This is a genomic window from Variovorax paradoxus (genome assembly GCF_029919115.1).
Classification (GTDB): domain Bacteria; phylum Pseudomonadota; class Gammaproteobacteria; order Burkholderiales; family Burkholderiaceae_C; genus Variovorax; species Variovorax paradoxus_O.
In genome coordinates this window covers 5,587,382-5,643,546 of sequence record NZ_CP123990.1, presented here as the reverse complement: position 1 = coordinate 5,643,546, position 56,165 = coordinate 5,587,382, and the positions used below count along the sequence as shown (strand labels likewise).

Annotated in this window: 53 protein-coding genes, 2 pseudogenes and 2 riboswitches (2 of these 57 running past the window's edge); of the genes and pseudogenes, 36 read left to right on the top strand and 19 right to left on the bottom strand. The window is 64.6% G+C overall.

Translation table 11 applies throughout. The annotated features are described in order from the left end of the window. The 13 genes from QHG62_RS26920 to QHG62_RS26860 form a co-directional block, all read left to right on the top strand. Positions 1–324, top strand: partial view of an MFS transporter gene (locus QHG62_RS26920; RefSeq protein ID WP_281148634.1) — the end only. The gene continues 870 nt to the left of window position 1, outside the view; the window shows 324 of its 1,194 coding nt (coding positions 871–1,194); the start codon falls outside the window, past its left edge; it ends in the stop codon at positions 322–324. Between the two features lie 292 nt (positions 325–616). Next, positions 617–3,487, top strand: coding sequence for a type VI secretion system Vgr family protein (locus tag QHG62_RS26915; protein WP_281148633.1), 2,871 nt, complete (start codon positions 617–619; stop codon positions 3,485–3,487). A 48-nt stretch (positions 3,488–3,535) separates the two neighbouring features. Next, positions 3,536–8,386: an RHS repeat-associated core domain-containing protein gene (locus tag QHG62_RS26910; RefSeq protein WP_281148632.1), complete on the top strand. Its 4,851-nt coding sequence runs from the start codon at positions 3,536–3,538 to the stop codon at positions 8,384–8,386. Continuing rightward, positions 8,362–8,673, top strand: coding sequence for a hypothetical protein (locus tag QHG62_RS26905; protein WP_281148631.1), 312 nt, complete (start codon positions 8,362–8,364; stop codon positions 8,671–8,673). Before QHG62_RS26910 ends, QHG62_RS26905 begins: the two co-directional genes overlap by 25 nt. 49 nt (positions 8,674–8,722) lie before the next feature. Then, complete coding sequence (locus QHG62_RS26900) at positions 8,723–9,205, top strand: hypothetical protein (protein WP_281148630.1); 483 nt, start codon at positions 8,723–8,725, stop codon at positions 9,203–9,205. 39 nt (positions 9,206–9,244) lie between these two features. After that, positions 9,245–9,643, top strand: a complete 399-nt coding sequence (locus tag QHG62_RS26895) for a hypothetical protein (protein WP_281148629.1) — start codon at positions 9,245–9,247, stop codon at positions 9,641–9,643. Positions 9,644–9,704: 61 nt separating this feature from the next. Continuing rightward, positions 9,705–9,995: a hypothetical protein gene (locus QHG62_RS26890; RefSeq protein WP_281148628.1), complete on the top strand. Its 291-nt coding sequence runs from the start codon at positions 9,705–9,707 to the stop codon at positions 9,993–9,995. 27 nt (positions 9,996–10,022) lie between these two features. Further along, a complete protein-coding gene (locus QHG62_RS26885; protein ID WP_281148627.1) occupies positions 10,023–10,409 on the top strand; it encodes a hypothetical protein in 387 nt (128 codons plus the stop codon). Further along, positions 10,406–10,903, top strand: a complete 498-nt coding sequence (locus QHG62_RS26880; RefSeq protein WP_281148626.1) for a pentapeptide repeat-containing protein — start codon at positions 10,406–10,408, stop codon at positions 10,901–10,903. Before QHG62_RS26885 ends, QHG62_RS26880 begins: the two co-directional genes overlap by 4 nt. A 199-nt stretch (positions 10,904–11,102) precedes the next feature. Next, complete coding sequence (locus QHG62_RS26875) at positions 11,103–12,107, top strand: sugar ABC transporter substrate-binding protein (RefSeq protein WP_281148625.1); 1,005 nt, start codon at positions 11,103–11,105, stop codon at positions 12,105–12,107. Positions 12,108–12,126: 19 nt separating this feature from the next. Further along, entirely contained in the window at positions 12,127–13,086 is a 960-nt protein-coding gene (locus QHG62_RS26870) for an ABC transporter permease (protein WP_281148624.1), read from the top strand. After that, positions 13,086–13,892, top strand: coding sequence for an ATP-binding cassette domain-containing protein (locus QHG62_RS26865; RefSeq protein ID WP_157614605.1), 807 nt, complete (start codon positions 13,086–13,088; stop codon positions 13,890–13,892). The genes QHG62_RS26870 and QHG62_RS26865 overlap by 1 nt, the downstream gene beginning before the upstream one ends. Further along, complete coding sequence (locus tag QHG62_RS26860) at positions 13,885–15,108, top strand: ROK family transcriptional regulator (RefSeq protein ID WP_281148623.1); 1,224 nt, start codon at positions 13,885–13,887, stop codon at positions 15,106–15,108. Before QHG62_RS26865 ends, QHG62_RS26860 begins: the two co-directional genes overlap by 8 nt. 43 nt (positions 15,109–15,151) lie before the next feature. Here QHG62_RS26860 and QHG62_RS26855 read toward each other — a convergent pair whose 3' ends face one another. Continuing rightward, positions 15,152–15,649 (bottom strand): hypothetical protein, encoded by a 498-nt coding sequence (locus QHG62_RS26855; protein ID WP_281148622.1) that lies wholly within the window; start codon positions 15,647–15,649, stop codon positions 15,152–15,154. Between the two features lie 212 nt (positions 15,650–15,861). Between QHG62_RS26855 and QHG62_RS26850 the strand changes: the two genes are divergently transcribed. Then, complete coding sequence (locus QHG62_RS26850) at positions 15,862–16,512, top strand: hypothetical protein (protein ID WP_281148621.1); 651 nt, start codon at positions 15,862–15,864, stop codon at positions 16,510–16,512. 30 nt (positions 16,513–16,542) lie between these two features. Here the strand turns inward: QHG62_RS26850 and QHG62_RS26845 are convergent, their stop codons facing one another. After that, positions 16,543–17,550: a Bug family tripartite tricarboxylate transporter substrate binding protein gene (locus tag QHG62_RS26845; RefSeq protein WP_281148620.1), complete on the bottom strand. Its 1,008-nt coding sequence runs from the start codon at positions 17,548–17,550 to the stop codon at positions 16,543–16,545. A 65-nt stretch (positions 17,551–17,615) separates the two neighbouring features. Beyond that, the gene (locus QHG62_RS26840) at positions 17,616–18,410 is read right to left on the bottom strand and encodes an IclR family transcriptional regulator domain-containing protein (protein ID WP_281148619.1); all 795 of its coding nucleotides are present in this window, start codon (positions 18,408–18,410) and stop codon (positions 17,616–17,618) included. 199 nt (positions 18,411–18,609) lie between these two features. Between QHG62_RS26840 and QHG62_RS26835 the strand changes: the two genes are divergently transcribed. The 12 genes and pseudogenes from QHG62_RS26835 to QHG62_RS26785 all read left to right on the top strand — a co-directional run bounded on the left by QHG62_RS26835 (position 18,610) and on the right by QHG62_RS26785 (position 30,427). After that, complete coding sequence (locus QHG62_RS26835; protein ID WP_281148618.1) at positions 18,610–19,533, top strand: shikimate dehydrogenase family protein; 924 nt, start codon at positions 18,610–18,612, stop codon at positions 19,531–19,533. A 71-nt stretch (positions 19,534–19,604) separates the two neighbouring features. Then, positions 19,605–20,015, top strand: a pseudogene (locus QHG62_RS27755) (TRAP transporter small permease); the annotation flags it as partial. Positions 20,016–20,033: 18 nt separating this feature from the next. Continuing rightward, a pseudogene (locus QHG62_RS27750) lies at positions 20,034–20,573 on the top strand (TRAP transporter large permease subunit); the annotation flags it as partial. A gap of 50 nt (positions 20,574–20,623) precedes the next feature. Next, a complete protein-coding gene (locus tag QHG62_RS26825) occupies positions 20,624–21,634 on the top strand; it encodes a TRAP transporter substrate-binding protein (RefSeq protein ID WP_281148617.1) in 1,011 nt (336 codons plus the stop codon). 28 nt (positions 21,635–21,662) lie between these two features. Then, complete coding sequence (locus QHG62_RS26820; RefSeq protein ID WP_281148616.1) at positions 21,663–22,496, top strand: shikimate dehydrogenase family protein; 834 nt, start codon at positions 21,663–21,665, stop codon at positions 22,494–22,496. A gap of 99 nt (positions 22,497–22,595) precedes the next feature. Continuing rightward, the gene (gene pcaB / locus QHG62_RS26815) at positions 22,596–23,807 is read left to right on the top strand and encodes a 3-carboxy-cis,cis-muconate cycloisomerase (protein WP_281148615.1); all 1,212 of its coding nucleotides are present in this window, start codon (positions 22,596–22,598) and stop codon (positions 23,805–23,807) included. After that, positions 23,804–24,232: a carboxymuconolactone decarboxylase family protein gene (locus tag QHG62_RS26810; protein WP_281148614.1), complete on the top strand. Its 429-nt coding sequence runs from the start codon at positions 23,804–23,806 to the stop codon at positions 24,230–24,232. Before pcaB ends, QHG62_RS26810 begins: the two co-directional genes overlap by 4 nt. Beyond that, on the top strand, positions 24,229–25,449 hold the full coding sequence (locus tag QHG62_RS26805) for a multidrug effflux MFS transporter (RefSeq protein WP_281148613.1): 1,221 nt from the start codon (positions 24,229–24,231) through the stop codon (positions 25,447–25,449). Before QHG62_RS26810 ends, QHG62_RS26805 begins: the two co-directional genes overlap by 4 nt. Further along, positions 25,446–26,210, top strand: a complete 765-nt coding sequence (locus tag QHG62_RS26800; RefSeq protein ID WP_281148612.1) for an alpha/beta fold hydrolase — start codon at positions 25,446–25,448, stop codon at positions 26,208–26,210. The genes QHG62_RS26805 and QHG62_RS26800 overlap by 4 nt, the downstream gene beginning before the upstream one ends. Before the next feature lie 142 nt (positions 26,211–26,352). Continuing rightward, entirely contained in the window at positions 26,353–28,251 is a 1,899-nt protein-coding gene (locus QHG62_RS26795; RefSeq protein WP_281148611.1) for a bifunctional sugar phosphate isomerase/epimerase/4-hydroxyphenylpyruvate dioxygenase family protein, read from the top strand. A 27-nt stretch (positions 28,252–28,278) separates the two neighbouring features. Then, on the top strand, positions 28,279–29,688 hold the full coding sequence (locus QHG62_RS26790; RefSeq protein WP_281148610.1) for an MFS transporter: 1,410 nt from the start codon (positions 28,279–28,281) through the stop codon (positions 29,686–29,688). A gap of 55 nt (positions 29,689–29,743) precedes the next feature. Beyond that, positions 29,744–30,427, top strand: a complete 684-nt coding sequence (locus QHG62_RS26785; RefSeq protein ID WP_281148609.1) for a DsbA family oxidoreductase — start codon at positions 29,744–29,746, stop codon at positions 30,425–30,427. On the opposite strand, the gene QHG62_RS26780 is transcribed toward QHG62_RS26785, so the two are convergent. Beyond that, positions 30,417–31,349, bottom strand: a complete 933-nt coding sequence (locus tag QHG62_RS26780; protein ID WP_281148608.1) for a LysR family transcriptional regulator — start codon at positions 31,347–31,349, stop codon at positions 30,417–30,419. The genes QHG62_RS26785 and QHG62_RS26780 overlap by 11 nt on opposite strands. A 149-nt stretch (positions 31,350–31,498) precedes the next feature. Here QHG62_RS26780 and QHG62_RS26775 point away from each other — a divergent pair, with 149 nt between their 5' ends. Then, on the top strand, positions 31,499–31,894 hold the full coding sequence (locus QHG62_RS26775; RefSeq protein WP_281148607.1) for a RidA family protein: 396 nt from the start codon (positions 31,499–31,501) through the stop codon (positions 31,892–31,894). 31 nt (positions 31,895–31,925) lie between these two features. On the opposite strand, the gene QHG62_RS26770 is transcribed toward QHG62_RS26775, so the two are convergent. After that, positions 31,926–32,525 carry an NAD(P)H-dependent oxidoreductase gene (locus tag QHG62_RS26770; protein ID WP_281148606.1) on the bottom strand — a complete coding sequence of 200 codons (600 nt, stop codon included), beginning with the start codon at positions 32,523–32,525 and terminating at the stop codon, positions 31,926–31,928. A 97-nt stretch (positions 32,526–32,622) separates the two neighbouring features. Here QHG62_RS26770 and QHG62_RS26765 point away from each other — a divergent pair, with 97 nt between their 5' ends. Both QHG62_RS26765 and QHG62_RS26760 read left to right on the top strand, forming a co-directional pair. Next, entirely contained in the window at positions 32,623–33,285 is a 663-nt protein-coding gene (locus QHG62_RS26765; RefSeq protein WP_281148605.1) for a TetR/AcrR family transcriptional regulator, read from the top strand. A gap of 8 nt (positions 33,286–33,293) precedes the next feature. Continuing rightward, a complete protein-coding gene (locus QHG62_RS26760) occupies positions 33,294–33,722 on the top strand; it encodes a GNAT family N-acetyltransferase (protein WP_281148604.1) in 429 nt (142 codons plus the stop codon). 9 nt (positions 33,723–33,731) lie between these two features. On the opposite strand, the gene QHG62_RS26755 is transcribed toward QHG62_RS26760, so the two are convergent. The 4 genes from QHG62_RS26755 to QHG62_RS26740 form a co-directional block, all read right to left on the bottom strand. Next, positions 33,732–34,193: a carboxymuconolactone decarboxylase family protein gene (locus QHG62_RS26755; protein ID WP_281148603.1), complete on the bottom strand. Its 462-nt coding sequence runs from the start codon at positions 34,191–34,193 to the stop codon at positions 33,732–33,734. Positions 34,194–34,367: 174 nt separating this feature from the next. Further along, positions 34,368–35,294, bottom strand: coding sequence for an NAD(P)-dependent oxidoreductase (locus QHG62_RS26750; protein ID WP_281148602.1), 927 nt, complete (start codon positions 35,292–35,294; stop codon positions 34,368–34,370). Continuing rightward, positions 35,291–35,980 carry an RraA family protein gene (locus QHG62_RS26745; RefSeq protein WP_281148601.1) on the bottom strand — a complete coding sequence of 230 codons (690 nt, stop codon included), beginning with the start codon at positions 35,978–35,980 and terminating at the stop codon, positions 35,291–35,293. Before QHG62_RS26745 ends, QHG62_RS26750 begins: the two co-directional genes overlap by 4 nt. A gap of 51 nt (positions 35,981–36,031) precedes the next feature. Further along, the gene (locus tag QHG62_RS26740; RefSeq protein WP_281151829.1) at positions 36,032–36,976 is read right to left on the bottom strand and encodes a Bug family tripartite tricarboxylate transporter substrate binding protein; all 945 of its coding nucleotides are present in this window, start codon (positions 36,974–36,976) and stop codon (positions 36,032–36,034) included. Positions 36,977–37,125: 149 nt separating this feature from the next. Here QHG62_RS26740 and QHG62_RS26735 point away from each other — a divergent pair, with 149 nt between their 5' ends. Beyond that, positions 37,126–37,923, top strand: coding sequence for an IclR family transcriptional regulator (locus tag QHG62_RS26735; RefSeq protein WP_281148600.1), 798 nt, complete (start codon positions 37,126–37,128; stop codon positions 37,921–37,923). Positions 37,924–37,947: 24 nt separating this feature from the next. Here the strand turns inward: QHG62_RS26735 and QHG62_RS26730 are convergent, their stop codons facing one another. Genes QHG62_RS26730 through QHG62_RS26720 form a run of 3 tightly spaced genes read right to left on the bottom strand, consistent with a single transcriptional unit; the run spans position 37,948 to position 41,542 of the window. Beyond that, complete coding sequence (locus tag QHG62_RS26730; RefSeq protein WP_281148599.1) at positions 37,948–39,273, bottom strand: NAD(P)/FAD-dependent oxidoreductase; 1,326 nt, start codon at positions 39,271–39,273, stop codon at positions 37,948–37,950. 20 nt (positions 39,274–39,293) lie between these two features. Beyond that, entirely contained in the window at positions 39,294–40,013 is a 720-nt protein-coding gene (locus QHG62_RS26725; RefSeq protein ID WP_281148598.1) for a cupin domain-containing protein, read from the bottom strand. Between the two features lie 44 nt (positions 40,014–40,057). After that, a complete protein-coding gene (locus QHG62_RS26720) occupies positions 40,058–41,542 on the bottom strand; it encodes an aldehyde dehydrogenase family protein (RefSeq protein ID WP_281148597.1) in 1,485 nt (494 codons plus the stop codon). Between the two features lie 316 nt (positions 41,543–41,858). Between QHG62_RS26720 and QHG62_RS26715 the strand changes: the two genes are divergently transcribed. Both QHG62_RS26715 and QHG62_RS26710 read left to right on the top strand, forming a co-directional pair. Further along, entirely contained in the window at positions 41,859–43,196 is a 1,338-nt protein-coding gene (locus QHG62_RS26715; RefSeq protein WP_281148596.1) for a glycosyltransferase, read from the top strand. A 110-nt stretch (positions 43,197–43,306) separates the two neighbouring features. Then, complete coding sequence (locus QHG62_RS26710; protein ID WP_281148595.1) at positions 43,307–44,158, top strand: hypothetical protein; 852 nt, start codon at positions 43,307–43,309, stop codon at positions 44,156–44,158. 33 nt (positions 44,159–44,191) lie between these two features. Here the strand turns inward: QHG62_RS26710 and QHG62_RS26705 are convergent, their stop codons facing one another. Next, positions 44,192–45,649, bottom strand: coding sequence for a sensor domain-containing diguanylate cyclase (locus QHG62_RS26705; RefSeq protein WP_281148594.1), 1,458 nt, complete (start codon positions 45,647–45,649; stop codon positions 44,192–44,194). A gap of 104 nt (positions 45,650–45,753) precedes the next feature. Between QHG62_RS26705 and QHG62_RS26700 the strand changes: the two genes are divergently transcribed. The 4 genes from QHG62_RS26700 (at position 45,754) to QHG62_RS26685 (ending at position 48,914) form a co-directional block, all read left to right on the top strand. Next, positions 45,754–46,806, top strand: a complete 1,053-nt coding sequence (locus tag QHG62_RS26700) for an NAD(P)H-dependent flavin oxidoreductase (RefSeq protein WP_281148593.1) — start codon at positions 45,754–45,756, stop codon at positions 46,804–46,806. A 21-nt stretch (positions 46,807–46,827) separates the two neighbouring features. After that, positions 46,828–47,517 carry an alpha/beta hydrolase gene (locus QHG62_RS26695; protein ID WP_281148592.1) on the top strand — a complete coding sequence of 230 codons (690 nt, stop codon included), beginning with the start codon at positions 46,828–46,830 and terminating at the stop codon, positions 47,515–47,517. Positions 47,518–47,653: 136 nt separating this feature from the next. After that, entirely contained in the window at positions 47,654–48,556 is a 903-nt protein-coding gene (locus QHG62_RS26690; protein ID WP_281148591.1) for a DUF3014 domain-containing protein, read from the top strand. 109 nt (positions 48,557–48,665) lie between these two features. Further along, positions 48,666–48,914, top strand: coding sequence for a hypothetical protein (locus QHG62_RS26685; RefSeq protein ID WP_258507585.1), 249 nt, complete (start codon positions 48,666–48,668; stop codon positions 48,912–48,914). Between the two features lie 22 nt (positions 48,915–48,936). Here the strand turns inward: QHG62_RS26685 and gcvP are convergent, their stop codons facing one another. The 6 genes from gcvP to QHG62_RS26655 all read right to left on the bottom strand — a co-directional run. Further along, positions 48,937–51,843, bottom strand: a complete 2,907-nt coding sequence (gcvP, locus tag QHG62_RS26680; protein ID WP_281148590.1) for an aminomethyl-transferring glycine dehydrogenase — start codon at positions 51,841–51,843, stop codon at positions 48,937–48,939. Positions 51,844–51,893: 50 nt separating this feature from the next. After that, positions 51,894–52,265 (bottom strand): glycine cleavage system protein GcvH, encoded by a 372-nt coding sequence (gcvH, locus tag QHG62_RS26675; protein WP_126746785.1) that lies wholly within the window; start codon positions 52,263–52,265, stop codon positions 51,894–51,896. 50 nt (positions 52,266–52,315) lie between these two features. After that, the gene (gene gcvT, locus QHG62_RS26670) at positions 52,316–53,491 is read right to left on the bottom strand and encodes a glycine cleavage system aminomethyltransferase GcvT (protein WP_281148589.1); all 1,176 of its coding nucleotides are present in this window, start codon (positions 53,489–53,491) and stop codon (positions 52,316–52,318) included. 45 nt (positions 53,492–53,536) lie between these two features. After that, positions 53,537–53,648: riboswitch (glycine riboswitch) on the bottom strand. A 12-nt stretch (positions 53,649–53,660) separates the two neighbouring features. Then, positions 53,661–53,751, bottom strand: a riboswitch (glycine riboswitch). 22 nt (positions 53,752–53,773) lie between these two features. Beyond that, the gene (locus QHG62_RS26665; protein ID WP_281148588.1) at positions 53,774–54,337 is read right to left on the bottom strand and encodes a hypothetical protein; all 564 of its coding nucleotides are present in this window, start codon (positions 54,335–54,337) and stop codon (positions 53,774–53,776) included. A gap of 148 nt (positions 54,338–54,485) precedes the next feature. Beyond that, entirely contained in the window at positions 54,486–55,763 is a 1,278-nt protein-coding gene (locus tag QHG62_RS26660; RefSeq protein WP_281148587.1) for a TRAP transporter large permease, read from the bottom strand. Continuing rightward, positions 55,760–56,165, bottom strand: partial view of a TRAP transporter small permease gene (locus QHG62_RS26655; protein WP_281148586.1) — the 3' portion only. It continues 89 nt past the right edge of the window; 406 of the gene's 495 nt are visible here — the last part of the coding sequence; its start codon lies off the right edge, out of view; the stop codon is at positions 55,760–55,762. Before QHG62_RS26655 ends, QHG62_RS26660 begins: the two co-directional genes overlap by 4 nt.

The following is a 56,165-nucleotide window of genomic DNA, read 5'->3' as shown; positions in this document are numbered from 1 at the left end:
ACCGCCGGGCTGGGCGGCTCCATTGCAGCGCTTGTCATTGCGCAGTGGCTGCACGCGCTGAGTTTTGCGGCGCATCACACCACCTGCATTGCCGTGGTGTCGCGCCGCTTTCCGGGGCGGTTGCGCGGGCGAGGGCAAGCGCTGTTCACCGTGATCGGCTACGGCTTTGGCGGTGTGCTGGGCGTATTGCTCGGCGGCGCTGCAGCGCAGGAGTTCGGCTACCGCACTATGTTCGCGCTTGCGGCCCTGCTGGCCGCGGCGGGCAGCCTCTGCGCCTGGCAGGTCGCAAGGCTCGAACGGCCGGCGCCGGCGCGCGCGGCCTGAGACGCCGCCCCGCATCCCTCTCTTCTGCTTCTTCTCCCTCGCCGCGGGCCTTCCGCCGAATCTGCTGCGCGAATTGATTTGCCCAATTGCGCGGCAGTCCTGCGCCTGCGAACTTTATGTTGAACCCCTAAATCGTGAAATTTGGCATTGGCTCTTACGATAAATCAACATTTAAAATAATTGTGAAAACATGCAATGGGGAGGTGAGCATGAAGCTCATTTTGAAAACAATATTGTTATTGAGTGAATTGCTATTAAGTTGTTTGTCTTATAAGCGATCCACGGTTCAGCAATGAACCGCCGTGTCACTATTCAGACGCCCCTGGGCGAAGCGTTGCAATTTCGCCAGCTGGTGGGCCGCGAAGCGCTGAGCCAGCTTTACACCTTCGACATCGACCTCCTGGGCAGCAGCAACGCCATTGAGTCGAAAGCCTTACTCGGCAAGGCATCGACGGTAGCGGTCGAAACCGAAAGCGGCGGCGTGCGTTACCTCAGCGGAATTGCGACGCGCTTCGGGCTGCAACAGGAAGATGCGCGCCATTCGTTCTACCGCCTGCAATTGCGCCCGTGGCTGTGGCTTGCCACGCGCCGCAGCGATTTCCGCATTTTTCAGGGCAAGAGCGTTCCCGACATATTGACGGAAGTGCTGGGCAGCTACGGCTATCCCATCGAGAAGAAGCTGAGCCGGGGCGACTACCGCCGCTGGGACTACTGCGTGCAGTACCACGAGAGCGACTTCAACTTCATCTCGCGGCTGTGCGAGCTCGAAGGCATCTACTATTACTTCCGGCACGAGGCTTCGCAGCACGTGCTGGTGTTTGCGGACGACATTGCGAGTTCGCACGCGCCGCTGCCCGGCGGAGAGTCGGTGCGCTTTCACCCGCTCGAAAAATCCGGCATGGGCCAGCGCGAGCGCATCTATGCCTGGGAAACCGCGGAAGAGGTGCGTGCGGGGCATCACTACAACAACGACTACGACTTCGAGAAGCCCAAGGCCGACCTCTCGCACCTGCGGCAAATGCCGCCTGGGCATGACCACGACAGCTACGAAAACTACGAGTGGCCCGGCGGCTTTGTGCAGCACGCAGACGGCGAGACCTACGCGCGCATCCGCAACGAAGAGCAGCTGAGCCAGCGCAGCCGCGCGACCGGGCGCTCCAACCTGCGCGAGCTGGCAACCGGCCACACGCTTCGGCTCACCGGCCATCCGCGGGCCGACCAGAACCGCCAATACCTGCTGCTGAGCGTGAGCTACCACCTGCAGGAAAACCTGCAGGCCAGCGAGGGCGCCGACGCTGCAGAAGGATCGGTGCAGCGCTTTGCATTCGATGCCCAGCCCACCAGCCTTGCATGGCGGCCCTTGCGCACCACGCCCAAGCCGCGCACCCGCGGTCCGCAAACGGCCATGGTGGTGGGGCCTGCCGGTGAAGAGATCTGGACTGACCAGTACGGCCGCATCAAGGTGCAGTTCCACTGGGACCGCCTGGGCAAGGACGATGAGAACTCCAGCTGCTGGGTCCGCGTGTCCACCGCATGGGCGGGCGCCACCTTCGGCGCGGTGTCGGTGCCGCGCATCGGCATGGAGGTGATCGTCGACTTTCTCAACGGCGATCCTGACTACCCCATCGTGACGGGCTGCGTCTACAACGCCGACACCATGGCCGCCTGGCAGTTGCCGGAGCAAAAGCACCTCTCGGGCATTCGCAGCCGTGAACTCGGCGGCGGGCGTGGCAACCATCTGGTGCTGGACGACACCCACGGAAAGATCCAGGCGCAGCTGCGCAGCGACCATCAGGCGAGCCAGCTGAGTGTGGGCCACATCGGCCGCATCGAAGACACGGCCGGGCGCAAGGAGCCGCGTGGGCAGGGCTTCGAATTGCGCACCGACGGGCATGGCGTGGTGCGCTCCGCGAAGGGCCTCCTGGTCACCACCGAGACGCGTGCCAACGCGCAGGCGCACATGACCGACATGGGCGAAACCGTCGGCCGGCTCACGCAAGGACGCGACCTGCATGAGAGCCTGGCCGAAATCGCGCGTACCGCCAAGGCCCACGAAACCGGCGACCAGGACGAAGTGGCCCGCAGCCTCAAGGAGCAGACGGACGCAATCAAGGGCCAAGGCGGCAACCGGGAGCAGGGCGAGTTCGCCGAGTTCCAGGAGCCGCACCTGACGCTCGCCAGCCCCGCGGGCATCCAGACGACCGCGCAGGGTTCCACGCACATCGTGAGCGTGGAGCACACGGCAATCACAAGCGGTGCGCACGCGAGTTTTGCCACGGGCAACAGCTTCCTGGTCAGCGCCAAGGATGCGGTGCGCATCGCGGCGTTCAACAAAGGCATCCGCATGGTGGCGGCGGCCGCCGACATCGACATCGCCGCGCTCAAGGACAGCATCAACGCGCTGGCCAAGCTCGACATCAAGATGGAGGCCAACCGGATCACCATCACCGCGAAGGAAGAGATCGTCGTCAACGGCGGCTCCAGCTACACGCGGTGGAATGCGGGCGGCATCGAGAGCGGCACCAACGGCCTGTGGCGCGCGCATGCGTCGTCGCATTCGATGGTCGGCCCGAAGAGCGACGGGCCGCCGCGCCTGCCGCAGCCGCCGCAGCTCCCGCGCGGGCAACTCGACCTGTACCACCGGTACGTGAAGGCCGACGGCGCCATGCGCCAGGGCGTGAAGCAGGGCGACTACACGGTGGTCGATTCGGAAGGCGCAACGCACACGGGCAAGCTCGACGCGAACGGTTTCGCGTCGGTGGCCGGGCTTCCGCTCGGGCAGGCCAAGGTCACCTTCGGCGGCGACCCGAGCGATCCGTGGGAAACGGGCAGCTACTTCGCCAAGCCCGACCGCTGGCCGGCCGAACCCGCGAGCGACAAGGCGCTGGACTCCGAGGGCGGTGGAACGAGTTTCCTCGGCGGGCTTGGGGGTGGGGGCTCGCTGGGCAAGGCGAGCGGGCTTGCGAGCCAGGTCGCCCAGGCGGCGAACACGGCGCAGCAAGCCGTCGGGGCCGTGCAGAGCCTGCAGCAGGGCGGCGCAAAGGCGCTGCTCGGGCAGGTCGGCCGGACCGCCACCGGCATGGCCACGCAGGCTGTAGGCGCCAAGCTGCCTGTATCGCTGCCTTCGCTGCCGAGCGTTCAAACGCCGGGGTTCGCAGGCTGACGGCCCGCGAACCCGGCGACTACAAGAAATCAAGGGAGAGATTCGCGCATGGCTGAACAAGCCCCACAAAACAAGGCGCAAGGCGCGCAACCCACCGAACGCGAGCGCCAGACCGCGGTGGCGCCGCTCAACACCATCGGCGTGGAAGACATCGGCGCCGGTGCCGCCAAGATCGACAAGTGGCTGCGCAAGCTCACCAACGACTACGTCACGCTCAACGTGCTGAAGACCTTCGCGGGCAGCCTGCCGGTCATAGGCAACATCATGGCGCTCATCGATGCAGTCTGGGACATCGTCGAGATGATCACCAAGAAAGCGTACTCCGATGTGCTGCAGTGGGTGAGCCTGGCGATCAACCTGCTGGGCGTGATTCCGTTTCCTCCCGGCACGGGCGCCGCGCGCATGAGCCTGCGGCCGATGCTGCACCTGCTCAAGCAGCAGATTGCCAAGTCGGCCAAGAACGTGGTGCCGAACATCGGCGAGGCTTTCGTGACGGTGCTCATCACCCACCTGAACGACACCATCGCCGGCACGCTCGACAAGTTTGTGGACGAGGCGCTCGGCTACCTGGACGACTTCCTGCAGTCATGCGCGAAAAAGGTCGACGGCATCGCCGATGCGCTGATCGGTGCGCTGCAGGTGGCGCTGGGTGAGAAGCCGGTGTTCGCGACCGGCGGCGCTGCCGAGAAGAACACCTACGACCCCAAGACCCAGAGCACCTGGGGCCGCATGATGGCCGCCGCTGCTGACGCCGCGAAAAAGTCCGCCAACTACGCGGCCGCGAAGGCGAGCCACTATGGGTTGCCCGACGCCGTGAAGGCGGAAATCCGAAATACCGTCGCCAGCCTGACCGATCTCAAGGGTGCGGCGCGCCGGCAGATCATGCGGCTGGGCGATGAGAGCCTGCAGTACGGCATCAAGTGGATGATCAAGATCCTCAAGGACGCACTGATCAGGCGCAAGGGAAAGCACGCCGCAAGCATCAACGCGACCAGGGGTTCGGAGGTACGGGGCAACAAGCCCGGCGGAGAGCAGGGCGCGACATCCGCGCAGGTTCCGGCCAGCGGCGACCCGGGCTGCAAGAACTGCGCGGTGTCAGGCGCCGGCGGCGCCATCGCCCTGGCCACCGGGTGCGAGAGCTTCGACCACACCGACTTCGTGCTGGGCGCGACGTTGCCCATCAGCTGGACGCGCGTCTATCGCAGCAATCTCGGCGCGTTCGACCAGGCCAGCCTGGGCGCGCGCTGGATCACGCCTTACACCACCCGCGTGGACGTCGCCAAGGCCGCCAAGGGCCGGCGCCAAGGCGAGATGAGCCTGATCTATCACGGCGCCGATGGACGCAGCCATGCCTTTCCGTTGCTGGCCGTGGGCAAGAGCCATCACAACCCGATCGAGGAGATCACGCTCACGCGACTGAGCGAACGCCTGCTGGCGGTGGACTTCGGCAAGCCGGTGCCCGCGGGCGAGGCGGCCGATTGGCGCGAGACCTACGAACTCGTGGACACCGTGCCCGCCAAGGCTGCATCGCAAGGCAAGCAGCACTTCCGCCTGGTGGCCCAGCATGCGCGCGGCGGTGCCGCGGTCGGCCTGCGCTACGACCATGTGATCGCCGCGACCGGCGAAGAGGTGCTGAGCGACATCATCAGCCGGCAGGGCGATGCAGTCATCGCGCACGTCGGCACCCGGCCCGACGCCCGCACGGGCCGCATCGCGTCACTGTGGGAGCTGAAGGACGGCCAGGTTGTGCGCCAACTGGCGGCCTACACGCACGATGCCGAAGGCGACCTCGTCACCGCGCAGGACGAGAACGGTGCCGGCTGGCAATACAGCTACAGCCATCACCTCGTGACCCGCTACACCGACCGTACGGGGCGGGGCATGAACCTCCAGTACGACGGCACGGGTGTCGACGCCAAGGCCGTGCGCGAATGGGCCGACGACGGCAGCTTTGCGCTCACGCTGGAGTGGGACAGGAACATTCGCCTCACCTACCTGACCGATGCCATTGGTGGCGAGACCTGGTACTACTACGACGTGCTGGGCTACACCTACCGGATCATTCACCCGGACAAGCGCGAGGAGTGGTTCCTGCGCGACGACGCCAAGAACATCACGCGCCACATCCACACCGATGGCAGCACGGACGACTACGCCTACGACGCCAACGGCAACCTGAAGACCCACACCCGCGCCGACGGCAGCCGCGTTCACTACGAATACGACGCACGCCACCGGGTGACGGGCATCCTCGATGCCGAAGGCGGCGTGTGGAAGCGCGAGCACGATGCAAGCGGCAACCTCACCGAAGAAATCGATCCGCTCGGCAACAAGACCGAATACGCCTACGACCCGGCCGGCCAGCCGGTGCTCATCACCGATGCCAAGGGCGGCGTGAAGACCCTGGCCTACACGCCCGCCGGCCAGATGGCGAGCTACACCGACTGCTCGGGCAAAGTCAGCAGTTGGGAATACGACAGCCGCGGGCGCCTCGTGAAGGCCACCGATGCGGCCGGCCAGTCCACGCGCTATCGCTACACGCCCGTGGGTGCGGCTGTGGCGCAAGGCGAGGACGGCGGCAGCCGCAACCACCCGGGCCAGCTCGAGGAGATCGTGCACCCCGACGGCACCCGCGAGCACTTTGCGCACGACGCCGAAGGCCGCTTGCTTGCACACACCGACGCGCTCGGCCGCCGCACCCGCTACAGCTACACCCGCGCCGGCCTGGTCGCCGGCCGCGTCGACGCGGCCGGCCACACCTTGCGCTACCAGTGGGACCTGCTCGGCCGGCTGACCGAACTGCACAACGAGAACGGCAGCCGCTACGACTTCAGGTACGACCCCGTGGGCAAGCTGCTGGAGGAGATCGGCTTCGACCGCAAGGCCACCCGTTACCGGTACGAGGAATCCACCGGCGTGCTGGCCGAGGTCGTCGATGCGGGCCACAGCACCACGCTCGTATTCGATCCGCTGGGCCGCCTTACTGAACGCCAGGCCGCGGAACAGGCGGAGCGCTTCGCCTACGACGGCAACGGGCGCCTGGTGGAGGCTGCGAACGGCGATGCGCGGCTGCAGTGGTTCTACGACCCGGCGGGCAACCTCGCGCGCGAGCATCACCACTACATCGAGAGCGGGCAAACGGCAGTCTGGCGCCATGGCTACGACGAGCTCAACCAGCGCGTCACCACCATCCGCCCCGACGGCCACACCACGCAGTGGCTGACATACGGTTCGGGCCATGTGCACGGCCTGCTTGTCGACGGACAGGACATCCTGGACTTCGAGCGCGACGACCTGCACCGCGAGATCGCGCGCGAGCAGGGCAACGGCCTGACGCAGAAGCTGCGCTACGACCCGGCCGGCCGGCTGCTCGAGCAACAGATTTCGCAGACCAGGCCCGGCGCCGTCGAGGCCGCTGCTGCCGTCCGCCGCAGCTATGCCTACGACAAGGCTGGCCAACTCGTCGCCATCGGCGACAGCCGCCGCGGCAGCCTGAGCTACCGCTACGACCCCGTGGGCCGCCTGCTGGAAGCCAACAGCCGCCTGGGCCGCGAGACCTTCGCATTCGATCCCGCAGGGAACATCGGCAATCCTTCGGACACCACCGCGGCCGGCACGCTGGCCGCAGGCCGCGTGACCAACCGCGTCGCGGTTCGCATGGACGGCGACGGCCGCAGCATGGCCGGCAAGCTGATGGACAACCTGCTCAAGGACTATGCCGGCACCTACTACAAGTGGGACGAACGCGGCAACCTCGTCGAGCGAACGAGCAACGGCGAGAAGACCGTGTTCACCTGGGACGGCTTCAACCGCATGCGCAGTGCGAGCACCTACGGCAAGACCACCACCTTCAGCTACGACGCCATGGGCCGCCGCATTGCCAAGCGATCCGAGCACGACGTCACCCTGTTCGGCTGGGACGGTGACACGCTGGCCTTCGAGAGCACGCAAAGCACCGAGGGCCAGCAGGAGCATCAGGCCTGGCGCGGCGACAGCGTGCACTACATCCACGAGCCCGGCTCCTTCGTGCCGCTGGTGCAGATCAGGCAGGCCCAAGCCATCGCGTTGAGCCAGACAACCGACGTGAAGGCGCTGATTGCGGCCAACGGGCGCTACGACATCGAGCAGGATCCGCTATGGAACGGGCAGCAGCTCAACATGCCGCAGGCCTTTGCGAAGGAAGAGATTGCGTTCTACCAATGCGACCACTTGGGCACGCCGCAGGAGCTGACCGACCATGAGGGGCGGATTGCCTGGTCGGCCAGCTACAAGGCCTGGGGCGAAGCCAGGCAGGCGATCAGCGAGGCGGGGAGGAAGGCGGGGTTCAGGAATCCGATCCGGTTCCAAGGGCAGTACTTTGACGACGAGACGGGGCTGCACTACAACCGGTATCGGTATTACGACCCGGTGAGTGGAAGATTTGTCAGTAGCGATCCGATCGGGTTGCTTGGAGGCACCAACCTTCATGCAGCAGTTCCAAATCCGACGGGCTGGATCGACAGTAACGGCCTTTCACCGGTTGAAATTCTCAAGAAAGTCGCACAGGTAAAAGCGGGAAGAAGCGTCACCGTCTGCTCGTTCAAGGAAGCGTCAACAGTTCTATTTGCGGCGTTTCCAGATGCGCAAAAATCTGCAGGGGCAGGCGATAAGGATCCTGCAAAAACTGCCAGAGACAAGGCTGCATTTAAGTCGAATCGGCAAAATGACACGGGAAGAGCCTCGTATCACATGGACTTCAAAACCAACCCTGCGACTGATGTGCTATATGGGCACGAGTCACTTCCGAACGGGCATCCACATAAAACCATGCCGCATATCAACGTCGTTACTCCTGAAGGCGATCGGCTCGATATTTTTGTGGATAGGCCCACTAGATGCCCTTCGGCAAAGAAAAAATGAAAGACGCAGAAATTATTTCCAAAATCAGTCAATTGATTCAGGCCAAAAAATCGTTCTGGATCAATGGGGATTATCTCCGGGAAGGTGAGGCAGTCCACTGGGAGTGCTTTGTCAAGGTACTGGGGTCGATAGTGGCGGTTGGATTTGATGAGTATCTAGAGAAATACGAAGATGCGGTCGATCTTTATGATGTGTATGTACGCAAGCAATTTACAAATATCGAAGAGGCATTGAAATTTATCCTGAATTCCCTCCCTCTTGCCGCCGAAAGGTTGCGCAGCAGCTAGTCGGATTTGGATTCGCGCACTAGTAAGTAAGAGCAGTGGATGTAAATATATGGCATTTAGTCTGACGAAAGCTCAAGAGAAGAGATTTGCTCTTCTGCAGGAAAGAAACTTCGAAGGACTATTTCTTGGTTCGGATTCAGTTTTAGATTTAATCCAATTTCCAGAATCCTCGATTCTTCTGGAAAAAATAAAAAATATTACGGACTCCAAAAGTGGCATAAAAACACAGGGAGCCTCGCATTTATTCAAATACCTATTTGATTTTGCAGTCAACCAAAGCAAGGCATGCCTCCTCGTTCTCCCCGGCCTTTCGCCTCAAAGCGGGTTCATTTATACGCAATACCCAGTAATTAAGGCGGAGGCAAAGCGATTGCGGCTGCTGCTGCAATCAATGCAGGGAAAATTGATTGAAGTGGACTATTTGGCCTTGGTTTCCGAGAGTCTCGAACACGGTGTCGTCTTGGATTTTTATGCGGGAAACCCCGAAATCCATGGCTCCGATAAAGAAATTTGCCAAATTATCACTTGGTAAAAAATGCGCTTCTGCGTCGATGAAATACAAGGATGCGCAATGATTTCTTCTGTCAACGAATTTGCTAAATTGCGATCAAGTCAAGTAAAAGAAGAATATGACATAGCTGCTCACGAGGAAGCCTCTCTTGAAGTCTGGCAGGACGTTATCGAAAATTACCCAGAGCTCAGGAAATGGGTGGCTCACAATAAAACAGTTCCCCTGGAGATCCTTCAGGAGCTCTGTAAATTCGATGTGGAAGTCAGATTCTTTGTTGCGTCCAAGAGAAAGCTATCTCAGGAGTTATTCAGATTATTGTCGGCAGATCCCGATTCCACAGTTCGACAGCAAATTGCTTCCAATAAGAAGACTCCGATCGATATTTTAGAAAAACTATCAACAGATAAAGATGAACATGTTGTCAGGGTCGCAAAATTCAATCTATCAAACAGGAAATAGATACTTCCTTTCCAGTGCGCAAAATAATCAGCCATAGACCAGGCAGACCCGTCATCGACTCATGACCTTCAAGCCGGAATCCAGCACCCCGCTCGCCATCGCCCTGGGCCGTGCCCACGAGCGCTTTGCGCAGACGGGACAAGACCTGAAGGACTTCGACATCCAGATCAGCGAGCGCACACGTGAAAACGGCGAGGACGAGAACGGTGAAAACACCATCGGAATCGCCTTTGTCGCCAAGCTGGAACCGGGCAAGAAGGGCCTTGGCAATGCAAACCGCCTTGGCCGTTCGGTGCTGTACATCGCCTCGAAAACGTCGGGCGAGATCTTGCGCGAGGCGGGGAGCCGCTGAGCGCTTAACGCAACGGAGAACAGTCTCATGGAAAACGATGCTTCCGCTTCCGCCTCGTCTCTTTCTCCTATTTCAGGCGCCCAGAGCTATGCGCTCACCGACGAGCAACGCCTTGCGCTGGTGGCAAAGGCAGAAGCCGGCAATGCCGACTCCGCCTTCCGTCTCTCGCTGTACTACACCTTCACGTTCTCCGATCCCGATCAATCGATGCACTGGCTTTCCATGGCGGCTAAGGGCGGACATCGCATTGCGCAGCACAACCTTGCCTACGACCTGTACATGAACGGCACCGACCTCGAAAAGGCTGCCTACTGGGCCGCGGAGTCGCAGAAGAACGGCAACGCCGAAGCCGGATGGCTGCTGAGCGAAATCGAGACTGAGAAGGTCGTTTCCGGGTGGACCCCCCTGACATGAGCTCGCAGTCGATCATCCTGGCCCACGACATGTGGCGCAAGGGCGCAGGCGGAGCGCCGGCTGGCCTGGTCGGGCAGGCCGACAACTTCGCTTACGCGGGGCTCGACCTGGACCTGGCGCAGTTCGCCGGCTCGACTTTCGCGGGCACCAGCTTCGCCGCCACCAGCTTCAAGCATGCGGGCTGGAGCGCCTGCCAGTTCACAGGCTGCAACTTCACGCAGTGCGACTTCAGCGGAATATCGATTACGGGATGCGCCTTCGTCAACTGCACTTTCAGCGAGTCGCAGTTCAATGCCGCAGGATTCATCGGCTCGACATTCACCGGCTGTACCTGGACCGGCCTCAGCTTCGACAGCGGCTCCTGGTCGCAGGTCGATGTGCTCGACTGCCGCGGCCACCGCATCACCGCGAGCAACCTCCGCGGTCAGCAAGTGAACTTTACCGGCAGCCATTTCGAAGAGCTTGAATTCAGCAACGCCATCATCAACAACTGAATAACTAGGTGTTCAGTGCTGAGCACGCGGTGGAGCATCAACCCATTCAACCCCGGGTTTTCGATAACTAAATCCACTTGATTTAGTCCCTCTGCTGTCCGATAGTCTCCCTGCGCCCGGATGCCCCACGCCTTCCACGGCCCGGCATCCGGATCCCAAGACCGCAGGCGCATTGCCGCCTGACCACGGAGACATACACATGCTCAGCTCCCGCTCCATCCTGGCCCTGGCGGCCATGTCCCTGGCTGCATCGTCCGCCGCCTTTGCCGCCGACCAGCCGGTCATCGGCCTCGTCACCAAGACCGAAACCAACCCCTTCTTCGTCAAGATGAAAGAGGGCGCGCAGGAAGAGGCCAAGAAGCTCGGCGCCAAGCTGCTTTCGGGCGCGGGCAAGGCCGACGGCGACAACGCGGGCCAGATCACGGCCATGGAAAACATGATTGCCGCGGGCGCCAAGACCATCCTCATCACGCCGAGCGACGCCAAGGCCATCGTGCCGGCGATCAAGAAGGCGCGCGACAAGGGCGTGATGGTGATCGCGCTCGACAGCCCGGCCGATCCGCCGGATGCCACCGATGCGCTCTTTGCCACCAACAACTACACGGCCGGCGTGCTGATCGGCGAATACGCCAAGGCCGCGATGGCGGGCAAGCCGGCCAAGATCGTTGCGCTCGACCTGCTGCCGGGCCACCCGGTGGGCGCGCAGCGGCACAACGGCTTCATGAAGGGCTTCGGCCTGCAGGCGAACGACGCCAAGTCGAACGAGTTGTCGAAGGCGCCTGAAATCGTGTGCATGGCCGACAGCTTCGGCGACCAGGCCAAGGCGCAGACGGCAATGGAAAACTGCCTGCAGAGGGCACCCGACGTGAACCTGGTCTACACCATCAACGAGCCCGCCGCGGCCGGTGCCTACAACGCACTGAAGCGCGCCGGCAAGGAGAAGGGCGTGATGATCGTCTCGGTGGACGGCGGCTGCCAGGGCATCAAGGACACCAACGCGGGCGTCATTGCGGCCACTTCGCAGCAGTACCCGCTCAAGATGGCGGCCATGGGTGTGGCGGCTGGCGTGGAGTTTGCCAAGACGGGCAAGAAGGCCTCGGGCTATGTAGACACGGGCGTGACCCTCATTGCAGGCAAGAGCGTGCCGGGCGTCGACAGCAAGGACACCAAGACCGGCGCCGAGCTGTGCTGGGGCAAGAAGTAATCAAGGCCCGGAGCACCTGATGGCGAAATCTCCGACGCACCACATTCCGTGGGGCGCCCTGGGGCCGTGGCTGGCCCTGCTTGGCGCATGCATCTTCTTTGCGACGCAGTCCGATCGGTTTCTGACGGGCGGCAACCTCTCGCTGATCATGCAGCAGGTGATGGTGGTCGGCGTGATCGCCATCGGCCAGACGCTGATCATTCTCACGGCGGGCATCGACCTGTCGTGCGGCATGGTAATGGCGCTGGGCAGCATCATCATGACCAAGTTCGCCACCGAGCTCGGCCTGCCGGTGCCGGTGGCCATCTTGTGCGGCATTGGCGTGACGACGCTGTTCGGCCTGCTCAACGGCCTGCTGGTCACGCGCATCAAGCTGCCGCCGTTCATCGTGACGCTGGGTACGCTGAACATCGCGTTTGCCATCACGCAGCTGTATTCGTCGTCGCAGACCATCACCGACTTGCCCTCCGGCCTCACCGGTCTGGGCACCACCTTCAGCATCGGCAATGCCGAAGTGGCCTGGGGCGCGGTGCTGATGCTGGTGCTGTATGCGCTTGCATGGTTCGTGCTGCGCGAAACGGCCGCGGGCCGGCACATCTACGCGGTAGGTAACAACGCCGAGGCCACGCGCCTGGTGGGCATTCCAACGCAGCGCGTGCTGCTGGGCGTGTATGTGGCCGCAGGCGTGCTCTACGGCATTGCATCGCTGCTGTCGGTGGCGCGCACCGGCGTGGGCGACCCGAATGCGGGCCAGACCGAGAACCTCGACGCGATCACGGCCGTGGTGCTCGGCGGCACCAGCCTGTTCGGTGGGCGCGGCATCGTGCTGGGTTCGCTCATCGGCGTGCTCATCGTCGGGGTGTTCCGCAACGGGCTCACGCTCATGGGCGTGTCGTCGATCTACCAGGTGCTGGTAACGGGCGTGCTGGTGATTCTTGCGGTGGCGGCCGATCAACTCTCGCGCCGGGGAGCACGCTGATGAACGCAGTAGCCAATCCCAAATCCGCCAAGATCGTGATGCAGGCCAAGGGCCTGGTGAAGCGCTACGGCCAGGTGACGGCGCTCGACGGTGTCGACTTCGAGCTGCGCGAAGGAGAAATCCTCGCGGTGATCGGCGACAACGGCGCGGGCAAGTCTTCGCTCATCAAGGCGCTTTCGGGCGCGGTGGTGCCGGACGAAGGCGAGATCCTGCTCGACGGCGCGCCGGTGCATTTTCGCAACCCGCTCGACGCGCGCCGCGCGGGCATCGAAACGGTCTACCAGGATCTGGCCGTGGCACCCGCCATGACCATCTACGAGAACCTCTTTCTCGGCCGCGAGCTGCGCCGCCCGGGCTTCATGGGCAACGTGCTGCGCATGCTCGACAAGAAAAAGATGCTGCAGGAAAGCGCCGCGCGCATGGCAGACCTGAAGGTCGGCATCCAGTCGATGACGCAGGCGGTCGAAACGCTTTCCGGCGGACAGCGGCAATGCGTGGCCGTGGCGCGCAGCGCGGCCTTCGCGCGGCACGTGGTCATCATGGACGAGCCCACCGCAGCGCTTGGCGTGAAGGAAGGCAACATGGTGCTCGAACTGATCCGCCGCGTGCGCGACCGCGGCCTGCCGGTGGTGCTCATCAGCCACAACATGCCGCATGTGTTCGAGGTGGCCGACCGCATTCACGTGGCGCGGCTCGGCAAGCGCGCGGCGGTGCTCAACCCGAAGAACATCAGCATGAGCGATACGGTGGCCGTGATGACCGGCGCCATGACGGCCGACCAACTGCCCGCGGAGGCGCATGCCTGATGCAGAAGTCGCTGTGCGCCCGCCCGACCTGTTGCGCCCGCGCGGCTCCAACCAGGTGGGCATGCGCCAGTTCAACGAGCGCGTGGTGCTGCAGGCCCTGCGCGTTCACACCAGCCTGCCGAAGGCCGACCTCGCGCGGCTCACCGGACTGAGCGCGCAGACCATCGGGCTTATTACCGCGCGGCTCGAGGAAGACCAGCTCATCGTCAAGCAGGGCCGCGTCCGCGGCCGCATCGGCCAGCCGTCGGTGCCGTTGGCGCTCAACCCGGACGGCGCCTTTGCCATCGGCATCAAGGTGGGGCGGCGCGGCGCCGAATGGTTGCTGATCGACTTTGCAGCGCAGGTGCGCGAGCGCCACGCCATGAGCTACGACTTTCCGGATGCGCAGGCGTTGCTGCCCGCCATTGCCGAGCATATTCATCGCCTGCGCGACGGGCTCGGGCCGCTGGCCACGCGCAACGTGGGCGTGGGCCTGGCCGCACCATTCCTGCTTGGCGGCTGGCACCGCACGCTGGGCTTGTCCAAGGCGCAGTCGGACGAGTGGAACCAGATGGACCTGCTGGCCGAGGTGAGGGCGCGCACCGATGTGCCGGTGAGCTTTGCGCGCGACACGGTGGCCGCGTGCGTGGCGGAGTTGGTCGGTGGGCGCGGGCACGACCTGAAGAGCTTTCTGTACATCTTCGTCGACACCTTCGTGGGGGGCGGGCTGGTCATCGATTCGCACCTGCACACCGGTGCGCACGGCAATGCGGGCGCATTGGCTTCGTTGCCGATGCAGTCGGTGCGGGCCGGTGGGGCGATGCCGCCGCAGGTGATGGCCGAGGCTTCGCTCTGGGAGCTGGAGCAGCGGCTGCAGGCGGAAGGGCTCGACACCACCGCGGCCTACGACGAACGCGCGCTGCAGCCGCCATATGCCGCTGTCACGCAGGCTTGGCTGGGCTCCGCATCGCTGGCCTTGGCGCATGCCATCGTGAGCAGCACAGCGGTGCTCGACCTGGCCGACGTGGTGATGGATGGCTCGATGTCGCGCTCGCTGCTGCAGGCGTTGCTCGAACAGACGCGCGCGGCGCTGGCCCAGTGCAATTGGGAAGGGCTCTGGCCGCCGCAGCTGCACGGCGGAAGGCTGGGCGCGCAGGCTTGCGCGCTCGGCGGGGCCATGTTGCCGCTGCACGCCAACTTCGCGCCCGACCACGATGTGTTCCTGAAGGCGGCCTGAGCGGACTTCCGCTCTCAAACCTCGCAGATCACGCACTCACAATTCAGAGGCTTGCCGATGCATGCAGGTTGCGCGGCAGCCGCAAGGTGCTCGCAAGCGCGCCTTCGGGGCAAGGCCCATCGGAATAGCTCGCTTCGCCCTCGGGCATCACGCACTTGTGCACTTCGACGACGGCCGGCGCGGCCTTGGCTTTCGGCTCCGCGGGCGCGGGGTCCATGCTGCCGAAGTTTGCGTTGGCTAGCGGCGCGTAAGCGGGCGCATAGGGAGACATGGGCATGACAGGCTCAGGGGAAGAGCGGGCCACTTCGTCCGTCGACGTGCGCGTGCCGGTGCCCGGTATGGCGGGCTCGACATGCGCCGGCATGACAGCGGGCGCCAAGGCCGGTGCCCGTGCCGCGCTCTCTTGAACCAGGTCTTTCAGCGTCACGTAGAAAAGCGACATTGCCACCAGCGCCACACCCAGGCAAGGCGCCCAGTACCGGGTGGACCCTTGCGCAATATCCGATTGTTCGGTCTTGCCGATCGTGTGTTCGAGGCCCATGGCTGAAGCTCCTTGTTGGTGTTCAACCGTTCTACTTACCGGACCCGGCCGCACTTGTAGGCCTGCGCCATGCGCCGTGACGGAATACGCCTCGAAAACGCCGCGGAGAAGTTCGCTCGGGCCATGCGGCAACTTCGCGAAGACCAGAAGTTCGAAAGGGGCGCGCGCGGGAGTTTCGATAATGCAGTCCGTCTTGTAGAAAACCGCAAAGAATGAGTGCCGCAGATTTCCTCTTCGCCCCCGAAGTACAAAAGATACTGATGGTCGCCTACGCGGCGCCGGACCAGCCGCTGTCTTCCAGCGAGCTGGCCAAGCGCTCGAAGCTCGAACCCGATGATGCAGCGCGCACGCTGGAGCATCTTGTCGGCAGCGGCATCCTGAAGCGGAACAAGCTGAAGGCAGACGAGGGCGAAACCTTCGCGGTCGATCGCGCGTTCATCTTTCACCACGAATTGCGAAGCATCGCGCTCAAGTCATTTGCCGCAGCCGAACCGGTTCGCTCCATGCTGCGCTCCAAGTTCAAGGACTCGGTCATGCGCGCCTTCATCCTCGAAGAAGACAAGGACGGCACCCTGGAGCTTCTCGTCGTGCACGGCCAGCTCATGCCGGATGAATCCGCCATGAAGGCCGCATGCCAGAAGCTGTCGAAAAACATTCACCGCCACCTGAAGGTGCACGTCATCTCGAACACCCGGTTCAACAGCCTTCCGCCGCGCGACCCGCTCGCGCCGAAGCTGGCGGCGCCGGGCGCGCTCGAGATCATTGCCCTGGGCGATACAAAGGCTCAACCCCCGGCCGAGAAGGTTGGCCTCTTGCAAAGTGCGAAGAAGAAGCTCGCAACGCTGGCACGCCCATCGGCGTGAGCGCACAGCAAAAGCCCGTTCAGGCCCGGCTCAGTCCGGCTTGATGTTTGCCCTTGCGATCACTTTTTGCCAGCGGGCCTGCTCGGCCGCAATGAATTGGGCGAACTGCTCCGGCGTGCCGCCGACCACCTCGGCCGCATCGGCGCTCAACCGCTGCGTGGAGTCGGGCGACTTCACCGCCTTCATCGTCTCGGCCGAGAGCTTGGCCAGCTGAGCGGGCTCGATGCTGGCCGGCGCAAGCATGCCGTACCACTGCGTCATTTCGAAACCCGGAAAGCCTTGCTCGGCCACCGTGGCCACGTCCGGAAGTTGCGGCAAGCGCTTGGCCGAACCCGTGGCAATACAGCGCACCTTGCCTGCCTTGATGAAGGGAATGATTGCCGCCGCGCCGATGGCAGAGGCGTCGAGCCGGCCCGAGAGCAGGTCGGTCACCATGGGGCCGGTGCCGCGGTAGGGCACATGCAGCATGAAGACGTTGGCGGTCATCTTCAGGTACTCGAAGGCCAGGTGGCCCGCGCTGCCGTTGCCCGCGGAGCCGTAGCTCAGCTTGCCCGGTTTCGACTTGGCATACGCGAGGAACTCTTTCAGGTTCTGCGCCGGCACGTCGGGGTGCACCACATACAGGCTGGGCACCTTGGCCAGCAGGCTCACGGGCTTGAAGTCCTTGTTCGCGTCGTAGGGCAGCTTGGCAAAGATGTACGGGTTGACCGCCAGCGTGCCGATGTGCCCGAGGATCAAGGTGTGCTGGTCGGTGGCGCGCGCCACCTCGCTCATGGCAATGTTGCCGGCCGCGCCCGGCTTGTTGTCGACGAACACGCTCTGCCCCAGCGTACGTGAAAGCTCGGCGGCGGTGGAACGCGCCACGATTTCCGAGCTGCCGCCCGGCGCGAAGGGCACGACGAAGCGGATCGACTTGCTGGGCCACGCGGCCTGTGCGGCCGAGATCGAGGGCAGCAGCCCGCTCGCAGCCAGTGCACCGCCGCCTTGCAGCCATTGGCGGCGTGTGGACAGTTGATCGTTCAGGAAGTTGTCGGACATGAATTTGTCTCCATAGCTTTTGTGTGAGGGGAGCATCTTGCCCGACGAATGTGGCCGCAGCCCGGTCAGATCAGGTTGCGCATCGCCTGGGCCGTCTCGCGCAGCACCGGCAGCACGCGCGCCACTGCGTCCTCGGAGCTTTCGTGGCCCATGGGCATGGTGATGTTGAGCGCGCCCAGCAGCATGCCGTGCCGGTCGCGCAGCGGCACCGCAATGCCGCGCGAGTTGAGGTCGAGCTGCTGCTCCGACAGGGCCCAGCCTTGTGCGCGGATGCGAGCCAGCTCCAGCTTCATGCGCTCCTTGCTTGCGATGGTGTGCGATGTGAACACCTGCAACTGGCGCGTGGCAAGCCATTCGGCCAGTTCGGCATCACCGCGCAGGGCCAGCATCAGCATGCCCGCGGCCGTGACCTGCGCCGGCACGCGCGCGCCGAGCACGTAGCCGGTGCTCATGCTGCGGTTGGGGCCGTTGCGCGCGATGTAGACGACCTCGTCGCCGTCCATCACGCTCAGGTAGGCGATCTCGTTGGTGCCCGCGGCCACGCGCTGCAGAAACGGCTGCACGATGCGCGGCAGCCGCGCCGAGTCGAGGTAGGACTGGCCCAGCCGCAGCACGCGCGGCGTCAGCCAGAACAGCTTGCCGTCGCTTGCCACGTAGCCCATGTGCTGCAGCGTCAGCAGATAGCGGCGCGCGGCCGTGCGCGTCATGCCCGTGCGCTCGCCGGCCTGGCTGGCGGTCAGGCGCGGGTGGGCGTCGTCGAAGGCCTCGATGATGCTCACGCCGCGCTCCAGGCCGGCAATCCAGTCGCGCTTGTCCAGGCCCGGCGGGGCGGGGGAAGAATCGTTGAGATCGGTGCTCATGGGGCGGGAGTTTGCCGTGCGGGCGGCGCTCCCGCATTCGGCGTTCATCAGGATTAACCCTGTTTTTGTTCGATCATCGAACGCGTAGAGATGATAGTCGTGCATTTTGGGTGCGTGCGAGGGTGAGGCCGATGGCGAAGGTGGATAAAGTCCGCCCTGGCGATGGCTTTGGAGCGATTGCCGCACAAAGAGGCAAGACATGACCACCTCCATCAACGGCAGCACCCTGGCGTACCTGATTCCCGGCGACCCCGTGCGCAACGTGCGCCTGCCGCGCATGTTCAACGCCGTTTTCGAGCGCTTCGGCATCGACGCGGTGCTGGTGCCCATGCAGGTGCCGCTGCGCGACTTCGCGGTGTTCCTCAAGTCGGCCTTCCTGGCCCGCAACGTGCGCGGCATGGTCATTGCGCCTCCGCACAAGCCGCTGGCGGTCGACCTGCTCGACGGCTGCGGCCTGTTCGGGCGCGTGGCGGGGTCGGTCAACGTGGTGCGCCGCATCGATAACAACGAACTCGAAGGCGACCTCTTCGACGGCGAGGGCCTGCTCGGCGCGCTCGATCATTTCAACATTCCGTTCCGCGGCAAGCGGGTGCTCATTCTTGGCGCCGGCGTGAGCGCGGCGGCCATCGGCGTGGCGCTGGCCGAAGGCGGCACGGTCGATGGTGCGGAGCACATCGCGTTGTACGACACCTCGGCCGGCAAGGCGGCCGGCGTGGCTGCCAAGCTCGATGCGTTCTTCGATGCCAACGTGGTGGCTGTCGACAGCAATGCACCCGAGGGCTACGACCTGGTCATCAATGCCACCTCGCAGGGGCTCGAAGAGTCCGACGCGCTGCCGGTGGACGTTGCGCGCATGGAGCCCCACGCTGCGCTGTTCGATATCTTGCTGCGCAACCAGCCGACGCCGCTGGTGCGCGCCGCGCGTGCCCGCGGCCTCAACGCGCAAGCCGGCTTCGAGATGCTGATTCAGCAGATGCCGCACTACTTTGCGTACTTCGGCCATGCCGAGGCGGCGCAGGGCCTGCGCAAGGACGTGGATTTTCTGCGCGAGATCATCTATCCGCCCGCGATGCAGGCAGAAATTCGCAAACCTTTGCGCTACCGGTCGCCGAGCGTGGCCTGAGCGGCGGCCGGCGCCGGGCAAGTTGCCGGGCGTGTCCGGCCCATATGAGAAGTTGTTCAGGAGGAGAGGCAATGGAAAAGATATTCGACGGCTACTGCAAGGTGCTCGACGCGCTGATTGCGTTGGCGCTTGCGGTCATGGTGGTGCTGGTGTTCGGCAACGTGGTGCTTCGCTATGCTTTCAATTCGGGCATCACCGTGTCCGAGGAAGTGTCGCGCTGGCTCTTTGTGTGGGTCACATTTCTAGGCGCGGTGGTGGCGGTGCGCGAACGCGCGCACCTGGGCACCGACTTCCTGGTGGCCCGCCTGCCGGTAATGGGCAAGAAGATCTGCCTGGTGGCCGGCCATGTGCTCATGCTGTATGCAACGTGGCTGCTGTTCAGCGGCAGTCTTGCGCAGGCAAAAATCAACTGGGACGTGGATGCGCCGGGAACCCGCGCATACACCCCCATCGTCAATGGAGCGGGCGGTGTGTTAGCAGTTTAGGCCGCGCGGTTTGATGCGCTGTTCGTCGCAATGGTGGTCTACCGCGAGATGAACTTCGCGCAGCTCTACCAGGTCTTCGTGAGTGCGGCCAAGACCACGGCCGTGATCATGTTCCTTGTGGCGGCGGCCATGGTGTCCGCATGGCTCATTACGGTGGCCGACCTGCCGAGCAAGCTCATCGCGCTGCTGGAGCCCTTCATGGGCAACCAGACCTTGCTGCTGATTGCAATCATGCTGCTGGTGATGGCCGTTGGCACGGCCATGGACATGACGCCGACCATTCTGATTCTCACGCCGGTGCTGATGCCGGTGGTCAAGGCTGCGGGCATCGATCCGGTTTATTTCGGTGTGCTGTTCATCATCAACAACGCCATCGGGCTCATCACGCCGCCGGTGGGCACCGTGCTCAACGTGGTGGCGGGCGTCGGCAAGATGAAGATGGACGAAGTCACGCGTGGCGTGCTGCCCTTCATGACGGCGCAATTCATCGTGATGTTCCTGCTTGTGTTTTTCCCATCGCTCGTGCTGGTGCCCATGCGCTGGTTCGCAGGCTGAGCCGACCTCGTTTTTCCTTTTTTTAGATTCGAACCTCAAGGAGACATTGAATGAAGAAGACCTTTACCCGCGCCCTTTGCCTTGGCTTTGCATTGCTGCTTCCCGTGGCGGCGGCCGTTGCGCAAGACATCAAGGAGCGCTCGATCAAGTTCGCGTTCCAGAACCAGGGCGATCATCCGCAGGCCTTGGGCGCAAAGAAATTCGGTGAACTCGTCGCGCAGAAGTCCGGCAACAAGATGCAGGTCAAGCTGTTTCCGGGCGGCACGCTCGGCGGCGACGTGCAGACCGTTTCGGCCATCCAGGGCGGAACCATAGAAATGACGGTGCTCAACGCCGGCATTCTTTCCAACCAGATCAAGGCATTCGCGGTCTTCGACTTTCCTTTTCTGTTTGCCAATCCCCAGGAAGCCGATGCCGTGACCGACGGACCCTTCGGCAAGAAGCTGTTTGCGGAACTCCCGGCCAAGAACCTGGTTGGTCTTGGCTACTGGGACCTGGGCTTTCGCAACGTGACCAACAGCAAGCGCCCGATCAACAAGGTGGAAGACCTGGCCGGCCTGAAGATCCGCGTGATCCAGTCGCCGATCTACATCGACCTGTTTACCGCCCTGGGCGCCAATGCCACCCCCATGCCTTTCCCCGAGCTCTACCCGGCGCTCGAGCAGAAGGCGGTCGACGGCCAGGAGAATCCCAACACGGTGATCCGCACCTCCAAGTTCGCCGAAGTGCAAAAGCACCTGGCGCTCACGCAGCACGTCTACAACCCGCAGGCGCTGATCGTCGGCAAGAAGCTCTGGGATTCGCTCAGCGATGCTGAAAAGAAAATCATGACCGAAGCGGCCGACGAAGCCACCAAATACGAGCGCGAAGTCTCGCGCGGACAGGCCCAGGCCGCGCTGGCGGACCTCAAGAAGGCCGGCATGCAGGTAACCGAATTCAGCCCCGCCGAAATGCAGCGCCTTCGCGACAAGGTCAAGCCTGTGGTCGAGAAGCACAGTGCACTGGTGGGCGAAGCAGTGGTGAAAGACCTGTACGCCGAAATCGCGAAGGTCCGCAAGTAAGTTCAACGACAGGCCAACGAAGGACCGCATGATTACCGGCAAGACCACCCTCGTCGCGCACCTGGGCTTTCCCACCGAGAGCTTCAAGGCGCCGATGATCTACAACCCCTGGTTCGACAAGCAGGGCATCGATGCGGTCGTGGTGCCGATGGGCGTGAAGCCGGAGGACTACCCTGCGGCGTTTGCGGCGCTGTTCCGGCTTACGAACATCCGGGGTGCGCTGGTGACCATGCCGCACAAGATCACGACCATGGGCCTGGTCGATGAAGTCACACCAACCGCGAAGATCGCCGGCGCCTGCAACGCGGTGCTCAAGCGTGCCGACGGCACCCTGGTGGGCGATCAATTCGACGGCGCCGGTTTTGTGCGCGGCGTCCTGCGCAAGGGCCGCGCGCTCGAGGGCGCGCGCGTGCTGGTCTCCGGAAGCGGCGGTGTCGGCTCTGCCATAGCGGCTTCGCTGGCGGCGGCAGGGGTCGCGCAAATTGCGCTCTTCGATGCCTACGCGCCGTCTGCCGATGCACTGGCCGGGCGGCTGCGCACGCACTATCCGGCACTGGCCGTTTCCACGGGCTCGAACGATCCGGCCGGGTTCGACGTGGTCGTCAATGCCACGCCGCTGGGCATGAAGGAGGGCGACGCGTTGCCTTTCGACGTGGACCGCATCGCGCCCTCGACCTTCGTCGGCGAGGTGGTCATGAAGTCCGAATACACGCCGCTGCTGCGCGCCGCACTGGACAAGGGCTGCGCGGTGCAGGTCGGCACCGATATGCTGTTCGAAATGATCCCCGCGTACCTCGAGTTCTTCGGCTTTGGCACCGCCACGGCCGACGAGCTGCGCGCCGAGGCGAAGCTCAGCTACTGAGTTGCCACGGACGCAAACGCCTACGTCCCACGGGCGTGTTGCGAACGCGGTGTAATGCCGTTTCGCCGCCCGATTTTTTTGATGCAAGAGGCGTTCACCATGAGTATCTTTGAAGGCTTTCTTTCCACCTCCGAAACGCTTTCAGCCTTCAGCGACCGCAACTTTGTCGATGCGATGCTGCGCTTCGAGGCGGCGCTCACGCGGGCCCAGGCGGCGGTAGGGCTGGTGCCTGAATCGGCAGCGCATTCGATTGTCGGCAGCTGCAAGGTCGAGCTGTTCGACGTGGCAAAGATCGTGCGCGACAGCGGCCGGGCGGGCAGCGTTGCAATTCCGCTGGTCAAGGCGCTGAAGGAGGCGGTGGGCCTGTTCAACCCCGAGGCCGTGCCCTTCGTGCACTTTGGCAGCACCAGTCAGGACGTGATCGACACGGCCATGGCACTGGTCACGCGCGAGGGCATGGCGCTCATCGAAAAAGACCTCGATCGCGCCATCGAGGCGCTGCTGCAGCATGCCACGCAGCATGCCGCCACGCCCATTCTTGCGCGCACGCTGATGCAGCCGGCCTCCGTTACCAGCTTCGGCCTCAAGTGCGCGGGCTGGGCCGCGCCGCTGGTGCGCAGCCGCATGCGCTTGCGCACGGCTTCGCACCACGCCCTCAACGTGCAGCTCGGCGGTGCGGTCGGCACGCTCTCGCAAATGAAGGGGCAGGGCCCTGCCGTGGTGCAGCGCGTGGCGGACGAGCTGGGTCTTGGCAACGCCGGTGCCACCTGGCACACGCAGCGCGACGAATGGGTGGCGCTCGGCTGCGAACTGGGCCTGCTCACCGGCAGCCTCGGCAAGATCGCGCGCGACATTTCTCTCATGGGCCAGTACGAAGTCGGCGAGGTGGCCGAACCCACCGAGCCGGGCCGAGGCGGCTCTTCGGCAATGCCGCACAAGCGCAACCCCGTGGCCTCGATGGTGGCGCTGGCCGCGGCGCAACGCGCCCCGCAGCGCGTAGCCGCACTGCTGGCCGCCATGCCGCAGGAACACGAGCGTGCTCTCGGCGGATGGCAAGCCGAACTGGCCGAATGGCCGCAATTGCTGATGTCTGCGCACGGCAGTGCACGCGCCTTGGCCGGTGCGCTGCCGGGCCTGCAGATCGACGCGGCGCGCATGCGCGCCAATATCGACACACTGCGCGCCGAGCTGCCGCGCGAGGCGGCTGACGAATGGTTCAACCCGGCTCTGGCAGAGCCCGCCGGCGACACCGCGCTGCGCCAGGTGGCGGCGCTGCGCGGCCAACTGACTGCGAAAGACACATCCCGATGACCGATCCAAAAAGCACACCTCCCGCCGGCGACTACGAAGCGGGCCTCGTCAACCGCCGGCGCGTGCTCGGCGATGCGTGGGTCGACAAGTCGCTGGCCAACCGCAATGAGTTCAACGCCGAATTCCAGGAGCTCATCACGCGCCACGCGTGGAACGACATCTGGGGCCGGCCGGCCCTGGGCGACAAGACGCGCCGCTACATGGTGCTGTCGATGATGCTGGGCATCCACGCGTACGAAGAATTCGCGATGCATGTGCGCGCTGCGCTCGACGGCCCGCCCGAGTCGCGGCTGACGCCCGACGACATCAAGGAAGTGATCATGATGGCCGCCATCTATTGCGGTGTGCCGGTGGCCAACCACGCCTTCGGCATTGCCACCGGCATCTTGCGGGAGAAGGGCCTGCTCGCAGCAGCCCCGCAGTGACCGGGCCAACGGATATTCGCAAGGGCCGCTTCGACGTCGGTTTTACCTTGTTGCTGCCGCTGCTCCTGGCGGCCCAGCCGGTTGCCACCGACAGCTACCTGCCCGCGCTCCCCGCCATTGCAAGGGAGCTGGGTTCCGCCAGCACCAGCCTCACGCTGTTTGTGCTGGCCTTCGGCTTTGCGCAATTGCTCTGCGGGCCGCTGGCCGACCGCTTCGGACGCCGGCCGGTATTGCTGGCGGGGCTCGGCTGCTATGTGATTGCGGCGCTTGGCGGTGCTTTTGCCGGGAGCGTGGCGGTGCTCGCGGGCTGGCGCACGCTGCAGGGCTTTTCGATGGCGGCCATTCTGGTTTGCGCGCGCGCCGCGGTGCGCGACCTGTACCCCGCGCACGAAGGGCCGCACGTCATGGCGCGCGGGCTCACCGGGCTGGGCGTGGTGGGGCTGCTTGCGCCGCTGCTCGGCGCCTGGTTGGTGCAGGGGGCCGGCTGGCGCTGGGTCATGGGGTCGATGGCGCTGTATGCGCTGGTGCTCTTTGCGCTCTGCTGGCGTTCGTTCGGCGAAACGCGGCGGCCGCTGGCGGGCGATCTTTCGGCGCCGCGCGGCAGTGCGCGCGCCGTGTTCGCCAGCCGCAGCTTCCGCGCCTGGGCTTCGGTGGCTGCAACCACCTACGGCGGCCTGTTCTGCTTCTTGCTGCTGTCGCCGATGGTCTACATCGGCTACCTGGGCTGGTCGCCCGCGATGTACGGCTGGATTCCGGCCGGCGGCTCGCTGGTCTATATTTTCAGCACCACGATGTGCCGGCGCCTGCTGCGCAAATACGGGCCCGTGCACACCGTTCAGCTTGGCGCTACGCTGAGCATTGCCGGCGCAATCATCCAGGCGCTGGGCTGCTGGCTGGCGCCGCACAGCGCGGTGCCGCTGCTGGCGGGCCACGCGGTCTATTGCCTTGGGCACGGCATACACCAGCCTTGCGGCCAGGCCGGCGCGGTGGGCGACTTGCCGCACCTGGCGGGCCGCGCCGTGTCGTGGTCGGGCTTCGGCATGATGATGGTCGCGTTCAGCGTCGGGCAAATTGCGGCACAGTTTGTCGACACCGGTTATTCGAACGGCGCCTGGCCGATGGTCGTGCCCATGCTGCTCGCGGGCTGCGTGCTGCTCGCCATTGCGTTCTACTGGCTGCCGCGTCTTCAACATCCGATAAGGAAGGAATCAACATGACCCGCTTGAACGTTGTCCGCGAAGGCAGCGGCCCCTTCGTCGTACTGAGCCATGCGCTGGGTTGCGACCTGCACATGTGGGACGGCGTGGCCGAGCAGCTGGCGCGCGGCCACACCGTGATCCGCTACGACCACCGCAACCATGGCGCTTCCGACGTGGTGCCGGGCGCGCTGCGCATCGAAACCCTGGCGCAAGACGTGGCCGAGCTCATCCAGCGAGAGACGGGCGGAGAGCCGGTGCATTTTGTCGGACTGTCGATGGGCGGCATGACCGCGCAGGCGCTGGCGGTGCGGCACCCCGAACTGCTGCGCAGCGTGGTGATCGCGAATTCGTCGGCCCACTATTCCGACCAATCACCCTGGCGGGCGCGCGTCGAAACTGTGGCTGCCAAGGGCGTGGCGGCCATTGCATCGGGTGCCGTGTCGCGTTGGCTCACGCTGGGTTACGTGACCACGCAAGAGGGCAAGTCGGCAGCGCAGGCGCTGAACGAGGTGCTGGTGCGCACCGACGCGCAGGGCTACATCGAGAGCTGCAACGCGGTGGCCGCCATCGACTTTCAGGAGAGCAACCGCCGCATCGCGGTGCCCACGCTGGTCATTGCGGGCCTGCAGGACGAAGCCACGCCCTTGGCCATGTCCGAAGCCATGGTGGCTGCCATTCCCGGCGCCCGGCTGGCGACCATCGACGCGGCGCACCTGAGCGCGGTCGAGCGGCCGGTTGAATTTGCCCAGTTGCTGATCGATTACTGGCGCAGTTTCTGAAATTTCGGCTTGAGCGGGGCAGGCCTTGTCCTAGGTCTAACCCCTATTTCGTGCGAAGAGTGCACGCGAGCGTTCGATTATCGACCTGCGGGTGAGCGGGGAGCATTGTGGGCAGGGCGCCGTGTTTCTACAGTCGGCTCCCATGCATCGCTCCATTGCCACCGTTTCTCTCAGCGGCACGCTCCGCCAGAAGCTCGAAGCCGTTTCAGCCGCAGGCTTCGACGGCATCGAACTGTTCGAGAGCGACTTCGTCAACTTCAAGGGCAGCGCTGCCGAACTCGGCCGCATTGCCGCCGACCTCGGCCTTTCGATCGACCTGTACCAGCCCTTCCGCGATTTCGAGGGCATGCCCGAGGCGCAGTTCCGGCGCAGCCTGGAGCGCGCCGAGCGCAAGTTCGACCTGATGGAGGCGATGGGCGCGCCGATGATGCTGTGCTGCTCGAACACATCGCCGCTTGCCATCGACGACCCGGCACTGGCCGCAGCCCAGTTGCACGAGCTGGCCGAGCGCGCCGCACGACGCAACCTGCGCGTGGGTTTCGAGGCGCTGGCCTGGGGCCGCTTCACGTCGCTCTACGGCGAGGCATGGAACATCGTGCGCGCGGCAAACCACTCCAACCTCGGGCTGATCCTGGACAGCTTCCACACGCTGTCGCTCGAGGACGATCCCGCGGGCATTGCCCGCATTCCGGGCGACAAGATCTTCTTTCTGCAGATGGCCGATGCGCCGCTGCTTTCGATGGACGTGCTGCAGTGGGCCCGCCATCACCGGTCGTTTCCGGGGCAGGGCGATCTGGGCGTGATCGGGTTCTTCGAGCAGGTGCTGCGCGCGGGCTACACGGGGCCGCTTTCACTCGAAATCTTCAACGACATCTTTCGCGAGACGCCCAACCGGCGCACCGCGGTGGATGCGATGCGCTCGCTGCTGTACCTTGAAAGCGAAGCACAGCGGCGCCTTGCAGCGGCTGCGGGCACCGCGGCTGCGCCCCTGCGGCCGCTGCGCGTAGAGCTTTTCAACCCGCCGCCCGCACCGGCGCTGTCGGGCCTGTCGTTCATCGAGTTCGCGGCCGACGAAAGCTCGGCCGGCACGCTCGGCGCGCTGCTTGGGCAACTCGGTTTCCGCCGCGTGGGCCGGCATCGCTCCAAGGCCGTGGTGCTGTACCGGCAGGGCGAGATCAACATGATCGTCAATGCGCAGCCGGATTCGTTTGCGCGCAGCCGCTTCGACGCGCACGGCACCTCGGTGTGCGCCCTGGGCGTGCGCTGCGCCGACCCTCTGGCAGCCGTCGAACGTGCAACCGCCATGCGCTCGCTGCGGCACGACAGCCCTGTCGGCCCCAACGAATTGCGCGTGCCGGCCATCGTGGCGCCCGGCGGCAACCTCATTCACTTCGTGTCGGAGGCACTGGGTGCCAACGGCCTGTACGAGGCCGATTTCATCCTTGAAGAAGATGCAACCGGGGCCGAAGGCGCAGGCCTGACGCAGATCGACCACGTGGCGCTTGGCCTGGCGGTGGACCAGCTCGACACCTGGGTGCTGTTCACACGCGCCGTGCTGGGGCTGGAGCCGGGCGAAAGCCTGGAGCTGGCCGATCCGTTCGGGCTGATTCGCAGCCGGGGCGTGGCCGATGCGGCGCGCAGCGTGCGGCTGGTTCTGAACGTGTCGCTGAGCCAGCGCACCCGCACCGCGCGCACGCTGAGCGTGACGGGCGGCGGCGCGGTGCACCACATTGCCCTGCGCTGCAAGGATATCTTCGACAGCGTGGAGCGGCTGCGCGCCAACGGCACGCGCTTCGTGCCCATTTCGGGCAACTACTACGACGATCTCGCGACCCGCATCGACCTCGACCCGGCACTGCTGGCGCGCATGCGGGCGGCGGGCGTGCTGTTCGACCGCTCGCCGGCAGGCGACTACCTGCACATCTACACCGAGAGCATCGAAGGCGGGCTCTTCTTCGAACTGGCACAGCGCACCGGCGGCTACGACGCCTACGGTGCACTCAATGCACCGGCGCGCATGGCATCGCAGGCGCAGGAATAGATTTTTTCGTCAACCTGGAGACAAACCATGGCAACCATCACGGCCCACGAGCCGAAGGGCAAGCACCAGTCGAAGAAGGCCACAGCCAGCGGCTGGATCGGCTCGGCGCTGGAGTATTACGACTTCTTCATCTATGCCACCGCCGCGGCGCTGATCTTTCCGCAGATCTTCTTCCCGAAGGGCGACCCGCAGATCGCGATCATTGCGTCGCTTGCGACGTACGGCGTGGGCTACGTCGCACGGCCGATCGGCGCGCTGCTGCTGGGCCACTGGGGCGACACGCACGGCCGCAAGACCGTGCTGATTCTTTGCATGTTCCTGATGGGCTTTTCGACCATTGCCGTCGGCCTGTTGCCGACGTATGACCAGGTCGGCCTGTGGGCGCCCGCCATGCTGGTGGTGCTGCGGCTGATCCAGGGCTTTGCGGTGGCCGGTGAAATTTCGGGTGCGAGCTCGATGATCCTGGAACACGCGCCGTTCGGACGCCGCGGCTTCTTCGCGAGCTTCACGCTGCAGGGCGTGCAGGCCGGCCAGATCATGGCGGCCGCCGTATTCTTGCCGCTTGCGCACTACATGGACAAGGACGCCTTCAACTCCTGGGGCTGGCGCATTCCGTTCCTGCTGAGTTTCATCGTCATCGTGGCCGGCTACATCATCCGCAAGGAAGTGGAAGAGACACCCGCCTTTACCGAAGTCGAGAAGAGCGCAACAGTGCCGAAGGCGCCGGTGATCCAGGCCGTGACCGAGAGCTGGGGCAACATGCTGCGTGTGCTGCTGTGCTCGCTGATGAACGTGATTCCGGTGGTTGCCACCATCTTCGGCGCCGCCTATGCGGTACAGCCGGGCTACGGCATCAACTTCGAGAAGGACATCTACCTCTGGATTCCTGTCATGGGCAACATCCTGGCCGTGATCGTGATCCCATTCGTGGGCAACCTGTCGGACAAGGTCGGCCGCCGCCTGCCGATCGTCGTGGGTGCCCTTGGTTCGGGCCTGCTGTCGTTCGGCTACCTGTACGCCATCAGCATCCACAACGTGCCGCTGGCCATCGTGATGTCGCTATTGATGTGGGGCGTGGTCTACCAGGGCTACAACGCCGTGTTCCCGAGCTTCTATCCGGAGATGTTTCCCACGCGCACGCGCGTCTCGGGCATGGCCATTTCGCAGAACATCGGCACCGCGATCACCGCGCTGCTGCCGGCACTGTTCGTGGCGGTTGCGCCCCCCGGCGCCGCCAACATTCCGCTGACCGTGGGTGCCATCACGCTCGCCATCTGTGCCATTGCCGCCGTGTCGGCCATGACCGCGCGCGAAACCTACCGCGTGCACATGAACGACCTGGGCAAGCCCGATGCGGTTCCGGTCGACAAGCCTGAATACGACCGGCTGCGCGAACAGACGCTGGTGGACGCACGCCTGGCCAAGGCAGCCGCCTGAACTACAAGCCGCGTGAAGACCTTGCGCGCACCAAGGGAGTCGGCGGCCATTAAGAATGGCGGCCATGACCACCCACCTGAAAATCGATTTTGTCTCCGACGTTTCTTGCCCCTGGTGCGCCGTCGGCCTGGGTTCGCTCGAGGCGGCGCTCCGGCGCGTGGCGCCAGACGTCACGGCGGAGCTGCACTTTCAGCCGTTCGAACTGAATCCGCAGATGCCGCCCGAAGGCCAGGACACCTTCGAGCACCTGAACCAGAAGTACGGCTCCACGCACGAACAGCAGGCGCAGGCGCGCGAAATGATTCGCCGGCGCGGTGCCGAGGTGGGCTTCGAATTCAGCCCTGAAGGCCGCCCTCGCGTCTACAACACCTTCAATGCCCACCGGCTGCTGCACTGGGCCGAGCTCGAGAGCCCGGCAAAGCAGGCGGCGTTGAAGAAGCTGCTGCTCAAGGCCTACTTCACCGACAGGCAAAACCCGTCAGACCCCGAGGTGCTGGTGCGGGCCGCTGCGGAGGCGGGGCTCGATGCGGCACGTGCGCGCGAAATCCTGGCAAGCGACGAGTACGCGAACGAGACCCGCGAGCGCGAGCGCATGTACACCGATGCCGGCATCCACTCCGTGCCCGCGATCATCATCAACGATCACCACCTGATTTCGGGCGGGCAACCGGTCGAGGTGTTCGAGCGGGCGCTGCGCCAGATTGCGGGTACGCAGCCCAGCACGGTCGTCACGGCGTGAGCTGGCCCCGGGTGGCGGCGGGCGCATGCTGCGCCATCAGCTCGGCCACCCAGTCGATGAACACGCGCAGCTTGGCGCTCACGTGCCGGTTCGGCGGAAACGCCACGTACAGAGGCATCGAATCGAGCTGCCAACCATCGAAAAGCCGCACCAGTTCGCCGCGTGCGAGGTGCGGCCTGGCCATGTAGTCCGGCAGCCAGAGAATTCCCAATCCGGCAAGCCCGGCCGCGAGATAGGCATTGCCATCGTCCACCGACAGCACGTAGCGGCCTTGCACTTCGATGCGCGCGTCGCCCAGCCGCATCGCGTACCGAAACATCTTGCCGGTGCGCGCCCACAGAAAGCCCACGGTGCGGTGGTGCGTGTCTTCGAGCTCCCGCGGGTGCGTCGGGGTGCCGGCCAGTTCCAGGTAGGGCGGGGCGGCATACACGCCCAGTTGCAGCTCGCCCACGCGCCGTGCCATCAGCGACTGGTCGGTGATTTCGCCGCCGCGAACCACGCAGTCGACGTTATCGCCAATCACGTCCACCACGCGGTCGCTCACACCCATGTGGAGCTGGATGTCGGGGTAGCGCGCATAAAACGCAGGCAAGGCGGGCACCAGGATCATGCGCGCCAGCGGGCTCGGCACATCCACCCGCAGGTGGCCGCGCGGCAACGCCGATGCGCTCGAAAGGCTGGTCTCGGCGTCGTCCATGTCGGCCAAGAGGCGCACCACGCGCTCGTAGTAGGCCGCCCCATCTGCCGTGACGCTGAGCTTGCGCGTGGTGCGATTGAGCAGCTTGACCCGCAGCCTTGCCTCCAGCTGCTGCACGAGCTGCGTCACGCTGGTCTTGCTCATGTGCAGCGTGTCGGCGGCACGGGTAAAGCTGCCGGCTTCCACCACGCGGGCAAACGCCTGCATCGCATCGAAACGGTCCATGTCGGCTCCTGCGGGTTCAACGATTGTTCGGGTTTGCCAAACAATGATTGTTGTCTTTGCTTGTTTATCCGATGGACCCCGGTCCCTAAAGTCCCTTCATCGTGATGACGGGCCGGCGACGGCTCATTCGAGAAAAAAGGAAGCAATCCATGGCTCAACGTGATGTCGTTTTTCCGCCCGGGCGCCAGGCGCTGTACGAAAAGAACCGCTATTCGCCGGCCATCCGGTCCAATGGCTTCCTGTTCGTTTCAGGCCAGGTCGGAAGCCGCCCCGACGGCTCGCCCGAACCCGACCTGGAAGCGCAGGTCCGGCTCGCATTCGAAAACCTCAACGCGATCCTGGCGGCTGCAGGCTGCACGTTCGACGACGTGGTCGATGTGACCGTCTTCATCGTCGACCCGGAATCGAACTTCGAGAAAATCTGGAAGATCGTGCCGGAGTATTGGGGCGGCGCGCCGCACCCAACGCTCACCGGCATAGGCGTGACGTGGCTCTACGGCTTCAAGTTCGAGATCAAGGTGATCGCGAAGTTGCCTGAAACCTGATTTGGATGGTCACTGCTACCTGGCTTTCAGGTCAAGCGGCAACGACAGAGAAAAGCGCACGACCCAGATCGCGCGCAGCATCCAGCTGAGCCGCTCGGTCTTCCTGGCCGGATTCCAGCAGGAACTCGGACGTCGCCACGCGCGCACCGCAGTAGTCGAAGATGCCGTGGTCTATCTGCGTCTTCATCGCATCGAAGTAGCCGTGCCGGTCGTAGGTTCCGGCGTCGGCACCGCCAATCGCAACCAGGTGCACCGGCAAATGGCCGAGGCGTTTGGTGAGCTTGCCTTCGGCGCCCTCGTCATACGCCCATCCGTTTGCAAACACACGGTCGATCCATCCCTTGAGCAGCCCCGGAAAAGACCACCAGTACACCGGGTACACCAGCACAAGTGCATCGGAGCGGTCGATCCGTTGCTGTTCGCGCCTCACGTCGGCACTGGGTAGTGCCTGCTTCTTGTGGGCGGCATGATCGGCAGCGGAAAAGCGGGGATCGAAGCCTTCTGCCGCAAGGTCGGCAACCTCCGCCGTGTGGTCGCCTTCGGCAAGGGCGACCCCTTCCGCAAGATTGCGGGCAACGCGATGGGTGAACGATTTTGCGTCGGGGTGCGCGACAACAATGAGCGCATGCATGCGTGACATTCCTTTCAGGTTACTGGGGTTGAAGAGGGCTGCCAAAATCGCAACCTACAATTAGTATATTGAGCAACCTACTTTTGGTACATTAACCATGCCCAAGCCCGGGGTTAAAGAAGAGATGCACGGCGGTACGGATGCCGATGAGCCTCGGCGCAGGCGTCTGTCGCGGCAAGAGCGCTACCGCCAGCTCATCGAAGTGGCCTGGCGAATCGTGCGCGAATCGGGAACCGACGCCTTGACGCTCGGCTCGCTCGCCGAGCAGGCCGGCATTGCCAAGCCGGTGGTCTATGACCATTTCGCAACGCGCAACGGACTGCTCGCCGCGCTCTATGGCGAATTCGACATGCAGCAGAACGCGCTGATCGACGCCGCAGTCGAGAACAGCGAGCCCACGCTGAACGGCCGTGCATCCGTGATTGCCGGCTCATACGTCGATTGCGTTCTTGCGCTTGGACGCGAGCTGCCCGGCGTGAGCGCGGCGCTGGCGGGGTCGCCCGAACTCGATAGCCTCAAACGCGAATCGGAAACGGCCTTTCTGCAGAAATGCCGCGCGCTGCTGGCGCCGTTCGCTCCCGGCAAGGATGTGGGTGTTGCCGGGCTGCGCGCCATGCTGGGAGCGGCTGAAGCCTTGTCCTGCGCGGCGGCGATGGACGAGATCTCCGCGCTGCAGGCAAAGCAGGAGCTGCTCGAGACGATCGTGGCAATGGTGTCGCGGCAGAAGCGAGTGGGCGCTCGGCGATCCGCCAGCGCTTGAGGGTGCAAATGGAAAACATCACCATCTCCGCTGCCACTCCCGAAGAACTCCGTTCCGGGGAGCTCGGCCGCAAGCTGCGCCACTACAACTACGGCTTTGTCGGGGAGTATCCGGAGCAGCAGTACATCCGGCTCAACGCCCGGGACGCAAACGCCCGGTTGCTTGGCGGCCTGCGAGGCTCCGTATTTCTCTACTGGCTCAATATCGATGTGCTGTTCGTCGAAGCCGACATGCGCGGCCTGGGCCTGGGCAGCCGCCTCCTGGCGGAGGCGGAGCGGCAAGCCATCGAGCTGGGCGCGACGAACGCCAAGCTCGAGACCTTCGAATGGCAGGCGGCGCCGTTCTACCGAAAGCACGGCTATGAGGAGTACGCCCGCATCGAAGACTATGCGAGCGGTTTCTACCTGGTCTCCATGAAGAAATCGCTGGCGCGCTGAGCAGCAGTTTCAATCGACCGTGTACGGCGTTTCAGGCACCTGCATATGGAAGCTCGCATTGAGCATGTTCCAAGAACGGATCGCGCAGACCGCAAACGAAAGATCCGCAATCTGCGCATCGCTGAAATGCCGCCTCACGGCCTCGAAGTCTGCGTCGCTGGGCGTGCGATGCGGCACGGCATTGACGGCCTCCGCCCAGTTGAATGCGGCGCGCTCGGCTTCGCTGAAGAATCGCCCCGCCTCGCGCCAGCCGGCCACGGCGTTGACGTGGCGGGGGTCCATGCCCTGCTTGAGCAGGTCGGCCCAGTGCATGTCGATGCAGAAAGCACAACCGTTGATCTGGCTGATGCGCAGGTTCACCAGCTCGCGCAGGCACTTGTCCAGCGTGCTGCCGGCGGCGTGGGAAAACTGGGCGCCGGCGCGTGCCGCCGCGGGCGCGAGGGCGTGGTAGTCGAGTCGGGCTGAGGACATCGTAAGCTCCTTGTAGCTTGAGGGTTTGGGGAAAACACCACTTAGACGTCCCGGCACATTGTTTTGTGACAGGCGAGCCGGACGGAATTTCGCAAGCTCCGTTTGCCAGGCCCCTGGCGGGGGATTCAGGCTGCCCGCTTGGCGCGACCAAGGCCTGGCCGACTCTCGTGCGGACTACGCGGGCGCACGCTGCCGGGCCAGCACGGCCAACAGGTTCTTCGCGGCCGCCACACCCATGTTCACGTAGGCATCGCTGGTCACGCCGCCGATGTGCGGGCTGAGCAGCAGGTTCTTTTCTCCCTGGAACGGATGGCCGGGCGCCATGGGCTCCACCGCGAAGCTGTCGAGACCGGCCATCGAAACGTGGCCGGACCGGATCGACGTCAACAGCGCAGCCTCGTCGATCAGTCCGCCGCGCGCAGTGTTCACCACGATGACGCCGGCCTTGCACTGCGCCAGCGTGTCCGCGTTGAGCAGGCCGCGGTTCTCTTCGGTCAGCGGGCAGTGAAGCGAGATGACATCGGACTCGCGCCAGATCTGCGACAACCCAACGCCCCTGATGTAGTCAGGCAGGTTCTTGGCAAACGGATCGAAGCCGATCACCTTCATGCCCATGGCGTCGGCCATGCGTGCAAATCGCAGGCCGATGGCACCGAGTCCGATCAGTCCGATGGTTCGACCGCCAAGTTCAAGGCTCTTGTGCGTTGCCTTGTCCCAGTGGCCGCCGTGCATGCGCGCATTCAGTTGCACCACCGACTTGGCACAGGCCAGCAGCAGGGCCAGCGCCTGTTCAGCCACCGCCGCGGCATTGGCGCCGGCTGCTGCGACCACTTCGATGCCGCGTGCCTTGGCCGCAGCCTTGTCGATGGTGTCGGTGCCGCTGCCGTGCTTGGAGATGACCTTGAGCGACGGCGCGGCGTCCATCACGGCGCTGCCGACCTTGCCGTAGCGAACGATGATGGCCGCCGGGTCGTGCGTTCGGCACAGGGCCACCAGGTCCGCTTCGGTCGGCGCCTTGCCTGCGTACACCACCTCGTAGCCGTCGAGCAGCCTCAGGGCCTCCGGCGCCAGGTCGGCGCCGGTGACGAGGATTGCGCTCACAGCGTCTCTCCTTCCTTCAGCACGCCGGCAGTGCGCAGGGCAGCATCGAGCCATTTGGCGGCGGTTTCGCCTTGCTTGATGGCCGCAATGCGGGCCGCTTCGTCCTTGATCTTCCTGGCCGCAAGGGGAAGCAGCGCCTCGATCTTCTCGCGTTCGACGACCACCACGCCGTCGCCATCGCCAATGATGAAGTCGCCTGGGCGAACGGTCACGTCCCCGACCGACACAGGGTGCCCGATGCGGCCGCCGATGTTCTTGGTGGGGCCGTTCGGATTGGTGCCGACCGAGAACACCGGATAGTCCATCTCGTCGATCTCCAGGCTGTCGCGGCAGGCGCCGTCCATGACCACGCCCGCAATGCCAAGCTTCTGGCACGCGGTCATCATGATCGTGCCCATGAGTGCGGCGTTCTGGTCGGCCTTGCCGTCGATGACCAGCACATCACCGGGCCTGGCCATGGCGATTGCGGCATGGATCATCAGGTTGTCGCCGGGACGCACCTCGACGGTGAAGGCGGTGCCGGCCAGCTTCATGCGGGGGCGCAGCGCCTTGATGCGGCCGTTCATGGCACCGCGGCGGCCTGCCACGTCGGCCAGGATGGCGGGCTGAAGTTGTGCGGCCTGCGCAACGACGGCGGCGGGCACGCGCGGAAAGTCGCGAATGATTTCGGGAAGCTGGTCGCTCATGATGGTCTTCGGGTAGATGGATGAAAGAAGGCGAGGCGGGGCGACGGCAGCTCAGTCGACCTTGGCGCCCGACTCCTTGACGGCCTTGCCCCAGCGGCCGATGTCGTCCTGGATGAGCTTGCCGAACTGCTCGGGCGTGCCGCCGAGCACATCGACGCCCTGGCCTTCGAGCTTCTTCTTGACCTCGGCGTCTTGCAGTGCCTTGTTGAAGGCACCGTTGAGTTTGGTGACAGCGTCCTTGGGCATGGCCGCAGGGCCCGCCAGGCCGAACCATGTCACGGCCTCGAACCCCTTGTAGCCGGACTCACCTACCGTGGGCACGCTGGGCAGGTCGTTGACGCGCTTGTCCGAGGTGACCGCGAGCGCGCGCATCTTGCCGTTGCGGATATGGCCGATCAGCGTCGGGATGGAGGACATGTAGAGCTGGATCTGCCCGCCGATCAGGTCGGTGGCGCCCTGCGCCGCGCCCTTGTACGGCACGTGGGTGAGCTTGATGCCGGCCAGCTTCTGGAACTGCTCCACCGCAAGGTGAGCGACGGTTCCGCTGCCCGAGCTCGCGTAGTTGATGGCGTCCGGCCTGGCCTTGGCCGCCGCGATCAGGTCGGCCAGCGTCTTGTAGGGCGAATCGCTTGCCACTACCAGCACGAGGGGCGAGCTGGCGATGAGGCCGATGGGTGCGAGGTCCTTGACGGGGTTGTACGGCAGCTTCGAGTAGAGCGTCGGATTGATCGCCAGGTTGCTTGTCTGGCCGAGCACGATGGTGTAGCCGTCGGGCGCTGCCTTGGCCGCCGCATCGACGCCGAGGTTGCCGCCCGAGCCCGGCCTGTTGTCGATGATCACCGTCCAGCCCTGCTGCGTGGCCACCTTGTTGGCCACCTCGCGTGCCACCGCGTCCGTACCGCCGCCTGCCGGGAACGGCACGATCAGCTTGATGGGACGAGAGGGGTAGCTTTGCGCGAAAGCGGTACAGGAGGCAAATGCCACGGCCGTCAGCAAGGCGGTGCGGCGAGGGGAGGCGAGCTTCGAGATCTTCACGGTTGTCTCCGGTTCGTAATTGACAGTCGAGCGCCCTTCGAGGGCTTGGACGAACTGTAGATTTGCGTTCCGGTACGTACAATGGGGGTCCACTGTGTGAACCACGAACCATGGCGCGAACCAAGGCAAGCAACCAGCCGGCGGCCCCTGCCGCAGCCGAAACCGGAGCTTCCGGTCCCGATCCATCGGGCGGCGTCACCGCTGTTACCAGGGCGCTCCAGCTGCTTGAATCGTTCGGCATGCAAGACCAGCGGCTGACCTTGGCAGAGCTCACGCGCCGCAGCGGCATGCACAAGACCACCGCCTTGCGACTGCTGCGTACCCTGGCCCACAGCGGCTATGTGGTGCAACGCGAAGACGGCGAATGGCGCCTGGGGCCCGCGGCGGGCTGGCTCGGCGCGCGCTACCAGGCCGCGTTTGACGTCAACAACGTGGTCGAGCCGATGCTGCTCGAACTGACACAGGCCACCGGCGAAAGCGCGGCCTTCTATGTGCGCGAAGGAAACATCCGAACCTGCATTGCGCGCGTCGAGGGCCCGCAGCCAATTCGGCATCACGCGCGAATGGGCTCGGCGCTTCCTTTGGACAAGGGCTCGCCGGGCCGCGTGATCCTGGCCTTCTCGGGTGAGCCGGGCGCCATCTACGAGGAAATCCGGCAGCAGGGCTACCACTTCTCCATCGGCGAACGCGAGACGGGCGTGGCCACGGTCTCGGCGCCTGTGTTCGGCTTGAACTGGCGGCTGCTCGGATCGGTCTGCATCTCGGGGCCTGCGGAACGCCTGCCGAAGAACAAGCTCATCCGATACGCCAAGACGATCATGAAAGCCGCCAACGAGTTGTCGTATGCACTTGCCGGCAGTTCGACCCCGCAGACGCCGAGGGTGGTCTCTTCGTGGCACCCGCATTGACGCGGGGACGCCGCGTGGCGTGGCCTAGAAATCAGCCACCTTGCCCCATGCCGAGCCGCTGAATCGGGCCGGCCGGTAGGGCGTGGGGTCCACGATCGGTTCCGCGCCGCTGGCAAGGTCCGCAATGAGGTGGCCGGCGCCCGGGCCAATGCCGAAGCCGTGCCCTGAAAAGCCCGCCGCCAGGATGAACCCCGGCAGGCCCGGCACCTCGCCGATGCCGGGAACACCGTCCGGCGTGCTGTCGATGTAGCCGGCCCATGCGTGCGTGATCTTTGCGTCGCGCAGCCGGGGCAGCAGCTCCACGGCGCGGCGGTGGGTTTCCCTGATCGTCGGCATGTCGGGCTTGGGATCGAGAATGCGCACCCGCTCCATCGGCGTGGGCGCGTCGAGCCGCCACCGCGCCAGCGTTTCGTGGCCACCACGAATGCCTTCCAGGCCACCCGGCCGCAGGTTGCGCCACCGCTTGGCAAACATGGGCACGAACTGCGGAGCGAAGCGCATGAACTGCGGCGTCACGTCCACGCGCGCGCGGCCGCTGATGGCCAGTGCGTAGCGTCCGTCGTTGCGGCGCGTGGCGGACACGTTTGCGCTCACCACGGCGGGCGGCAAGCCATGTTCCACGGCGGACACGCTCATGATGGATTGGCGGATCGACGCCTGCGGAAAACGGATGCCCAGCTGCCGGCAGAACGAAGAAGCCCAGGCGCCGCCAGCCATCACCACTGTTCGCGTCTTGATGACGCCGGCTTCGGTCACCACGCCGCTGACCCGTCCGCCTTCGGTCTCGATGCCGCGGGCCGCGCAGTTCTGGTGGACGCTGCCGCCGAGCTTGATGAGCGCCGCTGCCACTGCAGGCGCTGCCTTGGCAGGATCGGCAGTGCCGTCGGTCGGCGAGAAGACGCCGCCTTTCCAGGCGCGGCCCGTTGCCTGCCCGCGCTCCGCGGCCTCACGGCTGCTCAGCATGTGAGTCTCGACGCCGGCGGTCTTCGCAAAATCGCGCCAGCTGGCCCAACGGGAAATTTCGGCTTCGTCATTGCTGAGGTACAGCAGCCCGCAGCGATGAAAGCCCGTGTCTTCGCCGCTCTCGGCCGCAAATTGCTCCCACAGGTCGAGGCTCTTGCTGGCAAGCGGCAGTTCGCGCGCATCGCGGTTCTGCTGCCGGCACCAGCCCCAGTTGCGGCTCGATTGCTCGGCGCCGATCCTGCCTTTTTCCACCAGCACCACCGAAAGGCCGCGCTTGGCCAGGTAGTAGGCGCTGAACACGCCGATGATGCCGCCGCCGATCACGACGACGTCGGCGAAGGCTGGCGGCTTGGGCGAAGTATTGATGTGATGAAGCGGAGGGGACATGTTGGACCTCGCTCGCCCGATCAAGCCGGAACGCTCTGTACCACGTAGAACTTCGCCACGCGATCGTTGCTTTCCCAACCGATGGATGCGCCCTGCGGCACGAAAAGCGCATCGCCCGTGCCCGCAGAAACAACGCTTCCATCGGGAGCCGCGAACCGCACGCTGCCGGCCACGAGATGCATGAACTCGTTCAGGCGATGCGGGCGAACGATGCGGTGGTAGGGGGTCGAGTCCCATGTGCCTGCAAGGTACTGCGCGCCGTCGTCGGTAAAGACGTTGTCGCTGCGGCACTCCGGCGCGGGGCCCAGCAGCACGTCCGCGGGCAGCGTGGCGGCGGGCTTGAAGTCGGCATCGGCGTGCAGTGGAAAGAGGCCGCGCTTCGTCGGTCGCTCGCAAGCGGCGGCGCAAAACACGAATCGCACGCGCGACCCGGCCTCTATGTGAAGCGATGTACCGCAGCCGATGACGGCACCTGCTTGCGGGCCGATCACCAGCGGGGCCGCTCCGGGCGCCGCGAGGGTCAGCTCGCCTTCGACCACAACGATCGTTTCGATGTGGGGAAAGCTCGAAACTTCGATCTCGCCGATGAAGCTGGTGCGGCCCGCGATCATCGAGCCCGGTCCTTCCCATGCAATTTCGCGATGCCGCGCAAAAGGATCGTCCTTGCCGAACGGCGCCCTGCGGAACTCGGTCGAAAGGGGCGCGCCGCCGGCGCGGTGCAGAACTAGGGCCACGGTCATGATTGCTCCTGCGCGATGCGCAATGTCTTCACGGAAAAAAACTGTCAGGCGCTACCGGGTGCCGGGGCATCCTGGAAGCCGAGGATGGCTTTGGTTTCGAGGTACTCCTCGAAACCTTCCAATCCGTATTCCCGGCCGTTTCCGGAACGCTTGTAGCCGCCGAAAGGGGCATGGGGGTTCCAGGCCGGATAGTTGATGTGCACCTGCCCGCAGCGGATGCGTGCCGCTACCGCGCGAGCGGCGGCAAGGTCCTGCCCTTGCACGTGGGCGCCCAGGCCATAGACGGTGTCGTTGGCGATCTCCACGGCTTCGTCCACGCTGTCGTAGGGAATGATCGCGAGCACCGGCCCGAAGATCTCCTCCTGCGCAATCTGCATTCGAGGATGTACCGCGGTGAAGATCGTCGGACGGCAGTAGTAGCCGCGGCCCAGGCCCTCCGGCCGCCCGGGGCCGCCGCAAATGAGTTGCGCGCCCTCGGCGATGCCGATACCGATCATTTCCTGCACCCGGTTGAACTGCGCGCGGTTTGCCACCGGGCCATGCGTCGTCTGCTGCGAACGCGGGTCGCCCACGACGATGCCAGCTGCCGCTGCGAGCGCAATCCGTTCCACTTCTTGCAGGCGCGCGCGCGGCACGATCATGCGGGTCGGAGCGCTGCACGACTGGCCGACGTTGCGGAAGGCAGCCGCGACCCCCGGCGGTACGGCGCGCAGCAGGTCTGCGTCCGGCAGGATGAGGTTGGGAGATTTCCCGCCGAGTTCCTGGGCCACGCGCTTCACCGTCGTTGCCGCCGCCTGGGCAACCAGCACCCCGGCCCTCGTCGAGCCGGTGATCGAGATCATGTCCACGTCAGGATGCTCGGCCAAGGCGGCGCCCACCTCGGGCCCGCTTCCGTTCACCAGGTTGAATACGCCCGGAGGAACGCCGGCGTCATGCACCACTTCGGCAAAGAGCAGGGCGCTCAGCGGCGACAACTCGCTGGGCTTCAAGACGACGGTGCATCCGGCTGCCAGGGCCGGCCCGACTTTGGCGGTGATCTGGTAGAGCGGCCAGTTCCACGGTGTGATCAGGCCGCACACCCCGATGGCCTCGCGCACGATGGCCATGTCGCCCCGATGGGTGACGAATGCATAGCTGCGCGCATTGTCCCGCGCCACGCGGATGTGCTCCGCCGCAGAGGGCACCTGTGTGTGGCGCGCGAAGCCGATGGCGGCGCCCATCTCCAGCGAAATGGCCTGGGCGAACAGTTCCGCGCGCTCGAGGATGAGCGCGTGGACGCGATCGAGAAGCAAGGCCCTGCCATGGGCAGTGCTCACCGACCAGGTAGCGAACGCCCGCCGCGCCGCAGCAACCGCCGCAGCAACATCCCTGGCACTGCCCAGCGCGATCTCCGCGACGGCCTCCTCGGTCGATGGATCGGCGACGACGGCGCCGTGAGCTTGCGTTTCGGGCAGGACCCACTCGCCGCCGACAAACATGCGATCCAGGCGTCCGGCGCGCCTGAGGTGCTCGACGACCGGGGAGTTCATGGAATTGCCGTCCCTGAAAGGGTGGCAAAACGGGTGCTTGGCAATGCGGTGGAGCGCGTCATGATGAAGCTGGGGCTGGCCTTTTGATGTCCAAAATCTTAGGCCGCGTGCCTCTCGCGCCGGTGCTTCAATGGGGGCCTTCCACGAAGCAGGCTGCGGTTGTTTGCGTCGCTACAGCAGATCCTGCTGCAGCGGAACCGGCCCGGATGCGGGAAGTGCCTCACTCTTGCAGTTGTTAATGCGCATCGGAAGATGTAAACAAACTGTTCCTCGTGCGCCTTGGGGATTACATTCTTGTGACTCTCGAGGAAGCGACATGAAAGTGGAAAGCCGGAAGGCGCAGCGCTCGGCGATTTACCTGTCGGTTTCAGCTAAATTTCTGATCGCATTGATCGGCGCCAGCGCCTGGATGGGCTTTTCGATCTGGGCCGCCGCCCCTTGGTTGGCCGACCTTAAAGGCCATGTAGGAATTGTTTTCGCCGTCTTCCTGGTGTATGGCATTGCCATAATTCCAGGATTCATGAACGCATTCATGGCGATCAGCCTTGTTCTGGACAAGCGGCCGCCGCACCGGCCGCTGGCGGTTTATCCGCCGCTCTCGATTCTGATTGCGGCATATAACGAAGCAGCCTCGATCGAGGAGACGCTGGTCAGCATCGACCAGCAAAAATATCCGGGTGAATTGCAGGTCATCGTCATCAATGACGGATCTGCGGACAGCACTGCGCAGGTGGTTCAGCGCGCCCTGGAGCGGTATAAGTGGCTCACCTTTGTCGACCTGAAGAAGAACGGTGGCAAGGCTCGCGCGCTGAATATCGGCTTCAAGGAAGTCTTGCACGACCTGGTGGTGACCGTCGATGCCGATTCGTATTTGTACCGCGGGGCGCTCACCAGCATTGTCGAGCGCTATGAAGCCGACCCGCCCAATACGCGGGCTGTTGCCGGAAAAATCCTGGTCCGAAACTCACGGCAAAACTGGATTACCCGCTGCCAGGAGTGGGACTACTTTCACGGCATTTCCGCAATCAAGCGCGTGCAGTCGCTGTTCCAGGGCACCCTCGTTGCCCAAGGTGCCTTTTCTGTTTATGACCGGGATGCGCTGGCCGAGGTTGGCGGGTGGCCCGAGTGCGTGGGCGAAGATATCGTGCTCACATGGGCACTGCTGAAGGCCGGCTATCGGGTGGGGCATTGCGAAGATGCATGCCTGTTTACCAATGTGCCGGCCACCTTGAAGCAGCTGGTCAAGCAGCGCCAGCGCTGGGCGCGCGGCATGACGGAAGCTTTTGTCAAACACCCAGGCATTCTGCTGAAGCTCCGGCTGTCCACCTTCTTTATTCACTGGAACCTGTTGTTCCCGTGGCTCGATCTGGCGTTCACCATCGGCTTCATACCCGGGATAATCTTTGCCTTGTTCGGCTATTACTGGATTGTTGGGCCAATGACTCTTGCGCTGATACCGGCGGCATTTGCGCTGAGTTTCCTGATGTTTTCCATTGAACGCCGCATGTTCAGGAATACCGGCCTGGTGGTGCGCAAGAACATCCAGGGATTTTTTGTCTACGTGCTGCTGTACAGCCTTCTTCTGCAACCGGCCAGCGTGCTCGGCTATCTGGACGAATTGTTCAGGAAGCCCAAGGCATGGGGAACCAAATGACCAGGTCGCCGGCATATGTGGCGGCCGCCATTTCAGGCCTGATGGTGTTGAGTGCCTCCTGCCATGCACAGGAAGATACAGCCGAGAAAATCGAGAAAAAAACGTCCGGCATGGCTTTCGGCACGGAAGCCTTGCTGACCAGCGACAGCGACAACTTCGAATCACGCCGGGTGTCGGTCGAGTTTTTTCCCGCTTTTGAAAACGCCGACCGCTACCTGGGCTTCCGGCTCAGCGACTACCAGTACCAGCAAGACAGCTGGCGAAGGGCGGGAAAGAAGGTCTCGTTCCTCGCGCGTTCAATCGAAACCCGGACTGCCAATGGCGGACAGATGGAGGCCGGCGTGTTCGAGCAGGGCGGCCATACGCTGCTGACGCTCGACGGCAGCTACCGCATAGCGCCGACAAAAAGCACGGCGGTGGAGTTTCTCGTTACGCGCGACTGGGTCGAAACACCCAAGTCGCTTGATCGTGGCATCGACTTTTCGTTTCTGGGCGTGGCGGTCGACCAAGGCTTGGGAAGCCATTTCACGCTCGTGGGGCTGCTGGCGCAGCAGTACTTTTCCGACGGCAACCGGCGGGACCATGGCCGCATTCGCCTCATCTACCAACCCTCGCTGGACCTGGGCCTGACGCTGCAAGCACGCTACCGAACCTACCGCAGCACCCATGAGGATGTAGACCGGGCCTATTTCAACCCGAAGAGCTACAGCGAATCGATGTTCGCAGTTGCCTGGCGCCAGCGCTTCCAGGGCTGGACGGCCGCCGTTACCGCAGGGCTCGGCAACGAGGATATCAATCACGAGCTGAGCCAGCCCACGCGGCTGCTGGACGTGAGCCTGCAGAGCCCCGTGAGGGGATCGCAGGTGTTTCGCCTCAACGCGGGCTACAGCCGCAGCACCACTTTTTCGGGGCCCAGCTACCAGTACCGCTATATCCGCGGCGAGTGGATCATCCTTTTCTAGGGTGACGGCGCGGCTGCTTCTCCGGCGCGCCCGCTAGCGCCGGCGATCGATCATGCTTTCGCGGTAGTAGCGGGCCTTCTCCTCGTACATGGCGCGGTCCGCGCGCTGCAGGGCCGCGTCGAGCTGGTCGCCGGCCTCGCAGGTTGCCACGCCCATTGCAAGGTTGAGCATCCGTCCGCTCTGCCCGGCATAGAACTGGTTGTTCAGGTCGACCATGGAGGCAATGCGGTCGCGCATTGCTTCCGCGCCGCGTTCGTCCGTCTTGGGCAGCACGACGGCAAACTCGTCGCCACCAATCCGCGCGGGCCAGCCGGGCTCATCGACGGCCTTGCTCAGCACCTCGCCCACCCGCCTGAGCAGCGCGTCGCCGGCGGCGTGGCCTTCCTCGTCGTTCACGGGCTTCAGGCCGTTCATGTCGATGACCAGCACCGACACCGGCCACGGGCCCTTGCGCGTCAGCCGGTTCACTTCTTCCGAGAAGAAGGCGCGGTTGCGCAGTTGCGTGAGCACGTCGTGCTTGCCCAGGTACTCCAGATAGGCCTCGGCCTTCTTGCGGGCGGTGATGTCGATCAGCGAGACCAGCACCAGGTCCCAGGTGGCGAGCCGGTCTTCGAGCACGGCAAACTGCATGTGGATGTTCAGCAGGTCGCCGGTCAGCCCGTAGTTGATCACCTCGCGCTGCTGCAGCATCTTGCCGTTCCAGAGGTCCAGCAGCTGCTCGGCGAAGGAGTCTTGCATCTCGTCGCGAAAGATCTCCGAGAGGTTGTCCAGGAGCTCGCCCTTGTCGGCCGCACCGAACATGCGCAGGGTTTCACGGTTCACGTCGATCACGCGGATTTCGCGCATGCAGCGGGTGACGAACTCCGGGTGCACCTTGATGAAGGTGGTGAAGTCGCTGATGCCCCGCTTGCGGATGTCGTCCAGCAGGATCTTCACCGCGCTGAAGTCTTCCACCCACAAGGAGACGGGCGAGCGCTCGAACAGCTCGCGCGCATAGCGTTCGCTCTCCAGGCGCAGCTGCTCGGCCCGCACGCGCGCCGTAATGTCGTCCAGAGACACCAGCACGCGGTCCCATGACGCCTCATGGCCGGGCAGCACCCGCACCCGCACATGCACATCGAGCCTGCGGCCGTCCAGCGCATAGTTGACCGTCTGGTTGTCGAAGCACAGCTTGCCTTGCCAGAGCTGGTCGAGTTCGTAGATGACCGGCGCGGTCATGTCGTCGCGAAAGATGCTGCCGAGCTTCGAAAGTAGTTCGGCCTGGCTTTGGGCGCCGAAGAGGTTGAGCGTGCTCTGGTTGACGCTCACTACCTGCAGTTGCGCCATGCATTCGCGCACGCGGCCCGGTTCGGCATTCAGGTGGGCCACCAGGTCCACCACGCCTGCACTGCGCCATGATTCGAACAGCCGGCGCAGCCCGCTGTAGTCCTCGATCCAGAGAGACATGGGTGCAAATTCGAACATCGACTCGTAGTCGGTGGAAGACGGCATGTACGGCTCCTGGGCGCGTGGAATCTTGCCCGCATGATGCACCATCGGGAAGCCGGAGTTTTCCAGTCGTTGGACAATGGTGATGTACGACACAAGGAACCCACATGACCACGCTGCAGCAACTTCTAGGTACCGAACTTCCGTTGATCCAGGCGCCCATGGCCGGCATCCAGGGCAGTGCCATGGCCATTGCCGTGAGCAATGCCGGCGGGCTCGGCTCGCTGCCGTGCGCCATGCTGGGCAACGATGCCATCCGCAGCGAAATAGGCGCAATTCGCGCGGGCACCGGCAAGCCGTACAACGTCAATTTCTTCTGCCACGTTTCGCCGCAGCCGAGCGCCGAACGCGAGGACATCTGGCGCAACGCGCTCGCGCCTTATTACCGCGAACACGGCATCGATGCAGCGTCCATTCCCACGGGCCCGGGCCGCAACCCGTTCAGCGAAGCCGTTGCCGAGGTGCTGGCCGAGTTTCGTCCGCCGGTGGTGAGCTTTCATTTCGGCTTGCCGCCCGAGCCGCTGCTGGCGCAGGTGCGCGGGTGGGGCTCGAAGATCCTGGCCTCGGCCACCACGGTCGACGAGGCGCTGTGGCTCGAAGCGAAGGGCGTGGACGCAGTCATTGCCCAAGGCCTGGAGGCGGGCGGCCATCGCGGGCACTTTCTCTCTTTCGACCTGACGGCGCAGCTCGGCACCTTTGCTTTGCTGCCGCAGGTGGTGCGCGCAGTGCGGCTCCCGGTGATTGCCGCGGGCGGCATCGCCGATGCAAAGGGTGTGGCTGCGGCCATGGCGCTGGGCGCCGCCGGAGTACAGGTGGGCACTGCCTACATGCTGGCACCCGAAGCGACCACCAGCGCCCTGCATCGCGCAGCGCTGAAGAGCGACGCGGCGCGCCACACCGCGCTGACCAATCTTTTCACCGGCCGGCCGGCGCGCGGCATCATGAACCGGTTGATGCGCGACCTGGGGCCCATCGCTGCGGTGGCGCCGGAGTTTCCGCTCGCTACGTCGGGCATTGCACCGCTGCGCGCCAAGGCCGAAGCGCAGGGCCTGGGAGATTTTTCTCCCTTGTGGTCGGGGCAGAACGCGACGGGTTGCAGCGAACTGCCGGCCGCCGAGATCACCCGCGCGCTGGCGCAGGGCTTTCATCTCGCTGCCTGAACCGCCTGAACCCGTCAGAACATGCCGCAACTTCATTTGCCCTTCAAGTTTCTCGAGCAGCCTTGCAATGCCAACGTGCGCGAGCCGTGGCTGCTGGTGCTGATGCACGGTGTAGGCAGCAACGAGCAAGACCTGTTCGGCCTTGCGCCGCGCATGCCGCCGCAGTTTCATGTGCTGAGCTTGCGCGCGCCCTATGTGCTGTCGCCCGATGCGTATGCATGGTTCGAGTTCCAGGTGCTGCCCGGCGGTGAGCGGCACATCGATGAACAGCAGGAGCGCGAAAGCCGCTTTCTCGTCGGCGAGATGATTGCCTCGGCGTCGCAGCAACTGGGCGTGCCGCCGGAGCGCGTGGTGGTCGGTGGCTTCAGCCAGGGCGGCATCATGGCGCTTTCGCTGTTGCTGACGCAGCCCGCCAAGGTGCGCGCCGCCATGGTGTGGCACAGCCGCCTGCTGCCGCAGGTGGTGCCGCACATCGCCGCGCCGGAAGCCTTCGAAGGCAAGGCGCTGTGGGTGAGCCATGGCAGTGCCGACAACGTGATTGCGCCAAGCGCTGCACAAGCCACGCGCGAACTGGCGCGTGGCTTGCCGCTGGCGCTCTCGGGTGCAGACTTTCCGGGCGGGCACGAGATTCGTCCCGCCGAGCTGCAAGGCACGCTGGCGTGGCTTCAGGCGCTCAGCGCTTCTGCGGGTACGCCCCAGTCACGCCCATAGGAGCCTTTTTTCGGTTGGTGGGCGCGTCACAGTGCGTTACGGGATGACGAGGGATGACACCGGGGAGGGCCGCAGAACTGGTGCACCATAGCCGTTCGCCTCCCACTGCAATCCTCGCAAAAGGAATATTGCCGACATGTCCGACAGCGACACCTCCGAATTCAGGCCGCGCCGCGAGAGCTCGGCCGGCACCTTCATCGTCATCGGCCTGCTGGCGCTCGCGGCCGCCTTTTTAGGCTGGCGCTGGTATCAGCAGCAGCAACCGCAGGCAGTCGAACCCTCGCCCGTGGCCAGGGCGCCAAACGACGGCCCCACGCCCGCACCGGCACCAGCGCCGCAGCCCGAATCGCTGGAGCCCAAGAACCCCATCGATGCCATTGCGCTGCCCGATTCGAGCCTGCCCACGGTCGCCGATTCCGACACGCGCGTGATGTCGGCGCTGGTCGACTTGCTGGGCAGCAAGAACGTGGCGGAGTTCGTGCAGTTCGATGGCTTGGTGCGCCGCTTCGTGGCCACCATCGACAACCTGGCACGCGAGCAGGCGCCCGCGAGCTCATGGCCCGTGCAGCCCACCAGGCAGCGCTTCGCTACCGAAGGAAAGGGCGACGCGCAGGCCATCGCGGCCAACAATGCCGCGCGCTACAACCCCATCGTGCTGCTTGCGGGGTCGGTCGACCCGGCCAAGGCCGCCAAGACGTATGCGCGGCTCTATCCGCTCTTTCAGAAAGCGTATGAAGAGCTTGGCTATCCAGGCCGCTATTTCAACGACCGGCTCATTGCCGTGATCGACCATCTGCTGCAGGCGCCTGAACCCGCCGGCCCGGTGCAGGTCCGGCTCGTCGAGGTCAAGGGCAACGTGTCGTCGCAGCGGCCCTGGGTGCGCTATGAATACGCCGATCCGCAGCTCGAGTCGCTCTCGTCCGGCCAGAAGATCATGGTGCGGGTGGGGCTGGAAAACGAGCGCAAGCTCAAGGCCAGCCTGCGCGGCTTCCGCGAGCAGATTGCCACGGGCGACATGGCCAAGAAGAAGCAGCGCTGACCCATCGCGCTGTAGGCGCGTCCCGATCGCGCGCCGTGTAGGCGCGGGCCGATTGCGCGCGCTGCGGATGCCGTGGATGATTTGTCCTCACGATTTCGAGGACAACCGTATGAACCTGATGAGCGTCGACCTCTACCAGAGTGCTACCGATCCCGAGAAGTTTCTGGCGCTGCCCGCCGGCACCGACCCCGCCGACCTCATGGGGCCGATGACCTTCGACCGGGACTACGCGCACATCAAGCGCTACCAGGAAGCCTTCGAATTCGATCCGTCCGTTCCTTACGCGGGCGTGAACGCCGCGAAGATCGCCGCGGACATCCTCACCGTGAAGTGGGCGATGTACCGCCGCGAAGGCTAGCGAAGCGAAGAAGGCCCCCTGATCAGGCCTCTTCGGTTTCCTGGTATTCGCCCACTGGCACGCAGCTGCAGAACAGGTTGCGGTCACCGTACACGTTGTCGACCCGGCCGATGGGCGGCCAGTACTTGGCCTGCTTGAGTTCGGCCAGCGGAAACGCGCCGAGCTCACGCGAGTAGGGGTGCGGCCATTCGGTGCCGAGCAGGCTCGCGGCGGTGTGGGGCGCGTGCTTCAGCGGGTTGTCGTCCTTGGGCCAGACGCCTTCTTCCACGCGGCGGATCTCGCCGCGAATGGCGATCATCGCGTCGACGAAGCGGTCCAACTCGGCCAGCGGCTCGCTCTCGGTCGGTTCGACCATCAGCGTGCCCGGCACCGGAAAGCTCAAGGTCGGCGCATGAAAGCCGTAGTCGATCAGGCGCTTGGCCACGTCTTCCGCGGTCACGCCGCTGGAGTCCTTGAGCGGGCGCAGGTCCAGGATGCATTCGTGCGCAACGTGGCCGTTGGGGCTTGCGTACAGCGTGGGGTAGTGGTCCTTGAGGCGCGCGCTGATGTAGTTGGCGCTCAGGATGGCGGTTTCGGTTGCGGCCTGCAGCCCCTTGGCGCCCATCATGCGGCAGTACATCCAGCTGATCGGCAGCACGGCCGCATTGCCCAGCGGCGCCGCGGAAACAGCACCGACGCCGTTCGATGCAATGCCGGCCGTCGCATGGCCCGGCAGGTACGGCACCAGGTCTTCGACCACGCACACCGGGCCCACGCCCGGCCCGCCGCCGCCGTGCGGAATGCAGAAGGTCTTGTGCAGGTTCAGGTGGCTCACGTCGCCGCCGAATTCGCCCGGCGCGGCCACGCCGACCAGCGCATTCATGTTGGCGCCATCGACATACACGCGGCCGCCGTGCTCGTGCACCAGCTCACAGAGCTCTTTCACGCGGGTTTCGAACACGCCGTGCGTGCTGGGGTAGGTGATCATCACCGCGGCCAGCTTGTCGCTGTGCTTTTCGCAGGCGCGCTTCAGGTCGTCCATGTCGACGTTGCCCTGCGCGTCGCAGGCGGTCACCACCACCTGCAGGCCGACCATCTGGGCGCTTGCGGGGTTGGTGCCGTGCGCCGACGAGGGAATCAGGCAGATGTTGCGATGGCCCTGGCCCTTGGCCTCATGGAAGGACTTGATCGCCAGCAGGCCCGCGTACTCGCCCTGCGAGCCGGCATTGGGCTGCAGGCTGATGCCCGCGTAGCCGGTGGCTTCGCACAGCCATGCGCGCAACTGCGCATCGAGCTGCGCATAGCCTTGCTGCTGCTCGGCGGGCGCGAAGGGGTGGATGTTCGCGAACTCGGGCCAGGTGATGGGGATCATCTCGCTGGTCGCGTTGAGCTTCATCGTGCAACTGCCCAGCGGAATCATGCTGCGGTCGAGCGCCAGGTCCTTGTCCGAGAGGCTGCGGATGTAGCGCAGCATCGCCGTCTCGCTCTTGTGCGTGTTGAACACCGGGTGCGTCAGAAAGGCGCTGGTGCGGCGCAGGTCTTCGGGCAGGCGCGGCGCGGTGTTGGCCAGGTCGTCGAAACGCGGCATCGGCGTGCCCACGGGCACGAACAGGGCCCAGAGCGTTTCGATGTCGGCGCGCGTCGTGGTTTCGTCGAGCGAAATGCCCAGGTGCTGCTGCAGCCGCTGGCGCAAGTTGACGCCGGCCGCGGTGGCGCGCTCGATGATCTTCGGCGTGTCCTCGCCCGTGCGGATGGTGAGCGAATCGAAGGCGGTGCCGTTGACGGGTTCGCGGCCCATTTGCGCCAGACCCTGCGCAAGGATGGCGGTGAGCGCCGCCACGCGCTGCGCAATGCGCGTCAGGCCATCGGGCCCGTGGTACACGGCGTACATGCTGGCCACAACGGCCGGCAGCACCTGCGCGGTGCAGATGTTCGAAGTGGCCTTCTCACGGCGAATGTGCTGCTCGCGCGTTTGCAGCGCGAGGCGGTAGGCGGGTTGGCCGTGCGTGTCGACGCTCACGCCGACGAGACGGCCCGGCAGCGAGCGCTTGAACTCGTCGCGGCAGGCCAGGTAGGCGGCGTGCGGGCCGCCGTTGCACAGCGGCATGCCGAAGCGCTGCGTGGTGCCGCAGACGATGTCCGCGTCCCATTCGCCCGGCGGCGCGAGCAGGGTGAGCGCGAGCAGGTCGGCGGCCACGCAGAAGGCGGCGTCGCACTGGTGCGCATGGCCCGCGAGCGGGCGCAGGTCATGCACGTGGCCGGTGGTGGCGGGGTACTGCGCGAGCACGCCGAAGAATTCGCAGCTCGCCATCAGGTGCGGCAGCGTCTCCGACACGGTGCTCACTTTCACCTCGATGCCCAGCGGCGCGGCGCGCGTCTTGATGACCTCGATGGTCTGCGGGTGGCAGTCGCCCGACACCAGGAACACGTTGCTCTTGCTCTTCACGCTGCGCTTGGCGAGCGTCATCGCCTCGGCGGCGGCCGTGGCTTCGTCGAGCATCGAGGCGTTGGCAATGGCCATGCCCGTCAGGTCGCACACCATGGTCTGGAAGTTGAGCAGCGCTTCCATGCGGCCCTGCGAAATCTCGGCCTGGTAGGGCGTGTAGGCGGTGTACCAGGCGGGGTTCTCGAGCACGTTGCGCAAGATGACGCCCGGCGTGTGCGTGCCGTAGTAGCCCTGGCCGATGAAGCTCTTGAACACCTTGTTCTTCGCCGCAATGGCCTTCAGTTCGGCCAGCGCGTCCGCCTCGGTCACCGGCGCGGGCAGCCGCATCGGCCTGGCGCGTCGAATGGCCGCGGGCACGATGCCGTCGATGAGCTCCGCCCGCGTTTCCGAGCCGATCACCGGCAGCATGCGCGCCTCGTCTTCCGCATCGATGCCGATGTGGCGGGCGAGAAATTCTTCGGCGTTCTCTAGTTGTTGCAGGGAAGGCTGGGCGGGAATCGGCATGGCGGTAAAGGCTCGGGGAATGAGGAAGGGCGGCTGAAGAACCCGGCGGATCAGGATTCGGCGGCGAACTTGTCGTAGCTGGCGGCGTCGAGCAGCGCGTCGAGTTGCGACGGTTCGCTGAGCTTGACCTTGAAGAACCAGCCAGCGGCCAGCGGGTCGGTGTTGGCGAGCGAGGGATCGGCGCGGAGCGCTTCGTTCACTTCGGTGATCTCGCCCGACACGGGCATGAACACATCGGCCGCGGCCTTGACCGATTCGACGACACCGGCCACTTCACCTTGCGCAAAGGTCTTGCCCACTTCGGGCAGATCGACAAAGACCACGTCGCCCAGCGCATCCTGTGCGTGAACGGTAATGCCGACTGTAGCAGCGTCGCCTTCGGCCGAGACCCATTCGTGGTCCTTGGTGTACTTGATGCTCATGGTGAAAAACTCCTCGTGGAAAAAATGATCTGATTCAGGCAGCGCAGAGCCTAGCCGCGGTAATAGCGGGCCGGCACAAAGGGCAGGGTCGAGACTTCCATCGGCACCGGCTTGCCGCGCACGATGGCCTGCACGCGCGTGCCAGGCTCTGAAAACGCGGTGGCCACGTAGCCCATGGCAACCGGGCGATCGGCCGTCGGGCCGAGCAGGCCGCTGGTCACAATGCCGATGTCCCGGCCTTCGAAAGATTGCAGGAGCGTGCCGTCGCGTACCGGAACGCGTTCCAGCGCCACAAGGCCGACGCGCTTGCGCTTCAGGGTGTCGTGGTCGGTGCGGCCCGCGGCGCCGGCCGTAGCGGCGGCCAGTTGCGCCAGCACCTTGGCCGCACCCGGAAAGCCGCCTTCGCGCGCGCCGCCCGTGCGGCGCACCTTCTGGATCGCCCAGTTGAGCGAGGCCTCGACGGGCGTGGTGGTGGTCTCGATGTCGTTGCCGTACAGGCAGAGCCCGGCTTCGAGCCGTAGCGAATTGCGCGCGCCCAGGCCGATGGGCTTGACCTCGGGCTGCGCCAGCAGCAGGCGGGCGAGGGCGTCGGCATCCTTGCCGGCGACCGAAATCTCGAAGCCGTCTTCGCCCGTGTAGCCGCTGCGCGTGGCAAAGGCCGGAATGCCGCCGATCTTCACCGCGCCGCCGGTCATGAACACAAAGCGCTCGATGCCGGGCGACAAGCGGGCCAGCACCGTGGCGGCCTGCGGGCCTTGCAGCGCGAGCAGTGCATGGTCGGGCATAGGCTGCACGTCGCAGCGTGCGCCGATCTTCTGCTGGATATGCGCGAGGTCGGCCACCTTGCAGGCGCCGTTCACGATCACGAAGATCGAGCCGTGCCCCTCGTTGAAGAACATCAGGTCGTCGAGGATGCCGCCTTCGTCGTTCAGCAGCAGCCCATAGCGCTGCTTGCCGGGGGCGAGGTCGATTACGTCGACCGGCATCAGGGTTTCGAATGCGGCAGCGGCGTCTGGCCCCACCAGGCGCAGCTGGCCCATGTGGGAAATGTCGAACAGGCCGGCCGCGTCGCGCGTGTGCTTGTGCTCGGCCATCAGGCCGGCGGGGTACTGCACCGGCATGGAATAGCCGGCAAAAGGCACCATGCGGGCGCCCAGTTCCACATGCAGGTCGTGCAGGGGCGTCTTGAGCAATGGGGCGTCGGATGATGAAGCGGAAGCGGCCACGGGGCACTCCAAAGGGGCAGTCGAATTCCATGGCGCGAGCCATGGGCCACCCCTGCTGTCCGCTTTACCTGAGAGATTCGCCCCACGATCGGGGTTTGCTCCTTCGGTGGGCCGCCGCATCGGCAAGATGCAGGGGCCTCTCTCCAGCAAGGAAACGCCGGCATGCGCCAGCGCCTTGTCAGTCCTTTTGCCTGAGCGTTCGGGGAACCCCTGCGCCTTCGGCGGCCTCGCGTGGCGAAGCTCTCTCCTGACCCTTCGAAGTGTAGTGGATCGCGGAAGGCCTCAGTGCACGGTTTCCGAAGCGGGCGGCAGCAACCTTTCGATACGCTCGCGCAGCGATTCGGCCCGCTCGGCGCCTGCGGTTTTCTCGACTTCGTTGAGCATCAGCGCGGCAATCGTCAGCATGGCGTCGCGGTCGCGGGCTTCGCGCAGCGCATCGCGTATCTGCACCGCGAACTTGGGGTCGCGCCGCACGAACATGCGCTCGCAGATGTCGAACAGGAACATGCGTGTGGTGGCGAGGGAGCGCTTGCCGTCGAAATTGTCGGTCGAGGTCGCCACGCGAATGGGCTCCGCCGCAGGAGCCGGAATCGGCGGGTGTGTCGGGCTCGCCGAAACGGGTGGGGCGGCTTTGGGCTCGGCGGCCTGTGCGTCGTGCAGGTACCCGCGGTTCATGAGCGCCCGCAGCGTCTGTTCGGCTTCGTCGCGGCTCGCGAACAGTGGGCTGAAGTCGGTCAGCGAACGCCGGCCGTCGGCCATCAGCAGCAACGCGCGCTCGCGCTGGCTGAGCGTGCGTTGCCCGCCTTGCAGCTCGTCGCGTGCCTTGTCGGTCTTGGTGGGAAACATGGCGCCACAGCTTTCGGAATCGAAGGCTGCAGCATCGTTGCGGCTGGTGACATCTTTGTGAAACGTTTGCCTTACAGGGGCATTTGCCGCATAAAAAAAGGCAGCCCGCGAAGGCTGCCCTTTTTCTCTCTGGTTTTTGCGTCGCCTGCTACTTGGCGTACACCAGGTCGCGCAGCGCGAGCGATATCCACGGCACGTAGGTAATCACCATCAGGCAGGCCAGGATCACCAGCACGAAGGGAATGAGGTACTTCACGATCCGGTCGAGCGATATGCGCGCTACCGTGCACGCCGCGAACAGGTTCACGCCGAAGGGCGGGGTGATCATGCCGAGCGCGAGGTTCACCACCATGATGAGCCCGAAATGAACCGGGTCGATGCCGAAGTGCACCGCCACCGGCGCCAGGATGGGCGCGAGCACGATGATGGCCGCACTGGTCTCGATGAACATGCCGATGATGAACAGCGCCGCGTTCACGCCCAAAAGGAACATGGCCGGCGACTTCAGCACCTCCTGCAGCCAATGGCCGATGGCGTCGGGCACGCCCGCGCGCGTGATCAGGAAGGCGAACAGGCCCGCGTTGGCGATGATGAACATGATCACCGCCGACGACAGCACCGACTTGCGCAGGATGAGGTACAGGTCCTTGAGCTTGATCTCCCGGTAGATCACCATGCCGACCACCAGCGCATAGAACACCGCCACCGCCGAAGCCTCGGTGGGGGTAAAGATGCCGCCGTAGATGCCGCCCAGGATGATCACTGGCATCAGCAGTGCCCAGCCGGCCTGCCAGGTCGCCTTGCCGAAGGACATGCGGCCGTCGCCGTCGTTCTTGCCCCAGCCCTTCCACTTGCAATACACCCAGACGAACAGCATCAGCGCCAGGCTGATGAGAATGCCGGGGCCGAAGCCCGCAATGAACAGCTCGCCGATGGACACCTCGGCGCTCACGCCGTACAGAATCATCGGAATGGAAGGCGGAATGATCACGCCCAGCTCGGCGCTGGTGGCCTGAAGCGCCGCCGCGTACGCGGTGGGGTAGCCGTGCTTGATGAGCGCCGGAATCAGGATGGCGCCGATGGCAAAGGTGGTGGCCACCGAAGAGCCCGACACCGCCGCGAAGATCATGCAGGTGAGCACGCAGGTCATCGGCAGGCCGCCCTGCACACCGCCCACAATGCTCTTGGCAAATTCGACCAGCCGGCGCGAGATGCCGCCGGTTTCCATCAGGTTGCCAGCCAGGATGAAGAAGGGAATGGCCGCCAGCGGAAACTTGTTGATCGAATTGAACATCTCCTTTACGGAGATGAGCATGTTCACGTTGGCCACCTGGATACCCAGGATCGATGCGAGCCCGATGGACACCGCCACTGAAACCGACAGTGCAAAACACAGCACCATCGTTGCAACCATCACGGGGGTCATTGCGCGGTCTCCAGTTCGAGCCGCTTGGGATCGAGAAAATTACCAACGATGCCGAACAGGCAAAAAACGGAACCGACCGGCAGCGCCAGGTACGACCACATCATCGAAATGCTTTCGAGCCCGGCCATCGATTGCACGCGGCCCCGCATGGCGTAGTCCCAGCCCCACCACAGAATGACCAGCATCAGCGCCAGTGCCGCAAGACTCACCACGGCGTCGAGCACGCGTTTGACGCGCGGCGGGCTCCAGCGGTAGAGCACGTCCACGCTCACCATCGCCCCTTGGCGAAAAGCCATGGGAATGCCAAGGAACACCATCCAGATCAGGCTCATGCGGATCAGGATCTCGCTCCATTCGGCGGGCTGCTCGAGCACGAAGCGCGTGATGATCTGGAACACGCCC

Excerpts from the sequence above, each read along its gene's own strand:
- gcvP (WP_281148590.1), bottom strand. The coding sequence starts at position 51,843 with ATGCCGATTCCCGCCCAGCCTTCCCTGCAACAACTAGAGAACGCCGAA.
- QHG62_RS26690 (WP_281148591.1), top strand. The coding sequence starts at position 47,654 with ATGTCCGACAGCGACACCTCCGAATTCAGGCCGCGCCGCGAGAGCTCG.
- QHG62_RS26860 (WP_281148623.1), top strand. The coding sequence starts at position 13,885 with ATGCCTGATGCAGAAGTCGCTGTGCGCCCGCCCGACCTGTTGCGCCCG.
- QHG62_RS26765 (WP_281148605.1), top strand. The coding sequence starts at position 32,623 with ATGCCCAAGCCCGGGGTTAAAGAAGAGATGCACGGCGGTACGGATGCC.
- gcvH (WP_126746785.1), bottom strand. The coding sequence starts at position 52,265 with ATGAGCATCAAGTACACCAAGGACCACGAATGGGTCTCGGCCGAAGGC.
- QHG62_RS26865 (WP_157614605.1), top strand. The coding sequence starts at position 13,086 with ATGAACGCAGTAGCCAATCCCAAATCCGCCAAGATCGTGATGCAGGCC.
- QHG62_RS26785 (WP_281148609.1), top strand. The coding sequence starts at position 29,744 with ATGGCGGCCATGACCACCCACCTGAAAATCGATTTTGTCTCCGACGTT.
- QHG62_RS26755 (WP_281148603.1), bottom strand. The coding sequence starts at position 34,193 with ATGTCCTCAGCCCGACTCGACTACCACGCCCTCGCGCCCGCGGCGGCA.
- QHG62_RS26900 (WP_281148630.1), top strand. The coding sequence starts at position 8,723 with ATGGCATTTAGTCTGACGAAAGCTCAAGAGAAGAGATTTGCTCTTCTG.
- QHG62_RS26730 (WP_281148599.1), bottom strand. The coding sequence starts at position 39,273 with ATGTCCCCTCCGCTTCATCACATCAATACTTCGCCCAAGCCGCCAGCC.
- QHG62_RS26875 (WP_281148625.1), top strand. The coding sequence starts at position 11,103 with ATGCTCAGCTCCCGCTCCATCCTGGCCCTGGCGGCCATGTCCCTGGCT.
- QHG62_RS26795 (WP_281148611.1), top strand. The coding sequence starts at position 26,353 with ATGCATCGCTCCATTGCCACCGTTTCTCTCAGCGGCACGCTCCGCCAG.
- QHG62_RS26715 (WP_281148596.1), top strand. The coding sequence starts at position 41,859 with ATGAAAGTGGAAAGCCGGAAGGCGCAGCGCTCGGCGATTTACCTGTCG.
- pcaB (WP_281148615.1), top strand. The coding sequence starts at position 22,596 with ATGAGTATCTTTGAAGGCTTTCTTTCCACCTCCGAAACGCTTTCAGCC.
- QHG62_RS26705 (WP_281148594.1), bottom strand. The coding sequence starts at position 45,649 with ATGCCGTCTTCCACCGACTACGAGTCGATGTTCGAATTTGCACCCATG.
- QHG62_RS26890 (WP_281148628.1), top strand. The coding sequence starts at position 9,705 with ATGACCTTCAAGCCGGAATCCAGCACCCCGCTCGCCATCGCCCTGGGC.
- QHG62_RS26855 (WP_281148622.1), bottom strand. The coding sequence starts at position 15,649 with ATGGGCCTCGAACACACGATCGGCAAGACCGAACAATCGGATATTGCG.
- QHG62_RS26905 (WP_281148631.1), top strand. The coding sequence starts at position 8,362 with ATGCCCTTCGGCAAAGAAAAAATGAAAGACGCAGAAATTATTTCCAAA.
- QHG62_RS26820 (WP_281148616.1), top strand. The coding sequence starts at position 21,663 with ATGATTACCGGCAAGACCACCCTCGTCGCGCACCTGGGCTTTCCCACC.
- QHG62_RS26910 (WP_281148632.1), top strand. The coding sequence starts at position 3,536 with ATGGCTGAACAAGCCCCACAAAACAAGGCGCAAGGCGCGCAACCCACC.
- QHG62_RS26790 (WP_281148610.1), top strand. The coding sequence starts at position 28,279 with ATGGCAACCATCACGGCCCACGAGCCGAAGGGCAAGCACCAGTCGAAG.
- QHG62_RS26760 (WP_281148604.1), top strand. The coding sequence starts at position 33,294 with ATGGAAAACATCACCATCTCCGCTGCCACTCCCGAAGAACTCCGTTCC.
- QHG62_RS26780 (WP_281148608.1), bottom strand. The coding sequence starts at position 31,349 with ATGGACCGTTTCGATGCGATGCAGGCGTTTGCCCGCGTGGTGGAAGCC.
- QHG62_RS26710 (WP_281148595.1), top strand. The coding sequence starts at position 43,307 with ATGGCTTTCGGCACGGAAGCCTTGCTGACCAGCGACAGCGACAACTTC.
- QHG62_RS26695 (WP_281148592.1), top strand. The coding sequence starts at position 46,828 with ATGCCGCAACTTCATTTGCCCTTCAAGTTTCTCGAGCAGCCTTGCAAT.
- QHG62_RS26885 (WP_281148627.1), top strand. The coding sequence starts at position 10,023 with ATGGAAAACGATGCTTCCGCTTCCGCCTCGTCTCTTTCTCCTATTTCA.
- QHG62_RS26685 (WP_258507585.1), top strand. The coding sequence starts at position 48,666 with ATGAACCTGATGAGCGTCGACCTCTACCAGAGTGCTACCGATCCCGAG.
- QHG62_RS26845 (WP_281148620.1), bottom strand. The coding sequence starts at position 17,550 with ATGTCCGACAACTTCCTGAACGATCAACTGTCCACACGCCGCCAATGG.
- QHG62_RS26835 (WP_281148618.1), top strand. The coding sequence starts at position 18,610 with ATGACCACCTCCATCAACGGCAGCACCCTGGCGTACCTGATTCCCGGC.
- QHG62_RS26800 (WP_281148612.1), top strand. The coding sequence starts at position 25,446 with ATGACCCGCTTGAACGTTGTCCGCGAAGGCAGCGGCCCCTTCGTCGTA.
- QHG62_RS26775 (WP_281148607.1), top strand. The coding sequence starts at position 31,499 with ATGGCTCAACGTGATGTCGTTTTTCCGCCCGGGCGCCAGGCGCTGTAC.
- QHG62_RS26915 (WP_281148633.1), top strand. The coding sequence starts at position 617 with ATGAACCGCCGTGTCACTATTCAGACGCCCCTGGGCGAAGCGTTGCAA.
- QHG62_RS26850 (WP_281148621.1), top strand. The coding sequence starts at position 15,862 with ATGAGTGCCGCAGATTTCCTCTTCGCCCCCGAAGTACAAAAGATACTG.
- QHG62_RS26895 (WP_281148629.1), top strand. The coding sequence starts at position 9,245 with ATGATTTCTTCTGTCAACGAATTTGCTAAATTGCGATCAAGTCAAGTA.
- QHG62_RS26810 (WP_281148614.1), top strand. The coding sequence starts at position 23,804 with ATGACCGATCCAAAAAGCACACCTCCCGCCGGCGACTACGAAGCGGGC.
- QHG62_RS26725 (WP_281148598.1), bottom strand. The coding sequence starts at position 40,013 with ATGACCGTGGCCCTAGTTCTGCACCGCGCCGGCGGCGCGCCCCTTTCG.
- QHG62_RS26840 (WP_281148619.1), bottom strand. The coding sequence starts at position 18,410 with ATGAGCACCGATCTCAACGATTCTTCCCCCGCCCCGCCGGGCCTGGAC.
- QHG62_RS26770 (WP_281148606.1), bottom strand. The coding sequence starts at position 32,525 with ATGCATGCGCTCATTGTTGTCGCGCACCCCGACGCAAAATCGTTCACC.
- QHG62_RS26700 (WP_281148593.1), top strand. The coding sequence starts at position 45,754 with ATGACCACGCTGCAGCAACTTCTAGGTACCGAACTTCCGTTGATCCAG.
- QHG62_RS26665 (WP_281148588.1), bottom strand. The coding sequence starts at position 54,337 with ATGTTTCCCACCAAGACCGACAAGGCACGCGACGAGCTGCAAGGCGGG.
- QHG62_RS26880 (WP_281148626.1), top strand. The coding sequence starts at position 10,406 with ATGAGCTCGCAGTCGATCATCCTGGCCCACGACATGTGGCGCAAGGGC.
- QHG62_RS26745 (WP_281148601.1), bottom strand. The coding sequence starts at position 35,980 with ATGAGCGACCAGCTTCCCGAAATCATTCGCGACTTTCCGCGCGTGCCC.
- QHG62_RS26720 (WP_281148597.1), bottom strand. The coding sequence starts at position 41,542 with ATGAACTCCCCGGTCGTCGAGCACCTCAGGCGCGCCGGACGCCTGGAT.
- QHG62_RS26735 (WP_281148600.1), top strand. The coding sequence starts at position 37,126 with ATGGCGCGAACCAAGGCAAGCAACCAGCCGGCGGCCCCTGCCGCAGCC.
- QHG62_RS26870 (WP_281148624.1), top strand. The coding sequence starts at position 12,127 with ATGGCGAAATCTCCGACGCACCACATTCCGTGGGGCGCCCTGGGGCCG.
- QHG62_RS26660 (WP_281148587.1), bottom strand. The coding sequence starts at position 55,763 with ATGACCCCCGTGATGGTTGCAACGATGGTGCTGTGTTTTGCACTGTCG.
- QHG62_RS26825 (WP_281148617.1), top strand. The coding sequence starts at position 20,624 with ATGAAGAAGACCTTTACCCGCGCCCTTTGCCTTGGCTTTGCATTGCTG.